General features: G+C 62.3%; 54 protein-coding genes and 1 tRNA gene (2 of these 55 running past the window's edge). 21 read left to right on the forward strand and 34 right to left on the reverse strand.

The window, feature by feature from the left end; genetic code table 11:
• Positions 1-12: the final stretch of a lactoylglutathione lyase gene (gloA, locus tag BUC24_RS22140; protein WP_073222087.1), read on the forward strand. Its footprint begins 402 nt before the window's first position; the window shows 12 of its 414 coding nt (coding positions 403-414); its start codon lies beyond the left edge, outside the window; the stop codon is at positions 10-12.
• Here gloA and BUC24_RS26390 read toward each other — a convergent pair.
• From BUC24_RS26390 to BUC24_RS22180, 8 genes are all read right to left on the reverse strand, one after another.
• Positions 9-824: a response regulator gene (locus BUC24_RS26390; protein ID WP_083599093.1), complete on the reverse strand. Its 816-nt coding sequence runs from the start codon at positions 822-824 to the stop codon at positions 9-11. The genes gloA and BUC24_RS26390 overlap by 4 nt on opposite strands.
• 9 nt (positions 825-833) lie before the next feature.
• Complete coding sequence (locus BUC24_RS22150; protein ID WP_073222090.1) at positions 834-1,157, reverse strand: Hpt domain-containing protein; 324 nt, start codon at positions 1,155-1,157, stop codon at positions 834-836.
• Positions 1,154-1,540, reverse strand: coding sequence for a response regulator (locus BUC24_RS22155; protein WP_073222092.1), 387 nt, complete (start codon positions 1,538-1,540; stop codon positions 1,154-1,156). The genes BUC24_RS22150 and BUC24_RS22155 overlap by 4 nt, the downstream gene beginning before the upstream one ends.
• A 13-nt stretch (positions 1,541-1,553) precedes the next feature.
• Positions 1,554-3,587 carry a PAS domain S-box protein gene (locus BUC24_RS22160; protein WP_073222095.1) on the reverse strand — a complete coding sequence of 678 codons (2,034 nt, stop codon included), beginning with the start codon at positions 3,585-3,587 and terminating at the stop codon, positions 1,554-1,556.
• A 219-nt stretch (positions 3,588-3,806) separates the two neighbouring features.
• Positions 3,807-5,153 (reverse strand): TolC family outer membrane protein, encoded by a 1,347-nt coding sequence (locus BUC24_RS22165; RefSeq protein ID WP_073222097.1) that lies wholly within the window; start codon positions 5,151-5,153, stop codon positions 3,807-3,809.
• 63 nt (positions 5,154-5,216) lie between these two features.
• Complete coding sequence (locus tag BUC24_RS22170; RefSeq protein ID WP_073222100.1) at positions 5,217-5,540, reverse strand: rhodanese-like domain-containing protein; 324 nt, start codon at positions 5,538-5,540, stop codon at positions 5,217-5,219.
• Positions 5,541-5,543: 3 nt separating this feature from the next.
• Entirely contained in the window at positions 5,544-6,197 is a 654-nt protein-coding gene (locus tag BUC24_RS22175; protein ID WP_073222102.1) for a protein-L-isoaspartate O-methyltransferase family protein, read from the reverse strand.
• 164 nt (positions 6,198-6,361) lie between these two features.
• Positions 6,362-7,012 carry a TetR/AcrR family transcriptional regulator gene (locus BUC24_RS22180; protein WP_073222104.1) on the reverse strand — a complete coding sequence of 217 codons (651 nt, stop codon included), beginning with the start codon at positions 7,010-7,012 and terminating at the stop codon, positions 6,362-6,364.
• 159 nt (positions 7,013-7,171) lie between these two features.
• Between BUC24_RS22180 and BUC24_RS22185 the strand changes: the two genes are divergently transcribed.
• On the forward strand, positions 7,172-7,873 hold the full coding sequence (locus tag BUC24_RS22185; RefSeq protein WP_073222107.1) for a PEP-CTERM sorting domain-containing protein: 702 nt from the start codon (positions 7,172-7,174) through the stop codon (positions 7,871-7,873).
• On the opposite strand, the gene BUC24_RS22190 is transcribed toward BUC24_RS22185, so the two are convergent.
• Positions 7,870-9,588: a S8 family peptidase gene (locus BUC24_RS22190; RefSeq protein WP_073222110.1), complete on the reverse strand. Its 1,719-nt coding sequence runs from the start codon at positions 9,586-9,588 to the stop codon at positions 7,870-7,872. The genes BUC24_RS22185 and BUC24_RS22190 overlap by 4 nt on opposite strands.
• 228 nt (positions 9,589-9,816) lie before the next feature.
• On the opposite strand from BUC24_RS22190, the gene BUC24_RS22195 reads away from it, so the two are divergent.
• From BUC24_RS22195 to BUC24_RS27020, 4 genes are all read left to right on the forward strand, one after another.
• Entirely contained in the window at positions 9,817-11,937 is a 2,121-nt protein-coding gene (locus tag BUC24_RS22195) for an ATP-binding protein (RefSeq protein ID WP_073222112.1), read from the forward strand.
• A gap of 8 nt (positions 11,938-11,945) precedes the next feature.
• A complete protein-coding gene (locus BUC24_RS22200) occupies positions 11,946-12,629 on the forward strand; it encodes a response regulator (RefSeq protein WP_218606533.1) in 684 nt (227 codons plus the stop codon).
• An 87-nt stretch (positions 12,630-12,716) separates the two neighbouring features.
• Complete coding sequence (locus tag BUC24_RS22205) at positions 12,717-13,406, forward strand: transglycosylase domain-containing protein (protein ID WP_083599095.1); 690 nt, start codon at positions 12,717-12,719, stop codon at positions 13,404-13,406.
• Between the two features lie 68 nt (positions 13,407-13,474).
• On the forward strand, positions 13,475-13,651 hold the full coding sequence (locus tag BUC24_RS27020) for a hypothetical protein (RefSeq protein WP_178372604.1): 177 nt from the start codon (positions 13,475-13,477) through the stop codon (positions 13,649-13,651).
• Here BUC24_RS27020 and BUC24_RS22210 read toward each other — a convergent pair.
• From BUC24_RS22210 to BUC24_RS22220, 3 genes are read right to left on the reverse strand one after another with little or no spacing between them, the layout of a single operon-like run.
• On the reverse strand, positions 13,648-14,187 hold the full coding sequence (locus tag BUC24_RS22210) for a hypothetical protein (protein WP_143167619.1): 540 nt from the start codon (positions 14,185-14,187) through the stop codon (positions 13,648-13,650). The two genes, BUC24_RS27020 and BUC24_RS22210, sit on opposite strands and share 4 nt — an antisense overlap.
• A gap of 3 nt (positions 14,188-14,190) precedes the next feature.
• The gene (gene cueR, locus BUC24_RS22215; RefSeq protein ID WP_143167629.1) at positions 14,191-14,622 is read right to left on the reverse strand and encodes a Cu(I)-responsive transcriptional regulator; all 432 of its coding nucleotides are present in this window, start codon (positions 14,620-14,622) and stop codon (positions 14,191-14,193) included.
• Positions 14,622-16,823 (reverse strand): heavy metal translocating P-type ATPase, encoded by a 2,202-nt coding sequence (locus BUC24_RS22220; RefSeq protein ID WP_073222127.1) that lies wholly within the window; start codon positions 16,821-16,823, stop codon positions 14,622-14,624. The genes cueR and BUC24_RS22220 overlap by 1 nt, the downstream gene beginning before the upstream one ends.
• Positions 16,824-16,968: 145 nt before the next feature.
• Between BUC24_RS22220 and BUC24_RS22225 the strand changes: the two genes are divergently transcribed.
• Genes BUC24_RS22225 through BUC24_RS22245 form a run of 5 tightly spaced genes read left to right on the forward strand, consistent with a single transcriptional unit; the run spans position 16,969 to position 20,582 of the window.
• On the forward strand, positions 16,969-17,166 hold the full coding sequence (locus BUC24_RS22225; RefSeq protein WP_073222130.1) for a heavy-metal-associated domain-containing protein: 198 nt from the start codon (positions 16,969-16,971) through the stop codon (positions 17,164-17,166).
• Positions 17,167-17,180: 14 nt separating this feature from the next.
• The gene (locus BUC24_RS22230; RefSeq protein WP_073222132.1) at positions 17,181-17,480 is read left to right on the forward strand and encodes a hypothetical protein; all 300 of its coding nucleotides are present in this window, start codon (positions 17,181-17,183) and stop codon (positions 17,478-17,480) included.
• Complete coding sequence (locus tag BUC24_RS22235) at positions 17,480-18,871, forward strand: TolC family protein (protein ID WP_073222135.1); 1,392 nt, start codon at positions 17,480-17,482, stop codon at positions 18,869-18,871. Before BUC24_RS22230 ends, BUC24_RS22235 begins: the two co-directional genes overlap by 1 nt.
• Positions 18,872-18,884: 13 nt before the next feature.
• Complete coding sequence (locus tag BUC24_RS22240) at positions 18,885-20,276, forward strand: multicopper oxidase family protein (RefSeq protein WP_073222138.1); 1,392 nt, start codon at positions 18,885-18,887, stop codon at positions 20,274-20,276.
• Positions 20,277-20,297: 21 nt separating this feature from the next.
• Complete coding sequence (locus BUC24_RS22245; protein WP_073222492.1) at positions 20,298-20,582, forward strand: YkgJ family cysteine cluster protein; 285 nt, start codon at positions 20,298-20,300, stop codon at positions 20,580-20,582.
• 48 nt (positions 20,583-20,630) lie between these two features.
• Here BUC24_RS22245 and BUC24_RS22250 read toward each other — a convergent pair whose 3' ends face one another.
• Positions 20,631-21,158 carry a hypothetical protein gene (locus BUC24_RS22250; RefSeq protein ID WP_073222141.1) on the reverse strand — a complete coding sequence of 176 codons (528 nt, stop codon included), beginning with the start codon at positions 21,156-21,158 and terminating at the stop codon, positions 20,631-20,633.
• A gap of 11 nt (positions 21,159-21,169) precedes the next feature.
• Positions 21,170-21,817 carry a hypothetical protein gene (locus BUC24_RS22255; protein WP_073222143.1) on the reverse strand — a complete coding sequence of 216 codons (648 nt, stop codon included), beginning with the start codon at positions 21,815-21,817 and terminating at the stop codon, positions 21,170-21,172.
• A 32-nt stretch (positions 21,818-21,849) separates the two neighbouring features.
• On the opposite strand from BUC24_RS22255, the gene BUC24_RS22260 reads away from it, so the two are divergent.
• Positions 21,850-22,431, forward strand: coding sequence for an NUDIX domain-containing protein (locus BUC24_RS22260; protein WP_229448558.1), 582 nt, complete (start codon positions 21,850-21,852; stop codon positions 22,429-22,431).
• Between the two features lies 1 nt (position 22,432).
• On the opposite strand, the gene BUC24_RS22265 is transcribed toward BUC24_RS22260, so the two are convergent.
• Positions 22,433-22,927: a hypothetical protein gene (locus BUC24_RS22265; protein ID WP_073222148.1), complete on the reverse strand. Its 495-nt coding sequence runs from the start codon at positions 22,925-22,927 to the stop codon at positions 22,433-22,435.
• Positions 22,928-23,026: 99 nt separating this feature from the next.
• Between BUC24_RS22265 and BUC24_RS22270 the strand changes: the two genes are divergently transcribed.
• The 3 genes from BUC24_RS22270 (at position 23,027) to recQ (ending at position 26,737) form a co-directional block, all read left to right on the forward strand.
• Positions 23,027-23,929, forward strand: a complete 903-nt coding sequence (locus tag BUC24_RS22270; RefSeq protein ID WP_073222151.1) for a LysR family transcriptional regulator — start codon at positions 23,027-23,029, stop codon at positions 23,927-23,929.
• 151 nt (positions 23,930-24,080) lie between these two features.
• Positions 24,081-24,914 (forward strand): undecaprenyl-diphosphate phosphatase, encoded by an 834-nt coding sequence (locus BUC24_RS22275; protein WP_073222154.1) that lies wholly within the window; start codon positions 24,081-24,083, stop codon positions 24,912-24,914.
• Positions 24,914-26,737: a DNA helicase RecQ gene (gene recQ, locus BUC24_RS22280; protein WP_073222157.1), complete on the forward strand. Its 1,824-nt coding sequence runs from the start codon at positions 24,914-24,916 to the stop codon at positions 26,735-26,737. Before BUC24_RS22275 ends, recQ begins: the two co-directional genes overlap by 1 nt.
• A gap of 46 nt (positions 26,738-26,783) precedes the next feature.
• On the opposite strand, the gene BUC24_RS22285 is transcribed toward recQ, so the two are convergent.
• Positions 26,784-27,908, reverse strand: coding sequence for a hypothetical protein (locus tag BUC24_RS22285; protein ID WP_143167620.1), 1,125 nt, complete (start codon positions 27,906-27,908; stop codon positions 26,784-26,786).
• Positions 27,909-28,202: 294 nt separating this feature from the next.
• On the opposite strand from BUC24_RS22285, the gene BUC24_RS22290 reads away from it, so the two are divergent.
• The gene (locus BUC24_RS22290; protein ID WP_229448560.1) at positions 28,203-29,978 is read left to right on the forward strand and encodes a DUF885 domain-containing protein; all 1,776 of its coding nucleotides are present in this window, start codon (positions 28,203-28,205) and stop codon (positions 29,976-29,978) included.
• Positions 29,979-30,064: 86 nt separating this feature from the next.
• Here the strand turns inward: BUC24_RS22290 and trmB are convergent, their stop codons facing one another.
• The gene (gene trmB / locus BUC24_RS22295; protein ID WP_073222168.1) at positions 30,065-30,745 is read right to left on the reverse strand and encodes a tRNA (guanosine(46)-N7)-methyltransferase TrmB; all 681 of its coding nucleotides are present in this window, start codon (positions 30,743-30,745) and stop codon (positions 30,065-30,067) included.
• A 526-nt stretch (positions 30,746-31,271) separates the two neighbouring features.
• On the opposite strand from trmB, the gene BUC24_RS22300 reads away from it, so the two are divergent.
• Complete coding sequence (locus tag BUC24_RS22300) at positions 31,272-32,315, forward strand: alpha/beta fold hydrolase (RefSeq protein ID WP_073222171.1); 1,044 nt, start codon at positions 31,272-31,274, stop codon at positions 32,313-32,315.
• Positions 32,316-32,344: 29 nt separating this feature from the next.
• Here the strand turns inward: BUC24_RS22300 and BUC24_RS22305 are convergent, their stop codons facing one another.
• Positions 32,345-33,145, reverse strand: a complete 801-nt coding sequence (locus tag BUC24_RS22305) for an HDOD domain-containing protein (protein ID WP_073222173.1) — start codon at positions 33,143-33,145, stop codon at positions 32,345-32,347.
• A gap of 188 nt (positions 33,146-33,333) precedes the next feature.
• Between BUC24_RS22305 and BUC24_RS22310 the strand changes: the two genes are divergently transcribed.
• Entirely contained in the window at positions 33,334-34,113 is a 780-nt protein-coding gene (locus BUC24_RS22310) for a sulfite exporter TauE/SafE family protein (RefSeq protein WP_073222176.1), read from the forward strand.
• Positions 34,114-34,133: 20 nt separating this feature from the next.
• Here BUC24_RS22310 and BUC24_RS22315 read toward each other — a convergent pair.
• Positions 34,134-34,207: transfer RNA gene (locus BUC24_RS22315), tRNA-Gly, on the reverse strand.
• 192 nt (positions 34,208-34,399) lie between these two features.
• Here BUC24_RS22315 and ahpC point away from each other — a divergent pair.
• Together ahpC and ahpF are read left to right on the forward strand one after the other, a co-directional pair.
• Positions 34,400-34,963 (forward strand): alkyl hydroperoxide reductase subunit C, encoded by a 564-nt coding sequence (gene ahpC / locus BUC24_RS22320; RefSeq protein WP_073222178.1) that lies wholly within the window; start codon positions 34,400-34,402, stop codon positions 34,961-34,963.
• Between the two features lie 83 nt (positions 34,964-35,046).
• Positions 35,047-36,642, forward strand: coding sequence for an alkyl hydroperoxide reductase subunit F (ahpF, locus tag BUC24_RS22325; RefSeq protein ID WP_073222180.1), 1,596 nt, complete (start codon positions 35,047-35,049; stop codon positions 36,640-36,642).
• Positions 36,643-36,730: 88 nt separating this feature from the next.
• Here the strand turns inward: ahpF and BUC24_RS22330 are convergent, their stop codons facing one another.
• A complete protein-coding gene (locus BUC24_RS22330) occupies positions 36,731-37,162 on the reverse strand; it encodes a hypothetical protein (protein WP_073222182.1) in 432 nt (143 codons plus the stop codon).
• Between the two features lie 586 nt (positions 37,163-37,748).
• On the opposite strand from BUC24_RS22330, the gene BUC24_RS22335 reads away from it, so the two are divergent.
• The gene (locus BUC24_RS22335) at positions 37,749-40,286 is read left to right on the forward strand and encodes a TonB-dependent receptor plug domain-containing protein (protein ID WP_073222184.1); all 2,538 of its coding nucleotides are present in this window, start codon (positions 37,749-37,751) and stop codon (positions 40,284-40,286) included.
• Between the two features lie 168 nt (positions 40,287-40,454).
• On the opposite strand, the gene BUC24_RS22340 is transcribed toward BUC24_RS22335, so the two are convergent.
• The 14 genes from BUC24_RS22340 to lptE form a co-directional block, all read right to left on the reverse strand.
• Positions 40,455-41,204: a LytR/AlgR family response regulator transcription factor gene (locus BUC24_RS22340; RefSeq protein ID WP_073222187.1), complete on the reverse strand. Its 750-nt coding sequence runs from the start codon at positions 41,202-41,204 to the stop codon at positions 40,455-40,457.
• Complete coding sequence (locus tag BUC24_RS22345; RefSeq protein WP_083599096.1) at positions 41,201-42,424, reverse strand: sensor histidine kinase; 1,224 nt, start codon at positions 42,422-42,424, stop codon at positions 41,201-41,203. The genes BUC24_RS22340 and BUC24_RS22345 overlap by 4 nt, the downstream gene beginning before the upstream one ends.
• Before the next feature lie 146 nt (positions 42,425-42,570).
• Positions 42,571-44,094 carry a UdgX family uracil-DNA binding protein gene (locus BUC24_RS22350; protein ID WP_083599097.1) on the reverse strand — a complete coding sequence of 508 codons (1,524 nt, stop codon included), beginning with the start codon at positions 44,092-44,094 and terminating at the stop codon, positions 42,571-42,573.
• Complete coding sequence (locus BUC24_RS22355) at positions 44,070-45,302, reverse strand: putative DNA modification/repair radical SAM protein (RefSeq protein WP_073222192.1); 1,233 nt, start codon at positions 45,300-45,302, stop codon at positions 44,070-44,072. Before BUC24_RS22355 ends, BUC24_RS22350 begins: the two co-directional genes overlap by 25 nt.
• A 72-nt stretch (positions 45,303-45,374) precedes the next feature.
• On the reverse strand, positions 45,375-45,713 hold the full coding sequence (locus BUC24_RS22360; protein ID WP_073222195.1) for a tetratricopeptide repeat protein: 339 nt from the start codon (positions 45,711-45,713) through the stop codon (positions 45,375-45,377).
• Entirely contained in the window at positions 45,713-47,959 is a 2,247-nt protein-coding gene (locus tag BUC24_RS22365; RefSeq protein ID WP_073222198.1) for a putative bifunctional diguanylate cyclase/phosphodiesterase, read from the reverse strand. Before BUC24_RS22365 ends, BUC24_RS22360 begins: the two co-directional genes overlap by 1 nt.
• Before the next feature lie 20 nt (positions 47,960-47,979).
• A complete protein-coding gene (locus BUC24_RS22370; protein WP_073222201.1) occupies positions 47,980-49,446 on the reverse strand; it encodes an HDOD domain-containing protein in 1,467 nt (488 codons plus the stop codon).
• 164 nt (positions 49,447-49,610) lie between these two features.
• A complete protein-coding gene (locus BUC24_RS22375; RefSeq protein ID WP_143167621.1) occupies positions 49,611-50,888 on the reverse strand; it encodes a multidrug effflux MFS transporter in 1,278 nt (425 codons plus the stop codon).
• Entirely contained in the window at positions 50,888-52,090 is a 1,203-nt protein-coding gene (locus BUC24_RS22380; RefSeq protein ID WP_373887983.1) for a THUMP domain-containing class I SAM-dependent RNA methyltransferase, read from the reverse strand. Before BUC24_RS22380 ends, BUC24_RS22375 begins: the two co-directional genes overlap by 1 nt.
• Positions 52,091-52,341: 251 nt before the next feature.
• Positions 52,342-52,941, reverse strand: a complete 600-nt coding sequence (locus tag BUC24_RS22385; protein WP_073222206.1) for a 2-hydroxychromene-2-carboxylate isomerase — start codon at positions 52,939-52,941, stop codon at positions 52,342-52,344.
• 10 nt (positions 52,942-52,951) lie between these two features.
• Positions 52,952-53,362 (reverse strand): CopD family protein, encoded by a 411-nt coding sequence (locus BUC24_RS22390; RefSeq protein WP_073222208.1) that lies wholly within the window; start codon positions 53,360-53,362, stop codon positions 52,952-52,954.
• A gap of 30 nt (positions 53,363-53,392) precedes the next feature.
• The gene (locus tag BUC24_RS22395; protein ID WP_073222210.1) at positions 53,393-54,658 is read right to left on the reverse strand and encodes a glutamate-5-semialdehyde dehydrogenase; all 1,266 of its coding nucleotides are present in this window, start codon (positions 54,656-54,658) and stop codon (positions 53,393-53,395) included.
• A gap of 55 nt (positions 54,659-54,713) precedes the next feature.
• The gene (gene holA / locus BUC24_RS22400) at positions 54,714-55,730 is read right to left on the reverse strand and encodes a DNA polymerase III subunit delta (protein ID WP_073222212.1); all 1,017 of its coding nucleotides are present in this window, start codon (positions 55,728-55,730) and stop codon (positions 54,714-54,716) included.
• 9 nt (positions 55,731-55,739) lie between these two features.
• Positions 55,740-55,921 carry the 3' portion of an LPS-assembly lipoprotein LptE gene (lptE, locus tag BUC24_RS22405; protein ID WP_073222498.1) on the reverse strand. It continues 322 nt past the right edge of the window, so only the last 182 of its 504 coding nucleotides appear in the window; its start codon lies beyond the right edge, outside the window; its stop codon occupies positions 55,740-55,742.

Below are 55,921 nucleotides of genomic sequence, written 5' to 3' on the forward strand. Positions count from 1 at the left end.
GGCCTGGGTTAAATGCCCACGGTTTCCTTGATGCAGGCGTACAGCGCTTCCCACTTGAACGGCTTGAAGATATAGCCGTCTGCGCCTGCCTTGAGGCCCTTCATCACCTGGTCGTCCGACACCTCGGACGTCACCATGATCACCGGTACCTTGGCCCAGCTTGGCTGACGGCGGATGTAAGCCAGCACGTCGAAGCCATCCTTGCCGGCCTGGCCAGGCAGCACGATGTCGAGCAGCACCACGTCGGGTGCCGCACCTTCGTGGATGGCGGCCAGCGCGGCCGGCACGTCCGGCGCCACCTCGACCAGCATGCCTTTTTCCGACAGCAGCACCACCAGCAGTTCGGCCAGTTCCTCGTCGTCTTCCACCACCAGCGCGCGCATCCCGACTTCGCCGCCGAGCAGTGCCAGCGCGCCCTTGTTACCGTACGAATAGAAACCGGCAGATTTCAATTCGCTGGCCCCACGCTTGGCCTGGGCCCAGATCTGCACGCTTTCCTGCGGCGACAATTCTTCCACCACGATGGAAGGCAGGATGTCCGACTCGTCCTGTCCATCGCCGCCGGCGCCGGCAGTCCATTCGACGGTGTTGTCGCGGTACTTGGCGTGCTCGAAAATGCGGATCAGACCGAGTGCCAGCAGGCCCTCGATGGCCGGGGCATACTTTCCTTCAAGCAGAGCCCCGCTCGCTTCCAGATCGCCAATGCTCGATTTGCCGTTGATCAGCGACAGAATGCGCGCCTGTTCGCGCGGCAGGCTTTTTCCGCCCGACATGAACTCGCTCATGCCCTTTGCGGTCTTGCTGTAAATAAGCGACTTATCCATGGTGCCTCTCTAGTTTTTGCTTTGTAGTGTATGCAATGCCTGCCCGATGCGGGCCAGGTCGGCATCGCTGTGTTGGCCATTGGCCAGCAAGGCAGCGACCTGATGTTCAATTTCCTTGGCCTGCTGGCCCAGGCCATCGAGGCCAAAGGTGCCGGCCGCGCCCGCCAGTGAATGGAGCAGGCGGTGCAATTCGGTCAGGCCGGCCTGCGGATCGGCCGCACCGGCCTGGCAGGCCGCCAGTGCTTCGTTCATTTTTTCGAAACGCACCGGCAAGCGCCCGCGGAACAGCTTGGCCATCAGGTCGACCTTGCCTTGCAAGTCGGGCGCGCTCACAGCCCGGCCTCTTGCCACAGCTGACGCACCTGCTGCGCCAGCTGCATCGGGTCGAAGGGCTTTGCAATGACGCCAATGGCGCCCAGGGTCTTGTAGTGCGCCACTTCGGCTGCCTGCACCTTGGCCGTCATGAAGATCACGGGCGTGTTCGCCGTGCCGGGCAGCTGGCGCAGCGCAGCCAGGGTGGTCGGGCCATCCATGTCCGGCATCATCACGTCGAGCAAAATCAGGTCGGGCTGGCAAGCCTGGGCTGCATCCACCGCTTCGCGCCCCGAGCTGCAGGCGCGCAGCGCCAGCCCGCCCACCACTTCCAGTGCCATCTGGGCCACCATCTGGATGTCCGGGTCGTCTTCCACGTACAGCACAAAATTGAGTTCACTCATGGTCGTTCCGGTGTCATGCGGCGTGCGGTGCGCTCGCCAGGGGCAAGTCGAAATAGAACTCGGTGCGGATGCCCGGTTCGCTGATGAAGTCGATAGTACCGCAATGCTTCTCGACGATCGCTTTCGTGATGTTCAGTCCCAGTCCGGTGCCGCCCTTGGCACGCTTGTCGGTGCCATCGGCTTGGGCGAACTTCTGGAAGATGCGGTCACGGAAGGCGTCCGGAATGCCGACGCCATGGTCAATCACCGACAGGCGCACGCTGTGCTGACGGCGCCGCAGCCGCACTTCGACCACGTCGCCAGACGGGGCAAACTTGGAGGCGTTCGACAGCAGGTTGACAATCACCTGGGTCAGGCGGTCGGCATCAACCGCCACGTAGATATCGCCCCGGTCCGAGCGCACGTCGAAGCTGACCTGGTAGTTGTTGGCGTAGGCGGTGGTGGCAGCAACGGCTTGCTCGACCAGGGGCAGCAAGGGCTGCACCACGGCGTCAAAGCGCATGCTGCCGGACTCGATTTTTTCGACGTCGAGAATGTCATTGATCAGGCGCACCAGGCGGTCGCAATTCTTGTTGGCGACGTCCAGCAGGGTGTGCGCCTTGGGCGGGATCTCGCCGGCAGCGCCGCCGGCCAGCAAACCAAGCGAGCCCCGGATCGAGGTCAAGGGCGTGCGCAATTCGTGCGACAGGGTCGAAATGAATTCGTTTTTCAGCTGCTCGATTTTCTTGCGCTCGCTGAGGTCCTGGGCAATGCCGACAAACCCTGCCAGCTCGTGCCGCTCATCCCAGACCGCGCTGACCGACAGCATCACCGGCAAGCGCGTGCCATCCTTGCGGATGTAGGTCCATTCGCTGTCATCCCGCTTTCCTTCCAGCGCTTTTGCAATGAACATTTCGGCGCCAGCGCGAATCGGGCGATTCAATTCCTGCGACAGCTGCGCGACACGCGCGGCCAGCTCGGCCGGATCGTGCAGCACGCGCAGCTTGTCCTGGGTCCGCATTTCCGCTTCGGTGTAGCCCAGCATGCGCTGCGCGCCCGCATTGAACATGGTCACCTGTCCCAGCGAATTGACGGCAATGATGGCGTAGTCGGTACTGTCCAAAATGGCTTGCTGCAGCCCGAGCGTTTCGGCCAGATGGCGGTTCAGGCGCTTGATGTCATCGCTCGAGCGGCGCCGCTCCGAAATGTCGCGCACCAGGGCAGTGAAGGCGCGCCGCTGCCCGATCCGCATTTCGCTGACCACCAGATTGGCGGGGAAGCGGCTGCCGTCGCGGCGCTGGGCAAATACCTGGCGGTTGGCCGGACCGGTGCCGGTCAGGCCATCGCGCGCCATGGCGGTCACCATCTGGGTGATGGTATCGCGGTAGTGGCGCGCCGCCAGCGCGGCCACCGGCCGGGCCACCACTTCGTCGGCGCGGTAGCCGAACATGCGCTGGGCGGCGGGGTTGAAGGTTTCGACCATGCCGCCATCGTCGATGGTGACAATGGCGTCGCCCGCGTGTTCAACAATCGCTTGCAGGCGCGCTTCCTTTTCGCGCGTGATGGCGGTGGCCTGCTCCAGCGAATACAGATTGAGCTCGGTTTCGGCCCAGCGCGCCAGATCCTTGAGTGCGGCCACGTCGGCCACCGAAAACGCGCGCGGCGAGGTGTCGATCAGGCACAGGGTGCCCACCCGCCAGCCGCCTGCTTCGTGAATCGGAATACCGGCGTAGAAGCGCAGATGGGGCGGACCGGTGACCAGCGGGTTGTCGGCAAAACGCGGATCGGCCAGCGCATCGTGGATGATGAAAGGCCGCTCTTCCAGGATCGCGTGGCCGCAAAACGAGATGTTGCGCGGGGTTTCCTGGGTCCCCAGCCCGGCGCGCGACTTGAACCACTGGCGCTCGCCGTCAACCAGCGATACCAGCGCGATCGGCACATGGAACAGGCGCTGCGCAATGCGGGTGATGCGGTCGAAGCGGTCGTCGGCCGGGGTGTCAAGCACGTGCAGCCGGCACAGGGCCGCGATGCGGTCGATCTCGTCGGCAGGTTCGGGTGGGGCTAGCAAGGTGGTGTTCCCGGAGTCGGCATTTCAGACGATAACTATATCGTGAAATTGCTCCTTGCTTGGTTCACAGTGCTGAAATGCAACAACATCGTCCTCGCGAAGGCGGGGACCCATAGCACGCTAACGCTTAGAAGGCCTTCTTTCTCTGCGTTGAGGTGGCTATGGGGCCGGCGCATGCGCCGGCACCTCCGCGAGGACGATGTCGTGACTGCCGTACTGTTACTTGGCCAGCAGATTGTTGACCGGTTCCAGATCCGCTTCGCGCAGCGAACCGGCGGCCGATTTAAGGCGCAGGCCATTCATGATGGTGTCGTAGCGGGCACGCGACAGGTCGCGCCGCGTCACGTACAGCTGGCGCTGCGCGTTGAGCACGTCGATGTTAATACGCACGCCAACCTGGTAACCCAGCTTGTTCGATTCCAGTGCCGAGGTGCTCGATACTTCCGCCGCCTGCAGCGCCTTGACCTGCGCCAGCCCGCTGTTCACACCCAGGTAGGCCAGACGGGCGCCGTTGGCCGCGTTGCGGCGCGTCGCTTCCAGGTCGTTGCGGGCCTTGTCTTCCAGGGCGATCGATTCGCGCACACGGCTGGTCACGCCAAAGCCGCTGAACAGGGGCACGCTGTACTGGATGCCGATGGCCTTGTTGGTGCTGGTGCCCGATATGCCGTTCATCTGGCCGCTGACCTTGTCGCGTTTGGCGTTGGCCACCAGATCGAGCGTGGGATAGTGGCCAGCGCGGTTCTTCTCGATGTCACGCTTGGACGATTCGTAAGCCAGCTCGGAGCTGACCACGCCATAATTCTGGCGCTCCGCCGACGACACCCATGGCTCGATCTGGGCCGGTTCAGGCGCAGCCAGCTGCACGCCTGGCTTGAGCGGGGCCAAGGTTCCTGGCACGGTGCCGATAATTGCCTGCAGCGCGCTGCGCTTGTTTTCCAGGTCATTGATGGCGGCAAATTCCTGCGCCACCACCAGATCGTAGGCCGCTTGCGCTTCGTGGGTGTCGGTGATGGTTTGGGTACCGACTTCGAAATTGCGCTTGGCCGAAGCGAGCTGCTCGGTGGTGGCGGTTTTTTGTGCCTGCGACAGTTCCAGCGTGTCCTGCGCGGCCAGCACGTCGAAGTAGGCTTGCGAGACACGGGTAATCAAATCCTGCTGGGCCTGGGCGAACTGGGCCTCTGCAATGGCTTCGAGCAGCTTGCTCTGCTGATAGGTCTGCCAGTTGGCCCAACGGAACAGCGGCTGCAGCAGCGTCAGCGTATGGTTGGTGGAGCGGGTGTCGACATTACTGCCCAGCACAGTCACACCATTGACGATCTGGCCTTCATTCCATGGCGAGCCGTCCGACTCGTTCTTCGTGACGCCACCACTCAGACTGACCGTGGGCAGCAGATTGGCGCGCCCCTGGGGTACGCGCTCCTTACCTGCAGCCAGCGATGCGCGTGCGCTTGCATACGTGGCATCGTTGGCCAATGCCTGCTGGTAGACCTGAATCAGGTCAGCGGCCTGTGCATTCATCGAGCAAAATGCGCTGGCCATCAGCACGGCGAGTAAGGATTTCTGCATTGCATTCTCCATGGGAGTCATCATCGTAAAGTGTAAAACAGCGCACGCCCTGCCAGCTGGCACTTAATACTTGGGCATGTCGCTGTCGACCTGCACAGCCCAGGCGTGGATACCGCCTGTCAAATTAAACGTCTTGCCAAAACCGTTGCGTTCCAAAAAAGCCGCCACTTGCATGCTGCGCGCGCCGTGGTGGCAGATGCAGACGATCTCGGCATCCTCGTCCAGTTCCTCGATGCGCGCCGGGATCGTGTTCATCACGATCTGGGTCGAGCCTGGGATCTTGCACGTTTCAAATTCCCAATTTTCACGCACGTCCAGCAGCATCGGCTGCTTGCGTGCGGGGTCGGCCAGCCAGGCGGCCAACTCCGGAGCGGTCAGGTGCTGCATCGCTTAAAACGTAAAACGCGATGCGGTCACGGCGTTGGCCAGCGGCTTGACGTTGGTCTCGAATACCTTGACCGTGTCGTACGCCGTTTCCGATACGCGGGTGATCAGCTCGGCCGACATGACCGGCGCTTGCCCCACAATGGCGGCAATCCGGCCGCCCACCTTGACCTGCTTGAGGAAGGCCTCCGGCACGCTTTCCAGGCCACCGGAAATGACGATCACGTCATACGGCGCACCTTTGCTCCAGCCCTGGGCGCCATCGCCCAGTTCCACCGTCACGTTGGTGAAACCGGCACGCGCCAGATTGGCCTCGGCCAGCGCCTTCAGTTCCGGCTTGATTTCCACCGTGGTGACGTGGCGCGCCTTGTGCGCCAGCAGCGCCGCCATGTAACCTGAACCGGCACCAATTTCCAATACATGTTCGTGCTTCTTGACCAGTACTTCCTGCATCAGGCGCGCTTCGAGCTTGGGCGTAAACATCGCCTCACCACCCGGCAGCGGGATTTCGCTATCGACGAAGGCCAGTGCCTTGTGCTCGGCCGGAACGAAGTCCTCGCGCTTGACTACCAGCAGCAGGTCCAGCACGTCCTGGTCAAGCACGTTCCAGGGGCGGATCTGCTGTTCAATCATGTTAAAGCGGGCTTGTTCGATATTCATCGTATGGTCTCGGTGAGAAAATGATAATCCGATATTTTATCGTTGAACGGCCCCAGTACGCACATCTTAACGATCCGGGGCCCGATAACGCGGGAAATTGCGACAGTCTGCAGTTTTGAGGGAATGAACCCCTGAAATTGCCGATCTGACGTTTTAGAGCAGCATCAGGCCGGCTTGGCCGGTGGGGGCAGCAAGCCGTTCAGCGCCATGTCGAGGAAGGCTTCCAGGAACACCATCGGATCGCTCTGCTCATCAGAGCAGGGCCCCACCGAATGCTTCCAGGTGATCAGCATGAGCATGGGGGCAATCAGGACCTGGGTCATGACGCGCACGTCGATCGGGCGAAATTCGCCGCGCGCCACGCCCCGCTCGAACATCCCGGCCATCATATTGGTGCTGCGGGAGATGACTTCTTCCTGGTAAAACAGGGCCAGATCGGGGAAATTGCCCGCTTCGGCCATCACCAGCTTGATGATGCCGGAAGCCTTGGTGGCGCCAAGGCGCTCCCACCAGCCCATGACCACGCAGCGCAGCAGTTCGGCCGAATGGCCTTCGAAGGTGGAAATGATGTCTTCGGCTTCCCCCAGGGCGGGCACGATGTTTTCGCGCACCACGGCCTTGAACAGCTCTTCCTTGTTGGTGAAGTACAGATACAGGGTGCCTTTCGACACCCCAGCGCGCTTGGCCACGTCTTCCAGCCGGGTCGAGGCGTAGCCGCGCTCGACAAACAGGTCAAGGGCGGCGGCAAGCAGTTCCTGGGGACGCGCATCCTTGCGGCGCTCCCAGCGCGGTTTCATCTCAAACGGGCATTGCATGCGTGGCTTCCGATAACTTACTTGCGAGTCATTAATATAGACTGAGGGGCAAAGTACGTCAAGGCAAGACCGGGGCGGCGCGTGCACGCGCGCGTCCTTATATTTCAATTCAGATAATATGGTCGTGTTTACAACTACCGGGCACGCCCCAACCTTGCCATGCCGATCTTCTTCCCCCGCTGCGCACTTGCCCTGGCGCTCAGCTGCGCAGCCATCTCCCAAGCCCAGGCCACCATGGTCACCCTCAGCTCTGGTGGCACCATTTACGGTGGTATCGACGACCGCAACCTGTTTAAAGCCGGGCGCGACCTCACTGGCAAGGCGTACACCCAAACACTCACCATCGACACCGACCTGCTGGACGTGCGCGAGCGCAGCACTGGCGTGAACGCCCGCTTGACCATCTACGGACCGGTCAAGGTACACGGCACCATGACGGTCGAAGGCCAGACCTATGCCTGGGACATTGGCTTTGGCATTGGCGAAGTCAATATGTGGAACTCGGCAGGCGGGCCGCGCTTTCCGCTCAGCTTTATGGGCGTGCACGGCTACGGTCAGAATCTGCAGGACGACCTGATGGTCAATGCCAATGCCGACTACGCCGATGACAACCCGGCCTTCCTGTCCAGTGTCGACTTTGCGCAGCAGCAGAATTTGAGCGGCCTGAGCGGCTACATGGCGCACACCGGATTCTGGGTGCGCGGCTACGATGGCGTCGAAACGGGGATTGACGCGTTTCCGGAATGGCTACGCTGGGAAGGCGTGAACGCGGTGCCGGAACCGGGCACGCTGGCGTTGGCCTTGCTCGGCCTGGGAGTGGGCCTGGGCATGGCACGCCAGCGCCAGCGACATACGCGCTAACCGCGCGCGTAGCAGCCCAGTTCGGCGCTGCTGTAGCTGCGGCTGCCGCCATCGTCCGTGCGCACCGTGACCGAGAACTGGGTACCCCACGGGGTGGTCGAGCCGCTGAAGGGCCACAGCATCTGGCCATTCAGATCGGTTTTGCCGACATAGCTGCCAAGCAGCGCGCCTTGGGCGTTATACGCCGTCAGCGCCACACCCGTCTGGCGCAGCGGGTTGCGCATGCCCGCGTCGCTGTACGCCGTGGTGCGCAGCCAGAAGGTGGTCTTGCGCGTCAGGTTGGTGCCGCACTGGGTCTGGAAGCTGGTGTTCTTTCCCCACGCCCAGTGCGACAGGTCCAGCCGCCGTGCCCCTGCGACTTTGCCTTCCAACAAAGGTTCCACGGCCGCGCTCGACAGCAGTGCGGCACGCGTTTCCTGGACCCCGGCAGCCGGGTGCAGGGTGCGGTACAAGGCCAGTGCGCCGGCCACATGCGGCGACGCCATCGAGGTGCCGTTTTTCCAGCTGTAGGCGCTGTCGGACGCAATCACCGTGGAATAGATGCCGGTACCGGGGGCGGCAATGTCGACTGAGCTGACGCCGAAGTTGGAGGTGGATGACAAAGTGCCATCCTGCTTCAGGTTGCCCACTGAAATGATGTTTTCCACATCCAGGTTGGCCGGCCACATGAACTTGCCGTCCGTGTTGGCGCCATTGTTGCCGGCAGCAGCCGCCACCATGATGTTGGCGTCGCGCGCGGCCTGGAAATATTCAATGCCATTGTTGTTGACCGTATCGGACAAACCACCGAGCGACAGGTTGACCGCCACCACATTGACGCCGCGCCGGGTTTTCAGGTCCACCAGATAGCTGAGCGCTTCCAGCACGGCACTGCTGGGGCAGCTGCCGCCGCTGCTGCACACCTTGATCGGAATGATTCGGGCGCCGCCGTCCCCACAAATGCCCACCACGCCCAGGCCATTGTTGTGGCGCGCAGCGATGGTGCCGGCCACATGGGTGCCGTGCGAATGGTCGTCTTCCACGTTATTGGTGTGGGCGTAAAAATTCCAGCCCTTGGCATCATCGATAAAGCCGTTGCCGTCATTGTCGATACCGTCGCCGCCCACTTCGCCCGGGTTGGCAAAGATGTTGGCCTTCAGATCCTCATGCGTGGTGCGCACGCCAGTGTCGAGCACGGCCACGTACACAGGCTGCGTGCTCATGCAAGAGTAGCCTTGCTGCCACAGGGCGGCCACGCCGGTGCCGTAAGGGTGGGCCGGGGTGGTGCTGGCGCCCTGCATGGCCCACAGGCTGCTGAAGGCCGGGTCGTTCGCCGGCGGGCCGTCCTGCAGGCTGAGCATCCAGTCCGGCTGCACATCTTCAATTACCGGATTGCGGCGCAGCTGGGCAATCGCGCTGGGCACGCTCCACAGCCGGTTCAGATGCACCAGCTGGTAGCGGTCGGTGCCGCGCCGCGTGCCACGCTCGCGCGCTATGTTCATGCGGCGGTGGCCTTGCGGCGTAATGGCGCGCATGGCTTGTTCCTTGTCGGCCTCGGTCGCGTCAGGGCGAAACTTGACGATCAGGCGGCTGCGGTCAAAGCGCTCGCTGCCTTCCATGCTGCGCAGTTCGTCGATGGAAAGGATGCGCGCGGGCGGCGCGGCCGCTGCCAGGCTGGTGCTTAGCGCCAGCAAGGTGGCAGAAACGGCGAGGTGAAAACGGGATAGGCGATGCATACAGGTCTCCTGCGCACATAGGCGCGTTGGTCAAAAAAAGCGCGGCACGTTCATGCTTGCGTGGCGTCGTAGGGGCCGGAGTATGCGAGGCAAATGTGTAAACATTGTGGAATTTTCCTTCCACAGTTATTGATGCCAAAATGCCACAGCTGGTCTTGCGGATTCCTTTAAAAGACGGGAAGATGCCGCAGATTTGCCCCTATGTTGCTGCCACGCCGATGCCTGCTCATGCTTGCCCTGTTCCTGATCTGGATGGGCTGCTGCGTGCCTGCTGCCGCCCTCGATGCCGTGCCCCTGAGCGGCCTGCGGCAGTCGGGCGACATCGCCGGCGCTGGTCTGGGCCTGCGCTTCCTGCGCGATGCCGGACGCAGCTTGAGCCTTGAGAACGTGATGGCCGCGCCTGCGGCGCGCTTTGTGCCGCTGCAGCCGCGCGACGTCAACCAACGCTTTCAGCAAGGCGACTACTGGCTGCAGACCTCGCTGCACAACGACACCGCGGCCCCCATTACCTGGGTCCTGCGCCACCCCATGCCCCTGACGGACTATGTTGACTATTGGGTGGTGCGCCAGGGCGTGCCAGTGGCGCACGCGCGCGGGGGCGACCGCACCCGGCTGAGCGAGCGGCAACTGCCGTACCGTATGGCCAGCTTGCGTCACAGCACGGCACCAGGCGACACGGTGCAGATCTATATCCGTCTGCGCAACAAGGAGACCTCGCCCATGCACCTGACGCTGGCCTTGTCGGACGAAACGCGCTTTTTGCGCACCAGCGCCAACGACCAGCTCTTGCTGGGCATACTCTATGGTGTGCCACTGGCGCTGCTGATGTACGGCTTCGGCAGCTGGCTGATCCACCGTCGCCGCAGCAGTCTGATCTACGCCTGTTACGTGCTGGCGGTGCTGGCGTCATGGCTGGGCATCAACGGCCAACTGGCGGAGTATGTGTTTACCGATCAGCCCGAAACCGCGAATTTCATGCTGCTGATTTTTCTGTTGCTGGTCACCATCTGCAACAGCCTGTTCGCCCGCGAATTCCTGCAAACCCGGCGCAACATGCCGCGTTTTGATGCGTTTTTTGTCGCACTTATCGTCCTGGCGCTGGCAGGCATTGCCCTGCGCCTGCTGGGCTGGCATCTGGCGGTGGTCCAGCTCACCGCGGCCCTGGTCTTTGTGCATGGCATCGCCCCCATCGTGGCCATCGTCGCGCTGGGACGGGAAGCCCGCTTTGCCCGCTGGTATCTGGTGGCGCAAGTGGTGTATCACCTGACGCTGGTAATCGGCATGCTGGGCGTGCGCTACGCCGAGCTGAGTTATGAAAACTATTTCGTGTACTGCCAGCTGGCCTTTATCGCCGACTTACTGCTGCTGGGCGTGGCCCAGCAAGACCGGCTGCGCCTGTTGCGGCTTGAAAAAACAGCGTTCGAACAGCGTTACCACAGCGCCCTGGCGCTCAACAATGCCGACATGGTGCGCCAGCTAGCCCAGCAAACCACCCAGTTGCACGAGGCGCGCCAGCGCAGCGCTTTCCTGGCGGCGGTAAAAACCGCCACGGGCCGCATTGCCGACGGTCAGTTCGGGGTGCGTCTGGCGCCCGAAAGCGTGCCTGAACTGGCCGAGCTGGCGGGCAATGTGAACGCCATGGCGGCCGCGCTGGCGCGCCTGGATGGCGCGCGCAAACGCTGGATTGCGGCCATCAGCCACGAACTGCGCATCCCGCTGTTTTCCCTGCAGTGCGAGACCGAAGCCCTGCTCGACGGCGTGAAACCCCTGAACCGGCGCGCCGTGGTGTCGATTCATGAAGAAGTCCTGCGCCTGACCCGGCTGGTTTCGGACTTGCATGAAGTGGCGCTGAGCTATCTGCGGCCCCTGCCCTGCACCTTCACGTGCTGGCAGCTGAGGTCCCTGCTCATCAAAAAGCAGGATGACTATCAACATCAGGCGCGGGCGCGGGGCCTGGCATTCACGCTGGCGATGCCGCCAGGCACGCTGGAAGTGCGCTGGGATCAGGTACGGATCGGCCAGCTGCTGGACAACCTGGTTCACAACAGCATCAGTTACACAGATGCGCCGGGACAGGTGGCGCTGGCACTGGCGGTGGACCAGGACACACTGTCGATCACGCTGCAGGACAGCGCGCCCGGCATCGCGCCGGACGAGGCAAAGCAGTTGTTCGAACCGCTCTACCGCGCCGACAGCGCCCGCAGCCGGCGTGCCGGGGGCAGCGGCCTGGGCCTGTCGATCTGCCAGGCGATTGTGCATGCCCACGGCGGCCAGATCACGGCCGCACCGTCCACGCTGGGCGGCCTGGCCATCCGCATTGCGCTGCCCATGGCGCCCCCGGCACCATGAAGGGCGCCATGGAAATCGTGCTCGTTGAAGATGAGCTCAAGCCGGCCCAGGTGCTGGCCGCCTATCTGCAGCGCGAGGGCTTGCAGACCATGCATTTCACTGATGGCCAGCGCGCGCTCGAGTACATTCGCCAGGCGGCACCAGCGCTGCTGATTCTGGACGTAATGCTGCCCGGACTGGACGGGCTGGCCCTGTGCCGCGCCGTGCGGCTATTTTCCAGCGTTCCCATCATCATGCTCACCGCCCGCGTGGACGAAGCCGACCGCATTCGCGGGCTCGATATCGGCGCCGACGATTATGTATGCAAGCCGGTCAGTCCGCGCGAAGTGGTGGCGCGCGTGCGGGCCCAGTTGCGCCGCGCGGCAGGACAGTTTGACAGCGAGCGTCCGCTCGCACGCTTTGTGGTCGATGAGGCGGCGCAATGCATTTGCTGGCAGGGTGAGCCGCTGCCGCTGTCGCGCATCGAATACCGGCTGTTTCGCACCTTGCTGACCCAGCCGGGGCGGGTATTTGAACGCGACAGCTTGCTCGACGCGAAAGACATACTGGAGCGCGCGGTCAACGACCGCTCGGTCGACAGCCACATCAAGAATATCCGCAAGAAAATCAAACCGTATATTGGCGACAGGGAATGCATCGTGTCCGTGTATGGGATCGGCTATCGTTTTCAGCTCAGTGATGACATGCCGTGAAAGGCGCGGCTGGCGCTTGTCAGGCGTTGTCGCGCGTACTACCATTTCAAGTTCCGTCGGGAAACCCGACTTTGTCCGGTCCCTGCCATGCGCTTATCTCCTGTGTTTCGCCGCGGCTTGCTCGCGCTGCCTGGCTTGCTGCTTGCCTACCTGGCCGTGGTGGCCCTGTGGGCGTGGAGTGCGCTCGACGCCTCGCTTGCTGCCTTTCCCGCGCCCGCCCACACGCTGTCGCCACGCCAGAGCAGCATATTGCTGCAGATTGAGGATCCCACCTTTTTCACCCATCACGGCGTCAGCCTTGCCGATGGCCAGGGCGTGACCACGCTGACCTCGGCCATGGCGCGCGACCTGTTCCTCATGCATGGCGCACTGGACGGCGTGCAGGGCGCCATGCAAGGCTTCTACCGTGCCGTTTTCAATTGCTGCAAAAAGGTCGATATCGGGCGCGACGTGATGGCGCTGGTGCTCGACGCCAGGGTCGGCAAGCAGCGTCAGCTGGACATGTATGCGGCCAGCGTCTACCTGGGGACGCAAGAGGGGCGCCAGATCCACGGCCTGACCGAGGCTGCGCAAGCCTACCTGGGCAAACCGCTGGCCCAGGCCAGCGAACAGGAATTTGCCGGCCTGGTGGGCATGATCAAGGCGCCCAACCAGTATCACCCGCTGCGCCAGCGCGCCGCGTTCGAAGCGCGCCTGCACCGGGTCGAGGCGGTGCTGGCCGGACGCTGCCATCCCGACGGCGTGTTCGATACGGAATTCAAGACCTGCGCAAAATGACGCCTTCAGGCGGGCGCCAGCCAGCGCCGATCCTGTTTATGCTGGCATGACAGCAAAGGAGGATCATCATGCCCAAAGGTGAAAAAAGCGCGTACACGGACAAGCAGAAACGCCAGGTCCAGCATATCGAAGAAGGTTACGAGAAAAAAGGCGTGCCCGAAGAGGAAGCCAAACGGCGCGCCTGGGCCACCGAAAACAAAATTTCCGGTGGCGGCAAAAAATCAGGCGCGGGCAGGGCCCACTAGCACGACGACGAAGGCAGGCGGCGCAGGTTGGGAAACGCCTCGGTTTCCAGCCAGTGCTTGAAACGCACCATGTCATGACTGGGTTTGCGCACGGCGTTGCGCGTAGTCATCAAGCGCAGCAAGCCAGCCTCGGTGTAGCCCTGCAGGGGCCGCTCGGGAATGGGGCCGTAGTCGGCGCCCAGCAGGCGCATGTCGCGCGCGTCCGGCGCTGGCGCCACAATGGCGGCCACGTCATCGGCGGCAACCCAGATCACGCCTGCCAGCAGATACAGGCGCACGCGCCGGTTGTCAAAGGCGTAATGGATGCCGCTGAGGGGCGCGAGCGCGTCGTATTTCGCGCGGTTCTTGAACGCGGACAGGGCTGGCACGACGTACTTGGCAAACGAGAGCGACCACAGTACCGATGACAGCACAATCGTGATCGGCACCGACGCTGCCTTGTCGTCCACCACACCGCGCAGCGTTGAATTAATAATCCAGGTACCGGCGCAGCAAGCGACCACGCGGCCGCCAAACGAAAACAGCAAGGAACGCATACCTTAGCCCAAGGATAAATCGTCGAGTATAGGGCAATCGGGCCGGTCGTCGCCGTGACAGCGTTTGGCCAGCTGCTCGAGCGTGCGGCGCATGGCTTGCATGGACGCGATCTTTTCGTCGAGCTCGGCGATGTGCTGGCGCGCCATGGCGCGCACATCCTTGCTGGCGCGCTGCTTGTTCTGCCACAGCGCCAGCAAGGTCTTGATCTGCTCCAGCGAAAAGCCCAGCACGCGGCTGCGGTGGATAAATTGCAGCACTTGCACATCGCGTTCACTGTACAGGCGATAGCCTGCGTCGGTACGGCGCGCCGCCTCGATCAGGCCGATCGCCTCGTAGTGACGGATCATCTTGGCTGACACGCCCGATGCCTTGGCAGCCTGGCCGATATTGTGCAAGCCCGGCTGCGGCACCTCTTGATTGCAATGACTGTCCATCATGCTCCTTTCGGGGTCCAGCGTTTGAGCAGCAGCGCATTGCTGACTACCGACACGCTGGAAAATGCCATCGCCGCCCCCGCCAGCATGGGGTTGAGCAAGCCAAATGCGGCCAGCGGCACGCCAATGACATTGAATATAAACGCCCAGAACAGGTTCTGGCGAATCTTGCTGTAGGTGCGGCGCGAGATATCGATGGCGTCCATCAGCAGGCGCGGATCACCCCGCATCAGCGTAACCCCGGCCGTGTGCATGGCCACATCGGTGCCACCGCCCATGGCGATGCCGATGTCGGCCGCTGCCAGCGCCGGGGCATCGTTGATGCCATCGCCCACCATGGCCACGCGCAGGCCGCGCGCACGCAGGCCGGCAATAATCGCGGCCTTGTCTTCTGGCATGACCTGTGCGTGTACCTCGTCAATGCCGAGGGTGGCGGCGATATTGCGGGCGCTGCCTTCATTGTCCCCTGTGAGCATCACCGTCCGTATGCCCGCCGCTTGCAGGCGCGCCACGGCAGCAGCGCTTTCCGGCTTGACGCTGTCGCCAAAGGCCAGCATGCCGATCAATTTCCTTTCAGGCGCAAGTTGCGCCAGCCAGGACACGGTGTCGCCAGCCTGTTCATGCGCCTGGGCGGACTCTGCCAGCGCGCTGGTTGCCACACCTTCCCCGGCGAGCATGCGCGCGTTGCCCAGAGCCAGCGAAACACCGTCCACGCTTGCCGTCACCCCCAAGCCCGCTCTGGCCTGCATGCCGGTGGCCGCGCGTGGCTGTTGCCCCGCAGCCTGGGCAGCGGCCATCACGGCGCGGGCCAGCGGGTGCTCGCTGTTCTGCTGCACGGCGGCCGCCAGCCCCAGCATGACGTCATGCTGGCCATTGACAGCCACGCATGCAGTCAGGCGTGGCTTGCCGGCGGTTAGCGTTCCCGTCTTGTCGAACGCCACCACTTGCACGTCGTGCAGCAATTCCAGCGCTTCCGCATCCTTGATCAGAATACCGTGCCGGGCCGCCACGCCGGTGCCGGCCATGATGGCCGTGGGCGTGGCCAGCCCCAGCGCGCACGGGCAGGCAATCACCAGCACGGCAACGGCGTGAATGATGGCCTGGTGCCAGTCCCCCTGCACCGTCCACCACAGCACAAAGGTGGCCAGCGCAATCAGCACGATGGTGGGGACGAACACGGCACTGACCCGGTCCACCAGGCGCTGGATGGGCGCTTTGGCAGCCTGGGCGTCCTCCACCGCGCGAATAATGCGGGCGAGTACAGTTTCGGCGCCGATGGCCTGGGCGCGCACCACCAGCAGCCCTTCCCCATTGACGGCCCCGCCAATCACGCGCGCGCCCGGCACTTTCGCGATTGGCATGCTTTCGCCTGTCAGCATGGATTCGTCGGCGTGGCTTTGCCCTTCGATCACCTCGCCATCCATGGGAATGCGCTCGCCGGGACGCACCAGCACCTCGTCGCCCACCCGCAAGGCGGCAATGGGCACGCTCTGCGCTATGCCGTCGCGGCGCACCGTGGCGCTGTCGGGGCGCAGCGCCTGCAGTGCGCGGATCGCTGCGGTGGTCTGGCGGCGCGCCCGCAGCTCCAGCCATTTGCCCACCCGCACCAGGGTAATCACCACCGCCGCGGCTTCGAAATACAGATGGCCGGCACCCTCGCCCAGCCACTGGTACAAGCTCAGGCCATAAGCGGCCGAGGTGCCCAGTGCCACCAGCAAGTCCATATTGCCGCTGCGGGCCCGCAAAGCGTTCCATGCGCCCCGATAAAAGCGTGCCCCAATCCAGAATTGCACGGGCGTCGCGAGCAGCCACTGCAGCCAGGCGGGCAACATCAGATGCATGCCCGCCGCTTCAGCCAGCATGGGTAGCACCAGCGGCGCCGTGAGTGCGGCAGAGACAAGCAATTGCCAGGTTTCCGGCCCGCCGCGGGCGGCGCTCGCGGGTGCCGCCGCTGTCTCGGCTGTGTAGGGCACGGCGCTGTAACCGGCCTGTGCCACGGCTGCCACCAGTGCCTCGGTGGCCCCCTGGCGCGTATGGACAGTGGCGCGCTCGGTAGCCAGATTGACGCTGGCATCGACCACGCCTGGCACCGCACGCAAGGCTTTTTCAACCCGTCCCACGCAGGCGGCGCAGCTCATGCCGCTGATATCGAGCGATGTCTCGACTGTCTTCTGCGCAATATCAATTTCCATCGTACCCATAATCGACTCCGGTAAGACCTCCGATACAGTATGATCGACCTTCCCATTATAGTAAGGTCAAGCGCGCACGCAGCCTGCGATTAGGGCTTGACCTTCCCACGGTGGGAAAGTCCAGAATACGCATATTCCACAGGAGAGCTGCACCATGATTACCTTGAACGTGCCCGATATGAGCTGCAGTCATTGTTCGGGCGTCATTACCAAAACCTTGAAGCAGCTGGACCCGAACGCCCAGGTCGGCTTCGACATGCATCACCACATGGTGCAAGTCGACACCAGCAGCACCCCGATGGCGGTGGTGGATGCCCTGACGGCAGCCGGCTATCCCGCCATCCTGGCCTGATGCGGACGGTCGCGATGCTGCCCTCCCGCGTGCTTGGCGTCCTGCTTCTGTGCGCAGTCGGCGCCGCTGCTGGCGCCGCACCGGCGCGCCCGAGCGACCCGCTCGACGCGGCCGCATCGGCCCCTGCGCTCCAGTATGTGTCGGCCTTTGCCGGCTACAAGAGCGATGCCGCAGTCAAGGCCGAGGACTGGAAGCAGACCAACGCCGCCATCGGCAAACAGCCTGGCCACGCCGGGCACGACATGGGTAGCATGAAGGCGCCCGATAAACCCGCTGACAAAAGCCCCGACCCGCACGCAGGACACCGCCACTAATGCGCACCAAAGCACGCCACACACTGCCCCTGGCCATCGCCGCCGTCCTGCTGGCCGGCTGCGCCTCGTTCTCGTCCGACGGCGGGCAGGATCAGGTGCGCGCCCTGGCCGCCGCGCGCAACCAGAACCTGCCCCCAGTGGCGCCGGCAGCGCGTGCGCAGCGCGTCACCGAGCTGCTGGCCACGCCGCTCACGCCCGAGCACGCGGTTGAAATCGCCTTGCTCAATAACCGTACCCTGCAAGCCGGCTACGCGGAACTGGGCATTGCCGAGGCCGACCTGGTGCAAAGCGGGCGTCTGCAAAATCCTGTGTTGAGCTTTGGCCGGGTGCGCGGCGCCGACGGTGTCGAAATCGAACGTCAGCTGATGCTGCCGGTGATCGGCCTGCTGACCATGCCGCTGGCGCGCCCACTCGAGGCGCGCCGCTTCGAACTGGCGCAGATGCGCACCGCCGCCGACGTGCTGCGCGTGGCCGACGAAACCCGGCGCGCCTGGTATAGCGCCGTGGCAGCCGAACAAAGCGCGCTCTATCTGGAGCAAGTGAAAAGCGCAGCCGAAGCCAGTGCCGAACTGGCCCAGCGCATGGCGCAGGCTGGCAACTGGAGCCGCCTGCAACAGGCACGCGAACAAGCCTTCTACGCTGACGCCGTGGCCCAGCTGGCGCGCGCACGCCACGCACGCACGGTGGAGCGCGAACACCTCACGCGCCTGATGGGACTGTGGGGCGACGCGATCGCATTCCAGCTGCCCGAGCGTCTGCCCGATTTGCCGGCCGCACCGCGCGAAATCCAGGACGCCGAAGGCGATGCCATGCGCAACCGGCTCGACATCCTGATGGCGCAAAAGGAACTGGCTGGCCTGTCCGCATCCCTGGGTCTAACGCGCGCCACTCGCTTCGTCAACTTGCTTGATTTGTCCTACCTGCGCAACCGCGAGGCCGACGGCGCTCGCACCACAGGCTACGAAATCGAACTGCAGATTCCCCTGTTCGACTGGGGCAGCGCACGCGTGGCCAGGGCCGAAGCCATGTACATGCAGGCCGTGCAGCGCGCCGCCGGCATGGCCATCGACGCCCGCTCGCAGGTGCGGCTAGCGTATTCCGGCTACCGCACCGCCTACGACATCGCGCGCCACTACCGCGACGAAGTGGTACCGCTCAAAAAACGCATCTCCGACGAGCAGCTCTTGCGCTACAACGGCATGCTGATCAGCGTCTTCGAACTGCTGGCCGACGCCCGCGAGCAGGTTGCCAGCGTCAACGCCGCGATCGAAGCGCAGCGCGATTTCTGGATCGCCGACTCGGCCCTGCAGGCGGCCCTGACCGGTGGCGCCGGCACGCCCGGCCCTACCCTGCGCGCCGATGCACCGGCGCCGAGTGCGCCCTCACATTGACAAGGAAGTGACCATGGTTTCACGCAGAGGATTCTTTAAAACTGCCGGCGCCGCAGCGGTGACGGGCGCGGTAGTCTCGCGCGTGGGCGCCGCCTCACTGCCCGAGGTGGTGACAATGGAGCACGCCAGCACCCAGGCGCCGCTGGTGCCGCCCACGGGCCGCCCCTACAACCCGGTGGTCACCCTCAATGGCTGGACCCTGCCCTGGCGCATGAACAACGGCGTCAAAGAATTTCACCTCGTGGCCGAGCCGGTGGTGCGTGAAATCGCCCCTGGCATGAAAGCCCACCTGTGGGGCTACAACGGCCAGTCGCCCGGACCGACCATCGAAGTGGTCGAAGGTGATCGCGTGCGCATCTTCGTCACCAACCACCTGCCGGAACACACCAGCATGCACTGGCATGGCCAGCGTCTGCCGAACGGCATGGATGGCGTCACCGGCCTGACCCAGCCCCCCATCAATCCAGGCAAGACCTTCGTGTATGAATTTGTCGCGCGCCGCGCCGGCACCTTCATGTACCACCCGCACGCCGATGAAATGACGCAGATGGCGATGGGGATGATGGGCCTGTGGATCACCCATCCCAAAGACCCGAAGTTCATGCGCGTGGACCGCGACTTCTGCTTCCTGCTGGCGTCCTACGATATCGATCCGGGCAGCTTCACGCCCAAGGTCAACACCATGACCGACTTTAATCTGTGGACCTTCAACAGCCGCGCCTTCCCCGGCATCGACCCGATGGTGATGCGCCAGGGGGACCGGGTACGCATCCGTGCCGGCAACCTGACCATGACCAACCACCCGATCCACCTGCACGGCCACGAATTTACCGTGACCGGCACCGACGGCGGCTGGACGCCGCCCGCGTCGCGCTGGCCGGAAGTGACCACCGATATCGCGGTCGGCCAGATGCGTGCGATTGAATTTCTGGCCGATGAACCGGGTGACTGGGCCTTCCACTGCCACAAATCGCACCACACCATGAACGCCATGGGACACGACGTGCCGACCATGATCGGGGTCGACCAGCGCGACGTGCTGGCCAAGATCAACAAGCTGGTTCCCGACTACATGGTCATGGGCGACAAGGGCATGGCCGACATGGCCGAGATGGAAATGCCGCTGCCAGAGAACACGCTGCCCATGATGACCGGCAGCGGCCCGTTTGGCGGCATTGGCATGGGCGGCATGTTCACCACCATGAAGATCCGCAAAGGCCTGGCGCGCGGCGACTACAAGGACCCGGGCTGGTACAAGCACCCGGCCGGCACGGTCGCCTACGAACTGGCTGATGGGGCGGTCGGCGCGCCAGCACCGGCGCGTGCGCCCGACGCCGAGCGCATGGCCGCCAAGCCGGGCGAACCCGTGCTGAAGGTGACCAAGGGCGGCCATCACGGGCACTGAGTGGCGCTGTATACTGATCGCATGAACGACACTTCCACCACCCTGAGCTGCCGGTCCGGCTGCGGCGCCTGCTGCACCGCGCCGTCGATTACCTCGCCGATACCGGGTATGCCCAACGGCAAACCGGCAGGGGTGCGTTGCGTTCAGCTGATGGACGACAACGGCTGTGCCATCTTTGGCAAGCCGGAACGGCCAGCGTTTTGCGGCGGCTTGCAGCCGTCGAAAGAAATGTGCGGGAACGACCGCGAACACGCTGTGCGATGGCTGGCGGAGCTGGAGCGCGCGACCGCACCAGTGGAACGGTAATAAACCACCCGTCGTCCTCGCGAAGGCGGGGACCCATGGCACCTCAGCTCAGTCCGTCAGCCCCGGATAACGATACTCACAAAAATTATCCTGCTGCGAGAAATGGCGCCGCAGCCGCGATAGCAGATTGTTCCGGTGGCCTCCCCATACTGACTGCGCAATGGCAAAGGCACGGGCCTGATGTTCATCCCTCAACAGGGGCGCAAGGAATGACAACTCATTGTACTTGTCGCCAGCAGCCCACCTTTCCTTTCCCGAATCGTCAAGCATGGCGATCTTCTCAAGTGCCAGATCGATCGCCTCGCTGGCCGGCAGCTCGGGACACACCGCGCTGAAATGGTACAGGTTGTGGATCAGTTCAGATTGAGCGGGGCGGGCTCGGAAGTCGTGCATGAACTCGTCGAACAGCGCCTTGATTTCGGCCGCAGGCACATGATCGCGCAACTTCAAAATGCAGCGGTTCCTGAAATAGTTGAACGTAAAGCGCCTGGCGCGTTCCGCCAGCGCCAGGCCAGAGGCACGATCGAGGTGCTGTGCATTGCGGATGATCAGATACGCGAGGTCGCGCTCCGACACACCGGACTTCGTCAGGATGCCTGCACGACCCTGGTTCTGCGCTCTGGGTCAAGCATATGGAACATGCACTTGAGCTGCGCCGCGGCTTCCCACGATGTGCCGGCCAATTCCTGCAACAGCACCGCGAGAATCCGATCCTTCGCAGCCTCATCGACCCTCGGATAGATGGCAGCGAGCGAGCGCTCCCTGAACGGGCTGGCCATCGCCTGCGCCGCATCGTAAGCCCGGACTATCTCTGCCTCCGAAAACAGGTGCGCATATCGGTGAATGCTGTTGGCCCTTGTGTAGCCCTCCTGGCGCGCAATTGCCTCCCACACTGAACAGTCGCCAGGCGCGCGTACGATCATCCATTCGGCATCGCGCCACCTCATCCGGGACAGAAAATCGAGCAGCACGACCTTGTGCGTGATACTCGCACACAGCACACGCAGCATGCGCTCGCGCCTCTGCGGGCTGCGCCGGCGCCAAAACTTGTCGAGCAGCTTGCGCGCGTAGTAGGTCACCATCATGTCATTCGCATGCGCGTCAAAGTACCGCGCCAGCTGCTCAAGCAAGTGGGCGGGGATCTCGCCCCGATGATTGCGGCCTAGTTCCCGCTCGAATTGTTCGTCGAGGTGCCGATGTGCAAGATGCGCATCAGGTACGATAGTCGTTTCCACGAATAGTGTTTGCCATGAATTCAGATAGTAGTTTGCATGATAGCCGATGCAACCAGCCCCTTGGCGACGGCGCCATCCGCAGTGCTGTGCGCGCCGAAGTCGCAGCCATCGCCGCCGTTGACGCGCTTGAACAAACACAAATCGACGACACGCTGGCCTGGATTGACTCTGGCGCCCAACTGTTCCGCCAGGTCAAACCCGCCACGCCACCAAAGCATCTGGTGTCTTACTTTGTCGTCCACGACGGCAGCCATGTGCTGCTGGCCGACCACCGCAATGCGCAACTGTGGCTGCCGACGGGCGGCCATGTCGACGACGGCGAGCATCCGCGCAGCACAGTCGAACGCGAGCTGCAGGAAGAACTGGGCTTTGCGATGCCGCACCCGGTCGGCCCGCCCTTGATGCTGACCGCGTCGACCACGGTCGGCCTGACTGCCGGCCACACCGACGTATCGCTGTGGTACCAGGTGCGCGTGCAGCGCGATCAGGCGATCCGCTTCGACGCCGGCGAATTTGTCGCGGTGGGCTGGTTTGCCTTTGACGAGGTACCGTTCGACCGCTGCGATCCCCACATGGCACGCTTTCTACGCAAATGCAGGCAGACTGCCGCCTAAATCAGGCCGTCACCAGCGTGTTTCCGATCAAAGCCAATGCCTGGTCCCAGGCTGGCACCGCAACCACGCCCTGCACCGAGAGCTGCTTCTTCTGCGGCCCGAACAGATAGCGGTGTGCCACGATGCCGTTCAGGTGCTGTAGTACATCGAGCCGGTCATCGATGAAGTGCGTAATCCCCAGTTCAGCGCAATGGTCGGCCTTTTGTGGCCGCTCCAGGCAGAAGCGCAGATTGTCCGGCGCAATGCCGGTGCGCTCGAAGAAGCGGTGGTGGCGCAGCCACAAGCGGCTCTTTTCCTGCACGCGTGGCCCGCACTTCGAGACCAGCCACACCTGGCCGCCAAACAGCTGCACCAGCGCCGGCACCACTTCCAGCATGCCGTCGTAGGGTGGTGTATCGAGCGCATCCTGGAGCGAGCCGCCGATGAACGACGTGTCCTGCTTGCCATGGGTGTCAGGGCTGATGAGCACGCGGCCAATATCGATTCCTAGTTTCATTTCACTACTCCTGTTGTTGTTTGAATAGACAGGATCGTAGGCATTGCTGTGCCATCTTGAAACTATTACAATTGCATAACCTATAATCTGAAGTTATATATGGACCGCCTCTCGCGGATCAATCTCGACGCCTTGCAATCGTTTTCGGTCTTTGCCGAGTCGATGAATTTCAGTACGGCCGCGCGGCTGCTGCACATCAGCCAGCCCGCCTTGCACGTCAAGATCCGCAAGCTGGGCGAGCAGCTTGACCTGCCCTTGTATCAGCGCAGCGGGCGCAAGCTGGAACTGACCGCGCACGGCGACGCCGTGGCGCGCTACGGCCGCGACCTGCATGCCCGCACCGAGGGATTCTTGCAGGTACTGCACAAGGGCGCCGAGGATCAGCCGGTTGTGATGGCGGCCGGCAGTGGTGCCTATCAGTATTTGCTTGGCCCGGCGCTGCAGCGCTTTCTGGCCAAGGCCAGCGTGCCTGTCAGGCTGCTGACGCTTGATCGGGCCGGCGCAGTGGAGGCCGTTCGATCGGGCAAAGCGCAGATCGCCGTTGCACCGCTGGAAACTGTCCCTTCTGACATGCAGGCGCACGCCTTGAGCACGGTCGGCCAGGTATTGGTGGTACCGCGAGGCCACCCGCTGGCGCGGCGGCGTTCGGTGCGGCTGAGCGACCTGGCCGGCAGCAAAATCGTGGTGCCGCCTGCCGGCGCGGCGCACCGCGACATGCTGGCGCACATGTTGCAGTCGGCCGGGGTGGAATGGGAAGTGGCGGTGGAGGCCAGCGGCTGGGAACTGATGCTGCAGTTTGTCAGCCTGGGGGTCGGGGTGGCGGTGGTCAATGCTTGCTGCAACATTCCGCGCACGCTGGTCGCACTGCCGCTGGCGCAACTGCCTGCCATGCGTTTTTACACGTTTTACCGCAAGGGCCTGGCGCTTGAGGGTGAACTGGCGCGCCTGCATAGTCTGTTGCTGGCGCATGGCAACCACTGGCAGGGTGCGACGAGAAAATAATCAAAATGGATTCATCGGAGACCTGCATCGGGCCGACCCGGCCTTTTCTTCACCCGTCACAAGTGGGCGAAAGCGCTCTCGTGATAAGCTTCGACCCCGCACTGTGCCGCATTTCGGCCAAATCTTCCTCTAATACAATTAAAAGCGTTTAATGGACATTATTCTTGCGATTAAGGCCATCGTGATGGGCCTGGTTGAAGGCTTCACCGAGTTTTTGCCGATTTCCTCGACCGGTCACCTGATCCTTGCCGGCAGCCTGCTCAACTTCACCGACGAAAAATCGAATGTCTTCAAGATCGTGATCCAGTCCGGCGCCATTCTGGCCGTGGTGTGGGAATTCCATGTGCGCATTCTGGCCGTGTTCAGAGGCTTGTTCACCGAACGCAAGCAACAAAAACTGGTGCTGAACCTGATGATTGCCTTCCTGCCCCTGGCGCTGCTGGGTCTGGCGTTTGGCAAGCTGATCAAGGCCAAGCTGTTCCACCCGGTACCGGTGGCACTGTCCTTCATCATCGGCGGCGTGATTATTTTGTGGGTGGAGCGGCACAACAAGGCCAACCCGGTCGCGCAGCGGGTGCAGGATATCGACGACATGACGCCGCTTGACGCGCTCAAGGTCGGCTTCGCGCAGGCCGTGGCCCTGATTCCCGGCACCAGCCGGTCAGGCGCCACGATCATCGGTTCGATGATGTTCGGCCTCACGCGCAAAGCTGCCACCGAATTCTCGTTCTTCCTGGCGATCCCCACGCTGATGATCGCCACCGTCTACGAATTGATCAAGAACCGCGCGCTGCTGTCGGCCGCTGACCTGCCGCTGTTTACGGTCGGTACCCTGGCCGCCTTCATCTCGGCCTTCCTGTGCGTGCGCTGGCTGCTGCGCTATATCAGCAGCCATGACTTTACCGTGTTTGCCTGGTACCGCATCGCCTTCGGCCTGATGGTATTGGCCACTTCGCATTTCGGCTGGGTCCATTGGGTAGAATAATGGACCCCGGCTTAAGCGCGCGCGCGCTCGACCTGCTGCAAACCGTCTTCGGCTATCCCGCCTTCCGCGGTCAGCAGGCTGACATCGTCGAGCATGTGGCCAGTGGCGGCGACGCCCTGGTCCTGATGCCGACCGGCGGCGGCAAGTCGCTGTGCTACCAGATTCCCGCCCTGCTGCGCGACGGCGTGGGCGTGGTGGTTTCGCCCCTCATCGCGCTGATGCAGGACCAGGTCGACGCGCTGGCCGAAGTCGGCGTGCGCGCCGCCTTCCTCAATTCCACGCAGACGTTCGAAGAGTCGATGCGCATCGAGCGCCTGGTGCGCACCGGCGAGATCGATCTGGTCTACGTGGCGCCCGAGCGCCTGATGACGCCGCGCTGTCTGGATCTGTTCGAGGCGTCGCGCATTGCCTTGTTTGCCATCGATGAAGCCCACTGCGTCTCTCAATGGGGTCATGACTTCCGGCCCGAATACATCAAGCTGTCGATTTTGCACGAGCGCTTTCCGCAGGTGCCGCGCATTGCGCTCACGGCGACCGCGGACCAGCAGACCCGCGCCGAAATCGCCCTGCGCCTGCAGCTGGGCGACGCGCGTCAGTTCGTGTCGTCCTTCGACCGTCCGAACATCCGCTACCAGATCGTGGAAAAGGCCAACGGCCGCAAGCAGCTGATCGACTTCATCACCACCGAGCATGGCGGTGACGCGGGCATCGTGTACTGCCTGTCGCGCAAAAAGGTCGAAGAAACCGCCGACTTCCTGAACGAAAACGGCATTCGGGCCCTGCCCTATCACGCCGGCATGGACTACGCCAAGCGCAGCGCCAACCAGGCTCGCTTCCTGCGCGAAGAGAGCATTGTGATGGTGGCCACCATCGCCTTTGGCATGGGGATCGACAAGCCGGACGTGCGCTTTGTGTGCCACCTCGATCTGCCCAAGAGCATTGAAGGCTACTACCAGGAGACGGGCCGCGCCGGCCGCGACGGCCTGCCCGCGTCGGCCTGGATGGCTTACGGCCTGCAGGACGTGGTACTGCAGCGGCGCATGATCGATGAATCCGAAGCCGACGAAACCTTCAAGCGCGTGCTGTCAATGAAGCTCGACGCCATGCTGGGCCTGTGCGAAACGCTGTCGTGCCGGCGCACACGCTTGCTCGAGTATTTTGGCGAGCAGGCAACGCCATGCGGCAATTGCGATACCTGTCTGATTCCACCCGTGTCCTTCGACGGCACCGTCCCAGTGCAAAAACTGCTGTCGGCGATTTACCGGGTGGACCAGCGCTTTGCAGCCGGCCATGTGATCGATGTACTGCGCGGGGTGGAGTCGGACCGCATCAAGCAGTGGCACCACGATTCGCTGTCGGTGTTTGGCATTGGCGCCGAACGGGCCGAGGCCGAGTGGCGCGCCATTTTGCGCCAGACCATCGCCCTGGGCCTGGTCACGGTGGACCACGAGGTCTACAGCTCGCTCAAGCTGACCGACGCTGCCCGTCCGGTGCTCAAGGGCGGACAACAGGTGCAGCTGCGCCAGTACCAGAAGCCGGTCAAGCAGAAACGTGCGCCATCGGCGGCGGGCAAAGCCCATGTGGAGATGGACCTGTCCAAATCGGAACAGGCCATTTTCGAGAAGCTGCGCTGGTGGCGGGTGGAGACGGCGCGCGCACACAACGTGCCTGCCTACGTCATCTTCGTCGACGCGACCCTGCGCGAAATCGCCAAGGCCAAACCGACCTCGCTGAACGAACTGCGCACCGTGACGGGTGTGGGTGAGAAAAAGCTCGTGTCATATGGCGACGAGATTGTCGCCATCATCATGGATCTGATGTAAAAAAGGGCCGCCAGACGCTGGCGGCCCCTGTTTTAACCCTGCGCGATTACTGCTGGCTTTCCAGTGTCACGCGGATTTCTGCTGCCGCATTCGACGCCGGCACCGTCACACTCTTCACCTGGTTGATTGCACGCACATTGTCGATGCTGCGGCTGAGCGCCGGATATTTGCCATCCTTTGCCATCACCACGTGCAGCTTCGAGCTCAGTTTGTCGTAGACCAACACGTCGCGCGCACCGTCCTTGTTGAAGTCACTTTCCACGAAGGCGTAGCGCTTCTTGCTCAGGTCGATACCCAGATTGCGCAGGTCTGGCACGCCGGCGCGTTTGATGGCCAAGGGCTTGTCATCCAGGCTCGCGCTCGATGCCGGGGCGAAGCGCGGAATCGTGCCGTCACCTGCCACTTCAACCCATGCGAAGTTGGTCGCCGTGCCGCCAGGACCGGTACAGGTCACGTCAAACGAGGTGCTCTCAAAGACGCGGAAACGGCCAGCACCAGTGCAGCTGGTGTAATTGGTGGCGCTGTACGAAATGTTGGTGAACAGGCCTGGGCGGCTGAGGAAGCTTGGCGAAGCAGTCACGTTCACGGTTGGCAGCTGGTTGGTCGGCTGGACAATGGTGCTCAGCACCGCACTGGAACTGGCGCTGCCGTAAGGGCCGCTGCAAGTGATGGTGGCGGTGAACTGCGACGCCGATGGCGCGGCGCCCACCCAGATGGTGCCGGAGGTACCCAGGCCGCCGAAATTCGGGCTGTAGCAGCTGGTGGCATTGGTGGCGTTCCAGCTGAAGTTCGAGCCGCCCGTGTTGACATACACGGTCGATGGGTTGAAGCCGGTCGTCACGGTGGGCACGTTGGCCGAGGTCACAATCAGCGAGGCCGATTTACCGGCAAAGACGTCGGCGCGTTCGCAGCTGACCTGGGCGTGCACGTTTTCGGTTGCCACGAAGGTGTACGAGCCAGTACGACCGCCGCGCGCGCCCCCAGGTAAGCCGTCCACGTCGCAATACGCGCCGATCGGACTACTCCAGGTAAAGGTGGCGCTCTGACCTGCCACCACGGCGGTCGGTGCAAAAGTGGCTTGCACTGTAAAACTGCCGCCGCCGATTGGCAGGGCGGTAGCGCCAGTGGTGATCAAGGCGAGTGAGGCTGCAATACATCCTATTTTTTTCATTGTTTTCCCCTAGTAGGTGGTGGTTTTCCGTTGTCTCGAAGGATTGTGTCCCTCTTAAAATAGTATATATCTAATAATATTTATAAATACACTTATTTATCATTTATTTAATACATATATCCACATGGATACCCTTTCTGCATAAAGCCAGTGTCCGCGTGGACGACCGCGTACAGGGCGGACGCACTGACCTGGCCTGTACCCAGCAGCAGCGGCCGCGATGAGAAATAGGCATGCTTATTGCCTATACAATGGCATTCCCGAAGCGGGAAGTTTTCGACTACTAAGGACACCATGAAGCTGAATACAAATATGCGGGCGCTGGCCCTGATCCTGACGCTGGCACTGGGCGGCACCGCCCACGCCGCGGACGACCTTGGCGCACGACGCGCTGCGCTTGACAGCCTGATCAAGGAAACCTGGGAGCGCAACATGCGTACTGCGCCGGAATTCGCTTCCCAGATCGGCGACAAGCGCTACAACGACAAGCTGTCCGATTTTTCGCAGGCGGCCATTGACGAGGACCTCAAGGCTTCGATCGACTTCCTGCAGCGCTTCAAGGCGATCGACCCGACCGGTTTGAGCCCGGCCGAACGCCTCAACCGCGAACTCAAGATCAGCAGCCTGGAAGAAGATATCGAAGGCGCGCGCCTGAAGATGTACGAGATGCCAGTGCTGCAGAATTCGGGCGTGCATATCGACCTGCCGCAGATGGTGTCGGCCCTGAGCTTCGATACCGTCAAGGACTACGAAGACTACATCGCGCGTCTGCACCAGGTGCCGCGCGTATTCAATGAAAACGTGGCGCAGATGAAGAACGGCATTCGCGATGGCCTGATGCCGCCGCAATTCGTGCTGCCGAAAATCGTGCGCCAGAGCCGCGACATCGCCGCGATGAAAACCGCCGCCTCGCCGTTTGCCGCACCCGTCAAGAAATTCCCGGCCAGCTTCTCCGCCGCCGACAAGCAGCGCCTGCGCGCGGCCGTCTTCAAGGCGATCGAAAAAGAAGTGGTCCCGGCCTACAAGAAATTCGCCGCCTTTGTCGAAACCGAGTACGTGCCGCATGGCCGCAAGGACCCGGGTCTGTGGTCGCTGCCCAATGGTGAAGCGATGTACAAATTCCGCGTCAAGAGCTCGACCACGACGGACCTGACGGCAGACCAGGTGCACCAGATCGGCCTGGCCGAAGTGGCGCGCATCGAAGCGCGCATGCTGGAAACTGCGCAAAAGCTCGGCTTCAAGGATCTGAAATCCTTCGACGCCAGTCTGGACAAAAATCCGGCGCTGCATCCAAAGTCGCGCCAGCAGATGGTGGACTTGTACCAGCGTTATACCGACGCCATGTACGAAAAGATTCCGCAGCTGTTTGGCCGCCTGCCACAAGGGAAGATGAAGATCGAGCAGGTTGAACGCTTCCAGGAGAAAGAAGCGTCGGGCGCGGCCTACAACCTGGGCTCAGCCGACGGCAAGCGTCCGGGCCGGGTGATGGTCAACACGGGCGACTTCGCCAAACGCTCGACCATCTCGATCGAGACGACCGCCTTCCACGAAGGTGTGCCGGGCCACCACATGCAGATCGCCATCAGCCAGGAACTGAACGATTTGCCGCAGTTCCGCAAGTACGCTTTCTACACGGCCTTCGTCGAAGGCTGGGCCCTGTATTCGGAAGAACTGGGCACGGAACTGGGCTTCTTCAAGGACCCTTACAGCTATTACGGCCACTTGCAGTCGGAGATGCTGCGTGCCATCCGCTTGGTGGTAGACACCGGCCTGCATAGCAAAAAGTGGACGCGCCAGCAGGTGGTGGACTACTTCCACGCGCATTCCAACACTGAAGAAGTTGAAGTCCAGAGCGAGACCGACCGCTACATCGTGTGGCCAGGTCAGGCACTGGGTTACAAGATCGGCCAGCTCAAAATCATGGAACTGCGCAAAAAGGCCAAGGCACAACTGGGCGACAAGTTCGACATTCGCGGCTTCCACGACACGGTACTGGGCAATGGCGCGCTGCCATTGAACGTGCTGGAAGAGCGCGTGAAGGAATGGGTAGAAAGCAAAAAGGCAGCCTAAGCATCGTCCTCGCGAAGGCGGGGACCCATACCACGCTACCGAAGTTGCCTAGCGTAGTATCGGCCGCTCTCGGGAAACGATGTTAGTTATTTTTTGGTAAACACCAAATCCCACACCCCGTGGCCCAGTTTCAGGCCACGGTTCTCGAACTTGGTCAGCGGACGGTAAGCAGGCTGCGGCGCATAACCGTCGGCCGTGTTTTGCAGCGCCGTTTCGCTGCCCAATACATCGAGCATCTGCACCGCGTAGTCTTCCCAGTCGGTCGCGCAATGCAGATAGCCACCTGGCGCCAGTTTTTGGGCCAGCAGCTTGACGAACGGCGGCTGCAGCAGCCGGCGCTTGTTGTGGCGCGCCTTGTGCCACGGGTCAGGGAAGAACACGTGTACGCCCGCGAGCGAGCCGTCCGGGATCATCTGGTTCAATACCTCCACCGCATCGTGCTGGATCAGGCGCAGATTGCTCAGCCCCTGTTCGCCAATCTGCTTGAGCAGACTGCCCACACCGGGCGTATGCACTTCCACGCCAATGAAATCCTTCTCCGGCATGCCCTTGGCAATGTGCGAGGTGGTGTCGCCCATGCCAAAGCCGATCTCCAGGATGACAGGGGCGGTGCGGCCGAAAGCCTGCGCAAAATCGAGCGGCGCCTTGTCGTACTCGATCAGAAATTTGGGGCCCAGCTCCTCCAGCGCACGCGCTTGCGCAATCGACAGGCGGCCTGCGCGCGTGACAAAGCTGCGAATCCGGTGTTCGGTCGGGTCGTACAACATCGGACGGTTGGGGGTATCAGCAGACATGGGAGCGTAGGAGAAAAAAGGCAGGACGACATTATATCGCACCTCCCCCATCGCTCTTGGGCACCAGCGCCCACTCGCCTCGTTCGACGCCCAAAAAAAATCCCGCGCCTTACCGGGACGCGGGAAAAGATCAGATCAGAGAATATCAGGAACAACCCAACAGGACGCAGTGTGCCAGCGCCGTGTTACAAGGCCATGACGATGCGTAAAAAAGCGCACCGGCCCTGTCATGAACGCGTCACGCACGAGCGCTACGATGGCGGGGTTGTCTGTACACATTGCGACAGCAGCTTAGTCCGGTCAGCTCAAGCACCGGCACCAACAACTTCCAGGCCATCAAGCAAACCACCACATCGCCCTCGCGAAGGCGGGGGCCCATGGCACGCCGAACAAATCCGGTAACATGCCATAGGCCCCCGCCTGCGCGAGGGCGATGTGCTTATACTGCTGGTTTGATGCGGCATAAGCTTCCCGCCCACAGCCCTTGAATGATCACACTGTGTCACCCTTCCGTCATCTTTATCTGAACATCCTCGCCTCACTCTGGATCATCGCGCCGGCACTAGCCGACGACGCGCCGTCGTTGCGTATTGATGGCGAAATGTACACCTCACCGCAACGCATGGTCGCAGTGGAACCGGGCCGGCGGCTGAATCTGTACTGCACTGGCCAGGGCAGCCCGACGGTGTTGTTCGAGGCCGGCCTGGCAGACCCGATCAGTGTGTGGGGATTCGTCCAACCTGCCATTGCGAAGCGCACCCGCACATGCGCCTACGAGCGCGCCGGCGTCGGTTTCAGTGATCCAGCCACGCGGGCATCGACCAGCGCAAACATCGCGGACGACCTGCACCGCCTGCTCAAGGCCGCCGCAATCAAGCCGCCCTATGTTCTGGTCGCGCATTCAGCCGGCGCACTGAGCGCTCGCCTGTATGCCTACACCTGGCCCGCCGAGGTAAAGGGCATGGTGCTGGTCGACCCGACGGTCGAAGACCAATCCGAAGCCTACCGTGCACTCGACCCGCAGCAGCGCACTGCGGCCCAGTGGGATCGCTATGCGGTCGAAGACGGACTGAATCATTCGCGTGCCTGCGTGGCGGCGGCACGCGCTGGCTTTATACCGGGTTCGGCGCGGCTGGCCGATTGCAGTTCAGCCCCGTATCCAGTGCAGCTGGGCGCATCGGTGCAGGCAACGCTGGCGCACTTCGAAGCGCAGGCTGCCCACCAGCAAGCCGCGCTATCGGAAAGCGAGCATGTATTTCGGACCAGTGCGGCGCAGGTGCGCGCGGCGCGGCAGACGTTGGGGCGGCTGCCAATGGTCGTGCTGACGAGTGCACCACCCAAGCGCAATGCACCCGCGACCGAAGAGCTGCGGCTGCTGCGCGCTGCCAGAAATGCAGTGGCGCCCCGCTTGCACGCGGCCTTGGCGCAGCAATCGAGGCGCGGAACGCATGCTGTCGTTGCTGGCGCCGGGCACTACATCCAGCTGGATCAGCCGGCTGTCGTGATCGAGGCGATCGAGCGCGTACTTAATACGGCAGACTGAGTTTCAAAAAAGTTCGGATGCTTGCAGGTTCACGCAGCCATCGAGAACGATTGATGGGAAGGGAACTTGGCCTTCATCCAGTCACGGTTCAATTGCAGGGCCTGCACCACGTCTTGCGGCAAGGTGTCGAGAATGGCCGGATCGTCGCTCGGGGTGTCTGCCAGCAAACTGGCAAGGTGAATGATGGCGCCCATCTGGCTAAACGGTTTGGCCGCCATCGGATCGGACGAGCATTCCAGCGCGCGTACGATCGACTGCGGGAAGTTCCAGCGACGTCCCAGTTCCGCGGTGATTTCGCCTTCCGAGAAGCCCAGCAGACGCTGCTCGCGTTCCCAGCGCCCGCCTGGCAGATGCGGCTGCTGCTCGATTTCCGCAAAGGCCGTCGGCGTCACCTGATAAATCAGCAATTCACCGAGCCGCATCATCATGCCCGCCAGCCACGCATCCTGGCCATCGTTGCCCAGACCGGTCTCCAACCACTTGGCGTAGCCTGCACACGCCATGCTGCTTTTCCAGAATTCGTCGGTATCTAGGCCTGGCAGTTCGGGGAAGGATTCGGCAAAACAGGCGGCCAGCGCCAGCGTGCGAATATGCGCCATGCCGGCCATGGCAATGGCTTCGTTAAGCGAACTGACGCCGCGGCTGGAGCCAAAGCGCGCGCTGTTAGCCAGGCGCATCAACTTGGCGGTGAGGGCAGGATCGCGGGCAATGATCGCGCCCACCTCCTTGGATGATGCATCCTCGTCATCGAGCGTTTTGATCAGGGCTTGCGCAACTTCCGAAATCACCGGCAATTTGACGTTCTCGAAGAACGGGGTGAGGTTCGCCATGGAGTACCTTTCACATTGTTTGCGTTGGTCGTCAGATCGAAAGCCTTGCTTCAAAGTGTAATGCGGAAGATACATTCCACGAAGCGAATTGTGCAATTTGTTGGGAAAACGATTTAACGTCTGTGGCGTCCAGCAAGATCGGCTGCGCTACGGTATTATCGATTCCTTAAAGTAACATTTTTCCTCTTATGCTCACGCTACTGATCACCGCCGCATTGAATGTTTGTCTGGGCGCGGCGCTCGGCGTGGCGGGCGGCTTGCTGGGCATCGGCGGCGGTTTGATTGCGATTCCCGTGCTGGTGTATCTATATGGATTCGACCAGCACCTGGCCCAGGGCACGGCACTGGTCATGATTGCTCCCAACGTGCTGGTCGGCTTTTATCGCTATCACCAGCGCCATCGCATCGACCTGCGCTCGGTCTTGTCGATCAGCGTGTTCTCGATGGTGACGACCTACTTTGCCGCCAAGTTTGCCACTGGCCTCAATGCGACCACCTTGCATATGGCGTTTGCGGTCTTCCTGATCCTGCTGGCCCTGTATTTCGGCTTTGGCGGACAGCGCCCAAGCAAGGCCGAGGCCAAGGCAGCACCAGCGGACGCACGCAAGATGCCGCGAGTGGCCCTGCCGCTGCTTGGCATACTCAGCGGTGTCATGTCCGGCATCTTTACGGTGGGCGGTGGCTTGATCGTGGTGCCTGCGCTGGTCAGCTACTTCCGCATGGAACAGACGCGCGCGCAGGGCATGGCCCTGGCGCTTGTGGGACCAGGTTCGCTGATTGCGCTGCTTGCGTATTCCCAGGAAGGCCAGGTGAACTGGACCACCGGCTTGCCGATGGCGCTGGGCGGCATCGTAACCGTGTCATGGGGCGTGGTGCTCGCGCACCGGTTTTCGCCAACGCGTTTGCGCCGCTTGTTCTGTCTGGTGCTATTGGGGACGGCCGCGATGATGCTGTTATCGCCGCGTTAAAGTCCCGCAAGGCACGGAACTGGAGCGGGTGAAGGGAATCGAACCCTCGTCGTAAGCTTGGGAAGCTTCTGCTCTACCATTGAGCTACACCCGCGGCAGCTCGCATTCTACGCGGGATTGCCCCCACCTGCCAAATCCCCGCGTCTCCCTCAGTCATAGCTTTTTCAATCACACCGATTAATACAACCAATCAGGCGCGCGTCCATCCTGATGTATCATGTTTCCAATGAGTTCTTCTCATTCGATAGTTTTTATTAACCGACTCCCAGACCACGAGGATATCCCCATGTCGCTGATCAATACCCAAGTACCTGCTTTCAAAACGCAAGCTTTCCACAATGGTAAATTCGTTGAAGTGTCGAACGAAAGCCTGCAAGGCAAGTGGTCGGTCATCATCTTCATGCCAGCCGCGTTCACCTTCAACTGCCCAACCGAAGTGGAAGATGCAGCGGACAACTACGCCGAGTTCCAGAAGGCCGGCGCCGAGGTGTATATCGTCACCACCGACACCCACTTCTCGCACAAGGTGTGGCACGAGACTTCGCCAGCTGTTGGCAAAGCCCAGTTCCCACTGGTGGGCGACCCAACCCACACCCTGACCCGCGGTTTCGGCGTGCATATCGATGAAGAAGGCCTGGCACTGCGCGGCACTTTCATCGTCAATCCGGAAGGCGTGATCAAGACCCTGGAAATCCACGACAACGCCATCGCGCGTGACGTCAAGGAAACCCTGCGCAAGCTCAAGGCTGCCCAGTTCGTTGCTGCCCACCCAGGCCAGGTTTGCCCTGCCAAGTGGAACGAAGGCGCCAAAACCCTGACCCCGTCGCTGGACCTGGTCGGCAAGATCTAAGTTAGCACCACCGGGAAGGGCGCTGCCTTGCCGCCCTTCCCGCTCCAGCATCAACCGCAAGGCACTTTTATACGGATACCGACATGCTTGACGCCACCCTGAAAACCCAGTTGCAGGCCTATTTGCAGAACCTGCGCACCCCGATCACGCTCATCGCCACGCTGGATGACAGCGCCAAGAGCGCGGAACTGCGTGAACTGTTGGCCGAGATCGCCAGTCTGTCCGACAAGGTCACCGTGGACGAGTCAGGCACCGACGCGCGCTCGCCATCGTTCCTGATCGCCAAACAAGGCGAAACGCGCGGCGTGCGCTTTGCCGCGATTCCTCTTGGTCACGAATTCACCTCGCTGGTGCTGGCCCTGCTGTGGACCGGCGGCCACCCGCCCAAGGTGCCGGCTGAAGTGCTGGAACAAATTCAATCCCTGGATGGTGGCAATTTTGAGGTGTACATGTCCCTCTCCTGCCACAATTGCCCGGACGTGGTGCAGGCCGCCGCGCTGATGGCCATCTATAACCCGAACATCAATACTGTCGTCATCGATGGCGGCATGTATCAAGCCGAAGTGGACGCACGCCAGGTCATGGCCGTGCCCATGGTATTCAAGGACGATGCCCTGTTCGGCTCGGGCCGCATGACGCTGGAAGAAATTGTCGCCAAGCTCGACGTAAATGCGGGCGACCGTGAAGCGACCAAGCTCAACGAGAAAGCACCGTTTGACGTGCTGATCGTGGGTGGTGGTCCTGCCGGCGCGGCTGCCGCTGTCTATGCGGCACGCAAGGGCATTCGCGTGGGCATCGCTGCTGAACGTTTCGGCGGGCAGACCAATGACACCATGGCCATCGAGAACTATATCTCGGTGCTGGAAACGGACGGTCCCAAGTTTGCGCTCGCACTGGAAGCGCAAGTGCGTCACTACGAGGTCGACATCATGAACCTGCAACGGGCCGACCGCATTGTCCCGGCCGCCACGCCAGGCGGGCTGGTGGGTGTGCACATGCAAAACGGCGGCGTGCTGCATGCACGCAGCGTGATCGTGTCCACCGGTGCGCGCTGGCGCAATGTGAATGTACCTGGCGAAGCCGAGTACAAGAACAAGGGCGTCGCGTATTGCCCGCATTGCGATGGTCCGCTGTTCAAGGGCAAGCGCGTGGCGGTGATCGGTGGCGGCAATTCGGGCATCGAAGCGGCAATTGACCTGGCTGGCCTGGTCAAGCACGTGACGGTGATCGAGTTTGCCGATACCCTCAAGGCCGATGCGGTGCTGGTGAACAAGCTGAAAAGCTTGAACAACGTCACCATCCACGTGAACGCGCAGACCACCGAGATCACGGGCGATGGCCAGAAGGTCAATGGCATCAGCTACAAAGACCGCGTCAGCGAGCAAGTCCATCACGTGGAGCTGGAAGGGGTGTTCGTGCAAATCGGGCTGGTCCCGAACACGGAGTTCCTGAAAGGCACATTGGAGCTGAGCAAGTTCGGCGAGATCGTGGTCGATGCCAAATGCCACACCAATCTGCCGGGCGTGTTTGCGGCAGGGGACGTGACGACGGTGCCGTACAAGCAAATCGTGATTGCTGCAGGAGAAGGATCGAAGGCGGCACTGAGTGCATTCGATTATTTGATCCGCCAGCCAGTGGCAGTGCCTGCCGAAGCACAGCAGGAAGCTGTGGCAGCCTGATTGTCTTCACGGGATCTGGCCGTGTCGTCCGGGGTCGGGATTGCAAGTCCGAACCGCGGACGGGACGGCAATGTTGCAGATGCTGAAATTACCTGAAACTGACTAACTGTGCATATTGGGTCGCGCGCTTGCCAGCCTTGTTGTTGCTGGCAGTGCGTGAACGGCCCACCAGCCATACCTGACCGCCATACTCGCCATCATCCTGGCGTTTGAGTGCCACACGCATCTGGCGATCGGTCGATACAAATTCATTGCGCGCTGCCGCCACCAGTAGCTTGGGCTCCTGGTTTCCTACCGTCGCCATCAGGCGATTTCCCACATAACGCAAGCTCATCGGTTCGCCCGTGGCCAGGTCATACGAACCTTGGTATTGCTGCAGATCGCCCGCAAACAGGTGCACCGGTTTGGCGGGCAATTCGATTTGATAACCGCGGATGAAGACAGACGCTTCGGGGTCCGATTGTGCGCTGGCAGCGCACGAGAGCGAACCGAGTAATGCACAGAGAATAAGGCGTTTCATAGTAGCTCCTTAAGTGCAATGTTGATGACGGAAAAGCGGCCTTTGCAGGCGCCCCTTATACGCATCCGGCAGCACCGGACCCGCTCTTTAAATATAGTCAGCGATTGGCCACGGCGACAGGAGATTCTGCAGATCAGTTCGCTTATTTTGTGCGGAATACATATACATATGGCGACAATTGATACGTATTTGCCGGAAGTTTCCTGCACGCCGTATCACTAATTCGCACCAGATGCGCGAACTAGGCGCCACCTTTCCTGATGCGTTCGCATCCGTTTATGCGCATCTCCAAAAACAAAAAAAGAAGTCTGTATGCCCGTCATTACTGCGGCTCTTTTCCCTATGTTTACCCGTTGTATTTATGCACTTCTTACTCTCTTGCCACGGAATGAATAGACATCTTTTATGTCTGTCTATACATTGTTAGCGGCATGGTAAGTCCATGAGTGCGTTGCGTCCGCTGAAGGGGACGCGCGGATTCAGTGGAGACACATCGGGATTTTGCTCACAAAAATACGCCCCTCAGGGGCGAGGAAAAATCCAAGAGTTCTATTTTTTTGAAACGCATTGCCTAAGGAAGAACTTCATGACAAAAGCAACAGCAATCCACATCGCAGTACTCCTTCTCTGCAGCAGCGCGGCAGCAACCGCAGCCACCGACGATGCGCCCCAGGCGGCGCAGACCGCACCTTCCGCTGACACCACCACCGACGAAATTCAGAAAGTCGTTATCGTGTCGACCGGTAGCCGCGGTTCCCAGCGCACCGTGATTGACACGCCGGTGCCGATCGATATTCTGTCGAGCCGCGAACTGACCAAGACCAGCCAGAACTCGCTGGACAAAGCCCTCGGTTTCCGTGTGCCGTCGTTCAACACCGTGCAAACTCCGGTCAACGACGCCACCTCCCTGCTTGATCCTTACGAGATCCGCAACATGGGCCCAAGCCGTGTTCTGATCCTGATCAACGGCAAACGTAAAAACTCCAGCGCCCTGGTCTACACCCAGACCTCGCCAGGCCGCGGCGAAAGCGGTGCCGATATTTCGGCCATTCCTTCGGATGCCATCAAGCGCATTGAAGTGCTGCGCGATGGCGCGTCGGCCCAGTACGGCTCGGACGCAATTGCCGGCGTGGTCAACATCATTTTGAAAGACAGCCCGAACGAAGGTTCCTTCACTGCGCGCATCGGCCAGACCGGCGAACGTGACGGCAAGAGCGGCAGCGTCAGTCTGAACGATGGCGTCAGCATCGGTGGCAAGGGCTTCCTTAACTACACCATCGAAGCGTCCAAAGTGGGCCTGGCCAACCGTCCTGGCGTGGTCAGCGCACGCGGCGAAGCTGCCACCTTCGGTGCCGATCTGGCGACCCAGGTGCAACCTTTCCTGAACCAGTATCCAGACGCAGGCAATATCAATGGCTCGCCTGAAACCAAGGCAGCCAAATTCCTGGTCAACGCCGGTTACGATATCGACGATACCACCCGCGCTTACGCCAACTTTGCGTACATCAAGAAGGACATTTTCAGCTTCGCGAACTACCGTACCCCTTACTGGCAGCCAACCGACTACGGCCTGCTGACCCCATCGGGCCAGCCTTACAAAGGTTACGGTCCACACTTCAACGGCACCCTGCAAGACTTCAATGCCACCGGCGGCGTGAAATCGGAAATCGCTGGCTGGAACTCGGACGTGAGCCTGACCTTCGGTGGCAACAAGCAACGCTACCAGGTTGAAAACACGGTGAACCATTCGCTGGGCGCCACGTCGCCAACCGTGTTCCACCCGGGTGGCGTGGAATTCAGCCACACGGTCTTCAATGCCGATTTCTCCAAGCAAGTGCTGCCGAAGGTCAATACCTACTTTGGTACCGAACTGCGCGGCGAAGAATATGAAACCAACGCTGGCGACCTGGCGTCCTACATCGATGGCGGCGCCGATTCGTATGCCGGCAATGACCCTGCCAACTCCTTCAAGAAAACCCGTCGCAACTACGGCGTGTATCTGGGCGGCTTGTTCGATGTCACCGACAGCCTGCTGCTGGATGCGATTGGCCGCTACGAGAAATACAGCGACTTCGGCAACGCCTTCGTCTGGAAGCTGAGCTCGCGTTTCAAGGTCACCGATACCTTCACCGTCCGTGGTTCGGTCTCGACCGGCTTCCGCGCACCATCGCTGCACCAGATCTACACCCAGAAGGCGCAGTACTCCTTCGTCGACGGCAAGATCCAGCGTTCCGGCCTGTTCAACAATATTTCGCCAGAAGCACAGGCAGTGGGCGTCAACCCGCTGGATGCAGAGAAATCGCGCAACATCACGCTGGGTCTCGGTTACAAACCGACCGCCAACACCAGCATGACGATCGATTACTACAACATCCACATGAAGAACCGCATTATCCTGGGCAAGGAAATTCGCGGCACGGGTGATCCAGCTAACCCGCTCGATATCGAACTGGCCAAGGCCAAGATTGTCTCGATGAGCTTCTTCACGAATGCGCTTGACAGCGATACGTCCGGTCTCGATTACGTGTTCAGCCACAAGAACATGCCATTCGCTGGCGGCCGTGCCACCTTCAATCTGTCCGGCAACTACACGCTGAAAAACGAACGTGATGGCGCCGTGCAGAACACCGCCTTCGTTGCCGGTGCTGGTCAATCGGTACTCGATGCCACCCAGGAAGCGCTGATCTTCACTTCGCGTCCAAAGCACAAGACCATCATCGGTCTGGACCTGGACTACAACAAGTTCAACTTCTCGCTGAACAACACCGTGTTTGGCCCGACGACCTTCCGTCAGGCTGATCTGGACAGCAACCTGAAGACCGAGTTCAAGACCAAGACCGTGACCGACTTTGGCGTCAACTACCAGATGACGGACAAGATCACGCTGTCGTTCAACATCAACAACTTGTTCGACGTCACGCCGAAGTGGGAAATGAAGGCGCTCAACCCGACTGGCCAGGCGCTGCTTGACAGCACCACGCTGGACGCGAGCGGCCGCACCCCGAGCCAAGTGCAGTCCGATGCGATCACCTTCAACCAGCGCTACGCCATCACGACCTACGATGGTTCGCAGTTCAGCCAGCTGGGTCGGATCTTCAACGCCGCTTTGAACATCCGCTTCTAAACACCGGCTTCGCGCCAACACAAAAAAACCAGCCTCGGCTGGTTTTTTTTCGCCCACATCGTCCTCGGCCTCGGCGGCCCCCTTGGCGGGGACCCATGGCACGGATGAGCCACCACTGAAAATCGTTGCCATGGGTCCCCGCCTCCGCGAGGACGATGTCGCGGTCTGCTACTCCCGGAACAAGTGGGCAAACGTGCGGCTCACCGGCAGTTTTTCAGCGCTGCCCCGCACCACCACTTCGAGCCGTTCGGCATCGATCCGGTCCGCACCCACGATGGCCTTCACATTGACGACCGTGCCACGGTGAATCTGCCAGAAACGTTCGCTGTCCAGGCCGCCAATCAAATCCTTGAGCGGAATCTTGACCAGCGCTTCCGCATCGGCCAGCACCACCCGCGTGTACTTGGTATCAGACTGGAAGAACAGCACGTCCTGCACATCGATCAGCCGGATCTGCTTGCCGACGGTGGCGCGGATCCATTTGAGCTGTTCGGGCGCCTTGTCCGGCAACGCGGCCTTGAGCTGCTGCAGGATGGCGCCCAGATCGGCAGGCGGCGCGGCCAGCTTGGCGCGCAAGCGCGTGAGCGCGCGCTCCAGGCGCGCCATCTCGACCGGCTTGAGCAGGTAGTCGACCGCGCCGGCATCGAAGGCCTCCACCGCGTACTGGTCGTAGGCGGTCACGAAGACGATATGGGCCGCGCTGCCAATGCGTTGTGCTACTTCCAGCCCCGACAGACCGGGCATGCGAATGTCCAGAAATACCACCTGCGGTGACAATTCCAGAAAGCCATCCCAGGCATCGTTGCCGTTTTCGGCCACCAGCACCACCTCGGCCTCGGGCCAGGCAAGCGCCAGGGCGTCCAGCAGGCGCTCGCGCATCAGGGGTTCATCTTCGGCAATCATGATGCGGGTTTTCATGCGGCACTTTCAACGGTAGCAAGGGGAAGGTGAATCTCGGCCAGCACGCCGCCATCGTCGGCGCCACTGATGCGCAGGGTGGCAGCTGGCCCGTATAGCAGCAGCAAGCGCGTGCGCACATTGGTCAAGCCTTCGCCTGACCCAGGCTGGTCGGCCAGGCCCGCACCTGTATCGCGCACGCACAAGTGCAGCGCGCTGCCCTCGCGCGCCGCGCTGATGCGGATCTCGCCACCGCGCAGAGAGGGTTCGATGCCGTGCTTGATCGCATTTTCTACCAGTGTCAGCAGCATCATGCTGGGCACTTCCACGCTGGCCAGCGCGGGCGGCAGGTCCAGCGTAAAGCGCAGCCGCTCGCCCTGGCGCACCGTCATGACCTTGAGATAAGCGTCGATCATGCCAAAGTCGGCCGCCAGCGTGACGCGCTCGCTACGCATTTCGCTCAGGCTGGCACGCAGAAAGGTGATCAGGTTGGCCGTGAGGGCCGCGGCGCGCGGGGCCTGGTGCTCTGCCAGCTGCTGCACGGCGCCCAGCGTATTGAACAGGAAGTGGGGCTCGATCTGGGCATGCAGCATGCGCAATTTGGCCTCGCTCAGTTCACGGGCGGCGCGGTCGCGCTCGGCTTCGTGTTCCAGTTTGGAATGCAGATTCTCGTACTGCTGGTTGCGCAAGCCCCCTACCACCGCCATGGGAATGGCAATGAACAAGCCGGCGCCAAGCCCGGTCACCAGCGCCTGCACCCAGCGCGTGGCCAGCGCATCCTGGAAGGACACGCCTTTTTTCATGGCACCGTGGGTCGAGCCGACCAGGGCACCAATGCCGGCGCAAAACATCAGTGCCACGCTCATCTGCAAGGTTTTGCCGATCATCTTGCGGTAGTTGAAATACGCCACCAGGAACACGAACATGGTGATCAGGCACAGCACGTTAACCACCACAATGCTGGCGAGCAAGCCTTTTTCGGGCGCGAGCAAATACAAGCCCACCCCGCACAGACTGAACAGAACAATCAGCTTGCCAATGGCGGCGTACACGCGCCAGCCGCGGTATTTGAGCGAGAAATCGCGCAGCTGCGCGCGTTCGATGGGGGACATGGACGCCAGTTTGCAGGCGGCCGCACGGCGCCAGCCTTCCCTGACCGTCTGCGCCGCCGCTGGTTCGTCCAGCACCCGCAATTGCTCCTGTTCCCAGTCCCGGTACCATTGCACCATCCTGCTCCACATGGCGTACTCCTGTCGTGTTGATCGATGGGTGCAGTCTACGTTTCCGGGCCGGCCTTGGCACGCGTCAGGCGACGAAGCACGGGCCCCGTGGGACGAAGCACGAATACCGCCCAGAAACGACGATCATATAGTTATTCAGGAAACTTTTACAGGGCCAGGCGGCGCGCTTCGCGCAGGCCCTCGACCATGACGGTCATGGCTTGCTGTTTGTTGGCTTCGCCTGGCACGCGCAGCACATACGCGGGGTGGTAGATGGTGACGATCCAGCGCCCCTGGTGCTGGAAGGGTTGGCCCAGCACATCCTTGAGGGCGGCATGCGGGTTGCCGGTGATGGCCTTGAGCGCCGTGCTGCCCAGCGCCACGATCACGTTCGGCTGCACCTGCGCCAGTTCGCTCTCGAGCCAGTAATTGCAGGCCTCGACCTCGCGCTGGGCCGGGGTCTTGTGCATGCGCCGCTTGCCGCGCGGCTCCCACTTGAAATGTTTGACGGCATTGGTCAGATACACAGTGCGCCGGTCCAGCGCGGCCTGTTCCAGGGCCCGCTCCAGCAACTGCCCCGCCGGGCCCACAAAGGGCAGACCGGCCAGGTCTTCCTGGTCGCCCGGTTGCTCGCCCACCAGCATGATGCGCGCCTGCGCCGGGCCGACTCCGGCCACTGCCTGGGTGGCATGCTCCCACAGCGGGCAGCGGCGGCAGGCGTCAAGCGTGCTGGGCGCCTGCCGCTGGGGCTGCGCCTTGTCAGCCGCAATGGGAATGGCCGTGCCGCCGCGGGCACCCACGCTGCGCGTTTGCCCCACCTGACGCGCACCTGTGGCCGCCTGGCTGACCATGGCAGGCACCACGCTGCCTTCGGGCAGGTTTTTCCAGAAGCGGGAAGGAATGTGGCCGTGCATGAGCTCGGCATTCAGGCGCGCCGGATTAAAGATGCTGCGGTAATACGTGAGCCACAGGGCTTCACCGGCATCGACAATGTCTTCGGGGCCGCGCATCAAGGGGCCAGTGCTGTGCAGGGTGCAGCCGTCCCACATGACGCTTGCGTCTGGCGTGGCGATCATCCAGGTGACCCGGCCCATGCGGCTGGCGAAGTGCTTGGCCACTTGCGGCAGAACATCGTGCGCAGGCTCGAACCAGGCCACAAAGCGGGGCGGCCCGGCATCGTCGCGCCGTTCACGGAAACGGATGTAGGCATGCATGTCATGCTCTTCGCGCTTGACCGCCTTGACCATGGCATGCAGCTTTGCGCCGTCTTCGTCGGCAGCGGAAATGACGGCGTGTTCGCCCTGCTGCCAGCGCCACAGCACCAGATACAGAAACGCCCAGCGGTTAGGCACGCGGCAGCAGGCGGCTGTTTGCAGCATGTCCATCAGCTTGCGTGAAATACGGGGCGCTGCCGCACCGGGTGCGTGGCCGTCCATGGCAGCCTGTGCCTGGGCGGGCGCCAGCGCCGCATCGGCTGTAACGACCGTGGCGGGATCCGCATCGGCATGGGCAAACAGATCGCCACCATCTTTGTGCGATATCCATTGCACCTGGTGAGGTGCCACCTGATGGGCCAGCAGATCGCGCGCAGCACGGCGCCATTCGTCAAAGGAATGGACCAGCAGCGGCCGCCCGGCCGCCACCGTAGCCGCTGCGGCAGGTGCGCTCACGCTGCTTGCAGTTCCGCCCATAGATCGAGCTGCTGTGGTGAATGTTCTGCCATGGAGCGCCGCAACACGTGCGAAGCCGTGCTGTCAGCCGCAGGCCGGTAATCGGCCGTGACGATGAAGGGGGCGATTTTTTTCATGCTGCAGCGCAGGCGCGTGAGGTCGGCATAGCGGATGCGGCGCAGGCGGCGCAGTTCCACCAGCCGCTTGGCGTTGCGCAGGCCGATGCCGGGCACGCGCGCAATCATGCTTTCTTCGGCCATGTTCAGGTCGAGCGGAAAATGCTCGCGGTGCGCCAGCGCCCAGGCCAGCTTGGGATCGATGTCGAGTGCCAGGTTGCCGGCTGCCGGCAGCAGCTCGCCGGCCTGGAAACCGTAGCCGCGCATGAGAAAGTCGGCCTGGTAAAGCCGATGTTCGCGCTGCATGGGTGGCGGCGCCAGCGGCACCGTGCCCGGACTTTGCGGAATCGGGCTGAAGGCCGAGTAATACACGCGCTTGAGCTTGTAGCTGCCGTACAGTGTTTGCGCCGTTTGCAGGATGGTCTGGTCGTCGCTGGCGTCGGCCCCGACAATCATCTGCGTGCTTTGCCCAGCCGGTGCAAAGGCTGGCGCGCGCGGCTCTTCGGCCTTTTCGTCGAGCTTGCGGCGGATCGAGCCCATGGCCAGTTTGATGGTATGGACGTTTTTTTCCGGCGCCAGGCGCTCGATGCTGTGCTCGGTCGGGAGTTCGATGTTGACGCTTAACCGGTCGGCATACTTGCCGGCGGCGGCGATCAAGGCCGGGTCGGCGTCCGGGATGGTTTTCAGGTGAATATAGCCACGGAAATTGTGCACTTCGCGCAACTGGCGGGCGATGGCCACCAGTTGCTCCATGGTGTAGTCGGATGACTGGATGATGCCCGAACTGAGGAACAGGCCGTCAATATAATTACGCAGATAAAAATCGACCGTGAGCTTGACCACCTCGTCCACGGAAAAGCGGGCCCGCGGCACGTTGGACGTGCGCCGGTTGACGCAATACTGGCAGTCGTACACGCAGAAATTGGTGAGCAGAATTTTAAGTAGGGACACGCAGCGCCCGTCCGGCGTGTAGCTGTGGCAAATGCCCATGCCACTGGTGGCGCCAATGCCGTCTTTGCCTTCGGAGCTGCGCTGGGGCGCACCGCTGCTGGCACAGGACGCGTCGTACTTGGCCGCGTCGGCCAGAATTTCCAGCTTGTCCATCAATTCCATGGGGGCGCTCTTTAACTGTATGTATATACAGTATAATACATCAGCAGCGCCGCCGCTGTCGCACTTTAGCCGTCAGCGTACTTCCGCTCGCAACTGCGCCACATGGGCCAGCTGGGCGTGACTCATGCGGGCGGCAATCTGGTGCAGGGTGGGGCCGGCCTCGGCTTCGCCAGCGTGTTCGGCCTGCAATAGCCAGGCATAGGCAGCCAGCAGGTCGCGCCGCGCACCCTGGCCGCTGGCATGCTTGCGGCCCAGCTCGAACTGGGCCCGTGCATGGCCCAGGCGCGCCGCCCGAAGGTAGCAGGCAAAGGCGGCGGCCGGGTCGGGCGCCACGCCCTGCCCGCTTTCGTAACGCTGCGCCAGTGCAAACTGGGCGGCGGCGTCCTGCCTTGGGTCGCGTTGCGTGGCCATTATGCAGGCCCCTGGCCAAGGGCCACGGCATTGCGTTCGGGTACCGGATAATGCTCTTCCAGCACGCAGATAAATTCCGCCAGCGACACCGGATGATGGAACAGGTAACCCTGCATGGTCATGCAGCCATTTGCCTTTAAATAGCGGGCCTGCATTTCCGTTTCCACCCCTTCCGCAATCAGGTGCAAGCCCAGCCCGCGCGCGATCGAAATAATGGCCAGAATGACCGGGTAGTGGCCCTGCTCGTCGTGAATCACCTTCACGAACGACTGGTCGATCTTGATGGTATGGATCGGGAAGCGGTGCAGATACGACAGCGACGAGTAGCCGGTGCCAAAATCGTCAATCGCCACCGACACGCCCAGCTGGCACAGTTTATTGAGCTGGTCGATCGCGTACTGTGGATTGCGGATGCAGATGTTTTCGGTGATTTCCACTTCGATCTGGGCCGGCGAAATCCCGTATCGCACCAGGGCCCCGCGCATCTTCTCGAAAAAATCGCCCCGGTCCAGGTATTGCGGTGACAGATTGAGCGACAGCCGGATCGACTGGCCGCCCGCCGCATTCCAGATCTGCATGTCGCGGCACAGGGCGGTGATCATCCAGTCCGAAATCGGCAGCATCAGGCCATTGTCTTCGGCAAACGGCAGGAACTCGCCAGCCATCAGCACACCGCGCTGCGGATGGTTCCAGCGCATCAAGCCCTCGGCCCCGACGATGCGGCCGGTGACGACGTCGATCTGCGGTTGGTAATACATTTCCAGCTCGTCCAGTTCGAGGGCGCGCCGCAAAGCTTGTTCCAGCGCGATTTTCTGGTGCGACACGTCAAGCATGGCGCGGTCATAAAAGGCGTGCCCGTTTTTGCCCAGCGCCTTGACCTGGTACATGGCGATGTCGGCATGGCGCAGCAGTTCGTCGATCGATTCACCATCGACCGGATACACGGCAATGCCGATGCTGGCTGAAATATGTACTTCGTGGCCATCCAGGTCGAAGGGCTTGTGCAGGCACTCGAGGAATTTGTCGGCGATGTTGCGCGCGTCGTCGCGGTCGCGCAGTTCCGGCAGCACGATGGTGAATTCGTCGCCACCCTGGCGCGCCAGGGTGTCGCCGCGGCGCAGGCATTCCTTCAGGCGCAGCGCCACCTGCTGCAGCAGTTCGTCACCCTTGACGTGGCCCAGCGTATCGTTGACCAGCTTGAAGCGGTCCAGATCGATGAACATCACCGCCAGTTCGGTCGCGCGGCGCTTGGCCTGGATCACGGCCAGCCCAAGCCGGTCCTTGAACAGCATCCGGTTCGGCAGGTCGGTCAGAATATCGTGGTAGGCCTGGTAGGAGATGACTTCCTCGGCGCGCTTGCGGTCTGTGATGTCGCGCGCCACGCCATAGGTGCCGAAAAATTCGAGCTTGCGCACTTCGGTGTCGGGCACGTGCATGCCGATCGAATTGAGCGAAATGGTCATCAGCGTGTTGTTGAAGGTGCGGTCGGCGTCCGTGCCGCTATGGCACTTCAGGCGCAGTTCCACGTTGCGCGAGGCGCGTTCGTCGACCCGCCGCTCGTTGAATACATAACGCGCGCGCTCCAGGTCTTCATCGTGCACCAGAATCGAGTAGTGCTTGCCAATCAGTTCTTCGCGGGTAAAGCCCAGCAGCTGGTAGGCGCGGTCATTCACGAACGTGAAGCGCCCCTCATGGTTCAGGGTGTAAATCAGGTCGGGCGAGCTGTCGACCAGGTAGCGGTATAGCTTTTCCGAGTTCTCCAGCTGCGAGGCGATGCGCTGGTTAGCCAGTTCCAGGCGTCGCTGGGCCAGCGCGTTGGTCACGGTCTTGAGCAGCTCTTCGCGGCTGCAAGGCTTGCGCAGATAATCGTAGGCGCCCCGTTTGAGCGCGCCAATGGCGGCGTCGATCCCCACATCGCCGCTCATGACGATGACGTCAACGTCCATGCCCTTTTCATTGATCACATCCATGATCTGGTGCCCGCTCATGTCGGGCAGGCGCAAGTCCAGCAGGACCAGGTCGAATTTCAGCTTGTGCAGGTGTTCCAGCGCCTCGCTGCCGCAGCTGGCGCGCACGATGTGATAGTTGCGCCCTTCCAGCATGTCTTCGAGCGCGGCCAGCAGCAGCGGCTCGTCGTCCACCAGCAGCAGGCGTGGCAGCACGTCCAGTTCAAACTGGAGCGCGGGGGCGGTGCCCTCCTCGATCCGTGGCAATGCCGGCGCGGCACTGGCGGTACTCAAATTCATTGTGATCCCAAGCTCATACGTCAGTCCATCAGCCGCGCGCCAGGCGCGGCCATGCTGCTTGCGCCGCCAGCGGCGGGCAACAGAAGTTCAAAGGAAGTGCCGGCGCGGCCGCTGCGGCAACTGATCATGCCGCCCATCTGGCGCACCAGCGCGTGCACATGCGACAGGTCCGGGCCTTGCTGGGGCGCCGAGGTCGAACTGCGCACCGCGGAAAACAGGCTGGCGATCGCGTCCGGCGCCAGGCAGGGGCCATTATCGCTTACCGTCAGCGCCACGTACAGGCGGCCATCACGCCGCACCTGGCCGCTGGCGCCCAGAACGATGCGCGCGCCATGAGGCTGGGCGACGCGCGCGTGCATCACCAGTTCCACCAGCACCTGGCGCATGGGCGCGGCCTCGCCAGCGATCCACAGCCCCGGATCGAGCGCGCCCAGGGCGCAGCCATCGGCCACGAACTGGCGCTGCACGGCTTCGATCAGGGGCACACAATCAAAGGCCCCGCCGCGCGGCGGCGCTGGCGCTGCCTGTGTTCCCGCCGCGCTGACCAGGGTCAGACCGCATCCTTCCGCGCCCAGGCGCCGCTGGCTGGCGTCGGCGAACGGCACAGCGGCCGCCGGCCGCTCGCTCAAATCGGCAACGCCGTCGAGCGCGATACCCAGATGCGTGGCCAGCAAACCGACCTGCTGCGCGCCCGCCTGGCGCAGCTCGTCCACGTGCGCCATGGTGCAGGCGCACAGCGCCAGCGCGTCATCAAGCTCGGACGCTGGCACGCAAGCCAGATCATGGCAGGCCAGCAGGTGTGCCAGACGCACCATGCGTACCAGCGTATGGCTGGCGCGCAAACTGGCGCTCGGTTCATGGTGATACAGCACCGCGTCGGCCAGGGCGCTGTCCAGATCCCAGCGGGCGATCAGCCAGGCGCCTGCTTCCGCGTGCGTGATCTGCATGCTGCCCTGTTCGGCCGCGCACAGGGCCTCGTCGTCCCGCGCGCCGAAGTTGGCGGCATATTCCTGGGGGGCGCTGGCCAGCAGCGCCAGACGGCCCACGTTGTGCAGCAATCCCGCCAGGTACGCTTGTTCGGGCTGGCGGTAGCCCATGCGCCGCGCCAGTTCGCGCGCAATCACGGCGGCGCTCAGCGACTGCTGCCAGAAACGGCGCAGGTCCAGACTGCCCGCATGGGGAAACCGGCCCAGCGTGCGCACCACCGAGGCACCGATGGCCAACTGCAGGATCATGCTGGTGCCCAGCGTGGCGAGCGCCTGTTCCAGATCGCTCTCACGCCCACCGCGCCCATAGGCGGGGCTGTTGGCCACGGCCAGCATGCGCGCGGTCAGGCCGGGATCGGTCCCCACCAGCGCTGCCAGCTCCCGCATGCCCTGGTCGTCCGCCTGCAAGTGCTCGATGACCTTGAACAGGATTTGCGGCATGACCGGCAATGGGGCAACCAGCAGGCGATTGCGGATGTCAAAGTCGGGTGGATGCATCATTCAGGCACTGCCGCCAAGGTCGGGGTGGGACACGCGGCACGCCAGCATCGCTGCCGCGCCGTTATAGTTTGCGCACTATTATCAAAAAGCCGATTAGCATATATACACTAAAGTTGACTTCTGAACATATCCGTACGAAAAAAAACTTGTCCGATGCCACGCAATCAGGCCATTTTCGGTGCCATCCGGCGCTTGTATAGACGAGATCCCAGCCACAAAGCCAGCGCCAGCAGGGCAAACACCGCCTGTCCGATCGCCAGCGCCAGCACCGAGTGCGACAGCAGCGGCGAAATCAGCCCGGACACCAGAGCGCCGAACATGGTCACCGCAAACGACTGGCAGGACGCGACTGTGCCGCGAATGTGGGGGAACAGGTCGAGCGCCAGCAAGGTGGCACCGGGACCGATGATGGAGGTGCCAAAGGTGTAGAAGAACAGGGGCAGCACGGTCCAGGGCAAGGCTGGCGGGAACACGCTGTGATACAGCACGTTGACGCTGACGGCAGCGAGCACGAAGCCGAAGCCGATCCGGATCTGGCGCGCAAAGCTCATCTTGCCGGCAATGCGGTTGGCCACCAGCGCCCCCAGGAAAATGCCGCCCACGGACGGAATGAACAGCCAGCCGAACTGGCTCGGGCCCAGGCCCAGGCTTTGCGGCAGCATCACCGGCGCCGACGAGATATACAGAAACAGGCCGCCGAAATTGAGGGCCACGATACCGGCCTTCATGTGGAACAGGGGCGAACTGAAAATGGCCGAATAGCTTTGCCACAGGAAGCGCGGATTGAAGGGCTGGCGCTTGTCCGCCGCCAGCGTTTCGGGCAGGCGCCGGTAGCAAAAGATGAACAGCAGGATCGTGTACGCCAGCAGCGCCAGAAAGATGGTTCGCCAGTCCGACACTGCCACAATGATCCCGCCCAGGATGGGCGCAATGGCTGGCGCGATGGTGAAGATCATCGTTACCAGCGACAGCAGGCGCGCGGCGGCGGCATCGGCATACAGGTCGCGAATAATCGCGCGCCCCACCACCACCCCGGCACCGGCCGAGACGCCCTGCATGATACGGAACACCCACAGGTAATGGACCGAATGCGAGGCGGCGCAGCCAAAGGTGCCAATGGCGAACAGCACCAGGGCGCACAAAATCACGTTGCGCCGGCCAAAGGCGTCCGCCAGCGCGCCGTGCCACAGCGCCATGCCGCCAAAGGCGAGCATGAAGGCGGTCAGGGTTTGCTGCACCTCGACTGCGGAGGCGCCAAGGTCGGCTTGAATGTGCGGGAAGGCCGGCAGGTAGGCATCAATTGAAAACGGCCCCAGCATCGCCAGCAGCGCCAGCATGACTGCCAGCGCAGTACGCCCCGGCAGCGGCCGGCGCGGCACCTCCGGCAAGGGCACCGGCGTGACCGGGTCCGGTGGCAGGTTGGGAGGCGGGGCCGGGAACATCAGCTCTGCTTCGGTTTGGCTTCTTCGCGGCGGTTGTAGCCCGCCACCATGTCGAAGCGGAACAGGCGGCATTCCAGCGCGCCGTTGAAGAACGGCGTCTTGCGCGCTTCCTTCAGGCGCAGCAGCTTGGGCAGCGACAGGTCGGCAGTAAACAGGAACACGGTCCAGCCGGCAAAGCGCTGCTTGAGCGTGGTGCCCAGCGCGGCATAGAACGCGACCGACATTTCATCGGCCGGCACCGTGCTGTCGCCGCGCACGCCGATCCGCTCGCCATACGGTGGATTGGTCAGCAAGATGCCCGGCTGTTCGGTGGGCGGTTTGACTTCCTGCGCTTCGATCTGCTTGAGCGGCACATCGAACATGACACCGGCGATTTTCAGGTTATGGCGCGTCATGGCCACCATGTCGCCCGAAATATCGCTGCCGAAAATGGTCGGCTCGGTTGGCAGCGGGTTCGGCTTGATCGCGTTCTTCATCTCTTGCCAGGGCGCGGCCACGAAGCTGTTGAACTTTTCAAAGGCAAAGCGGCGCCGCGCGCCCGGCGGAATGCCCTGCACCATCTGGGCGGCTTCAATCAGAATGGTACCGGAACCGCACATGGGATCGAACAGCACCGTGCCAGGCTTCCAGCCGGCCACGCGCAGCATGCCGGCCGCGAGGTTCTCGCGCAGCGGCGCGTCGCCCGTTTCCTCGCGCCAGCCGCGCTTGAACAGCGCCTCGCCCGAGGTATCGAGATACAGCGTGAAATTGCGCGCATCCAGGAAGCCGACAATGCGCATGTCCGGCTCGCGCGTATTGACCGAGGGGCGCTTGTTGAACTGGTCGCGGAAGCGGTCGCAGATCGCATCCTTGATCTTGAGGGTGGTGAATTCCAGACTGCGCAGGGGCGACTTGACCGCGGTCACGTCGACCCGGATCGTATGGTCGACGTCGAACCAGTCTTCCCATGGCTGCGCCAGGGTCAGGTCGTAAATGTCGTTTTCGTTGTTGTAGCTCTGGTGCGCCATGCGCATCAGAACTCGCGACGCGATGCGCGAGTGCAGATTGATGCGGTACGAGTCGGTCACGTCGCCCGAGCAATGTACGCCGCCTGGCACCTGGTTGTGCACCTTCATGGTGCTGCTGGTCAGTGCGATTTCGCCCAGCTCTTCAGCCAGTGCCGCTTCCATGCCGCGCGGGCAAGGACAGAAAAATGAAGCCATGGGTGTACCCTTTATCCGTTATAAAAAAACCACCACATCGCCCTCGCGGAGGCGGGGGCCTATGCCACGTCCCCCGAATCCGGTAACGTGGCATGGGTCCCCGCCTTCGCGAGGACGATGTCAACTAAAATCCAAAATCAACCACCACATCGCCCTCGCGGAGGCGGGGGCCTATACCATGTTACCGAAGTCGGCGAAGTGGTATAGGCCCCCGCCTCCGCGAGGGCGATGTAGCACTTACTCTTTCGTGCTTAACCGAGCGCGCGCTCGACAAAGTCAAGCCGGTCCTGTCCCCAGAAGCCTTCGCCGTCGACCACATACCACGGTGCGCCAAACACATTCGCGGCGATCGCTTCATCGGTATTCTTGTCCAGCTGTTCCTGCACCCCGGCCGTCTGCGCCGACTTCATCAGCATACGCCCATCGTAGCCCAGCAGATCGGCCACTTGCACCAGCGTGTCTTCATCCGAGATATTCTTTTCTTCCGCCCACAGCGCGCGCATGATCGCGCCTGCGAGCGCCAGCGCTGCATCGGCGCCCAGGCTGGTGCGCGCGGCGATGATCAGCTTGGCCGCTGCATCTGGCGGCACCGGAAAGAACACCGGCTGTACGTTCATCGGCAAACCAAGATGGGCAGCCACGCGCGCCATCTCGAGCAGGCGGTAAGCCTGGCGCTGCGGCGTGCGTTTGGCCAGCGGCAGCCCACCCGACACGCTGAACACCCGTCCCAGATCGACCGGTTTGATGTCCACCGGCGCGCCCTTGCACTCAGCCAGCGCCACCAGCCGCGCATGCCCCAGGTAGGTCCACGGCGACAAGGGCGTCATGTAGTAGGTGATTGTCTTGCTCATCGGGCGCCCTTCAGAACGGCTTGACCACAACCAGGATCACGATCGCCAGCAGCAGGAAGGCCGGCACCTCGTTAAAGATGCGGAACCACTTGTGCGAGCGCTTGTTGACGCCTTTTTCAAACTTGGTCAGGATCGAGCCGCAAGCATGGTTGTAGCCAATTGCCAGCACCACCAGGGTCAGCTTGGCATGCAGCCAGCCCCCCTTGAAGCCATAACCGAGCCACAGCCACGCCCCCAGCAGCACGGCCGGCACGGACAGATACATGGAGAAGCGGTACAGCTTGCGCGCCATGAGCAGCAGGCGTGCATTCGCGGTGGGGTCGGTTTCCATGGCCAGGTTCACGAAAATGCGCGGCAGGTACAGCAGCGCGGCAAACCACGAGGCGACAAAGAAAATGTGAAAGGCTTTAATCCAGAGCATGGGGCTTCCTGTGAAAGGGTTGTGCGGGTGTCAGTTGCGAATTTCGCCGTGGCCGAACACCACGTACTTGAGCGAGGTCAGCCCTTCCAGTCCGACCGGGCCGCGCGCATGCAGCTTGTCGTTGGAAATACCGATTTCAGCGCCCAGGCCGTACTCGAAGCCGTCGGCAAAGCGGGTCGAAGCATTGACCATCACCGAGGCCGAATCGACTTCACGCAAGAAGCGCAGCGCGTCGCTATAGTCTTCGGTGACAATCGACTCGGTATGCTTGGACGACCAGGTGTTGATATGCTCGATCGCTTCGTCAATATCGGCCACCACCTTGACCGCCAGGATCGGCGCCAGGTATTCGGTGCGCCAGTCTTCTTCGGTGGCGTGCGCCAGATGGGCGTAGCCAGCCAGGATGGCATGCGCTTCCGGATCGGCGCGCAGTTCCACCTGCTTGGTGGCGTACAGTGCGGCCAGCTGCGGCAGCACGGTGGGCGCAATGGCCCGCGCCACCAGCAGCGTTTCCATGGTGTTGCAGGTGCCGTAGCGGTGGCATTTGGCGTTGAACGCGATCGGCAGCGCCTTGGCCAGGTCGGCCTTGGCATCGATGTACAGGTGGCAGATGCCGTCCAGGTGCTTGATCATGGGGACCGTGGCTTCTTCCATCAGACGCGCGATCAGGCCCTTGCCGCCGCGCGGCACGATCACGTCCACGTACTGCGGCATGGTGATCAGCGCGCCCACGGCAGCGCGGTCGGTGGTGTCGACAATCTGCACGCCGTCGGCCGGCAGACCGGCGCCTTGCAAGCCTTCCGCGACAATTTTCGCCAGGGCGCGGTTGCAATGAATGGCTTCCGAGCCGCCCCGCAAAATGGTGGCGTTGCCGCTCTTGATGCACAGGCCGGCCGCGTCCACCGTGACGTTCGGACGCGCTTCGTAAATGATGCCAATCACGCCCAGCGGCACACGCATTTGCCCGACCTGGATCCCGCTGGGACGGAACTTCATGTTCGAGATTTCACCAATCGGGTCAGCCAGCGAGACGATCTGGCGCAAGCCTTCCACCATGGTGGCGATGGCCGCGTCCGACAAGGCCAGCCGGTCCAGCATGGCCGGTGCCAGGCCCGCTGCCTGGGCGGCATCGAGGTCAAGCTGGTTGGCTGCCCGCAGCAGCGCCTGATCGCGCACGATGGCGTCGGCGATCAGGGTCAGGGCGCGGTTGCGGGTGGCGCTGTCGGCACGGGCCATGGCGCGCGACGCACTGCGTGCGCGCTGGCCGACGGATTGCATGTATTCGGTGATGTTCATTGTGTGCTGCCGTAAAAAGAGCGGATGCGGACACGCTTGTCCGCACCAGGGTGAATCAGCCGCGGACGACCTTCAGCGCCAGCTGCAGCATCGCATCCCAGGCGTCGCCCGCAAACGCCGGTGCGCGCAAGCCCTTGATCATTTTGTCGACCTGGGCGGCGTCCTGCAGGGCCTGTTCCAGCGTTGCCAGCGAAATGCGGCGCAAGGCCGGCTCCATCATGCGCTCTTTCGGACCCCAGATGCGGTACTCCTTGAGCAGCACGCCAAGCGGCCTGCCCTGCGCCATCCCGGATTTCAATTTTAACAGCGTCCGGATTTCTTCGGCGACGGCCCACAAAACCAGCGGCAGCGCCTCGCCTTCACCCTTCAAGCCCTCGAGCATGCGCACCAGGCGCGCGGGGTCGCCCGCCAGCATCGCTTCGGACAGCTTGAACACATCGTAGCGCGCCACATTCAGTACCGCATCGTGGATCTGCTCGAAGCTCAAGCGCCCCGGCTCGTGCAGCAGACCCAGTTTTTGAATCTCCTGGTGCGCGGCCAGCAGATTGCCCTCGACCCGGTCGGCGATGAAGTCCAGGCCCTGGCGGTCGGCGCTTTGCCCTTGGGCGGCCAGACGGTTGCCGATCCAGGCCGGCAACTGGGCTCGCTCGATGCTGGGAATTTCGATATAGACGGCAGCCTGCTGCAGGCTGGCCACCCAGGCTGCCTTGGCGGTTTGCCAGTCCAGCTTGGGCAGGGTGATCAGGGTCAGGTTGTCGGGACTGAGATCCTTGGCATAGGCTTGCAAGGCGGCGCCGCCATCCTTGCCCGGCTTGCCACTGGGGATGCGCAGCTCGATCAGCTTCTTGTCGCCAAACAGCGACAGCGCCTGGTTGGCAGCGAGCAGTTCGCCCCACTTGAAGGTGCGTTCAACGGTCAGCACGTCGCGCTCCGAATAGCCACCGGCACGCGCGGCGCGCCGGATCTTGTCGGCCGCCTCGAGCGCGAGCAGATGCTCGTCGCTGCTGATCACATACAGCGGCGCAATCGTCTTGGCCAGGTGGCCGTCGAGTGCATCAATGCGCAGCTGCATCGCCCATCCTCACTGCGCCTTGATGGCCGTCATGCGGCGCAGGATCTGCTGCACCAGGTCGCTCTGCATATCGCGGAACAGCAGTACTTCTTCCGATTCCTTGGCCAGGATTTGGCGCTCATCGAATGGCAACGAGCGCTTGAGCGTGATTTCCGTCGGCGGCAGCAGCGTCCGGCCGTTGGCATCGCTGA

It is taken from the genome of Massilia sp. CF038 (assembly GCF_900129765.1).
GTDB lineage: Bacteria > Pseudomonadota > Gammaproteobacteria > Burkholderiales > Burkholderiaceae_D > Telluria_A.

What these genes read in the sequence shown, in the direction of transcription:
- BUC24_RS26390 (WP_083599093.1), bottom strand. Translation starts at nt 824, where the DNA reads ATGGATAAGTCGCTTATTTACAGCAAGACCGCAAAGGGCATGAGCGAG.
- BUC24_RS22155 (WP_073222092.1), bottom strand. Translation starts at nt 1,540, where the DNA reads ATGAGTGAACTCAATTTTGTGCTGTACGTGGAAGACGACCCGGACATC.
- BUC24_RS22165 (WP_073222097.1), bottom strand. Translation starts at nt 5,153, where the DNA reads ATGCAGAAATCCTTACTCGCCGTGCTGATGGCCAGCGCATTTTGCTCG.
- BUC24_RS22170 (WP_073222100.1), bottom strand. Translation starts at nt 5,540, where the DNA reads ATGCAGCACCTGACCGCTCCGGAGTTGGCCGCCTGGCTGGCCGACCCC.
- BUC24_RS22175 (WP_073222102.1), bottom strand. Translation starts at nt 6,197, where the DNA reads ATGAATATCGAACAAGCCCGCTTTAACATGATTGAACAGCAGATCCGC.
- BUC24_RS22180 (WP_073222104.1), bottom strand. Translation starts at nt 7,012, where the DNA reads ATGCAATGCCCGTTTGAGATGAAACCGCGCTGGGAGCGCCGCAAGGAT.
- BUC24_RS22185 (WP_073222107.1), top strand. Translation starts at nt 7,172, where the DNA reads ATGCCGATCTTCTTCCCCCGCTGCGCACTTGCCCTGGCGCTCAGCTGC.
- BUC24_RS22190 (WP_073222110.1), bottom strand. Translation starts at nt 9,588, where the DNA reads ATGCATCGCCTATCCCGTTTTCACCTCGCCGTTTCTGCCACCTTGCTG.
- BUC24_RS22195 (WP_073222112.1), top strand. Translation starts at nt 9,817, where the DNA reads ATGCTTGCCCTGTTCCTGATCTGGATGGGCTGCTGCGTGCCTGCTGCC.
- BUC24_RS22200 (WP_218606533.1), top strand. Translation starts at nt 11,946, where the DNA reads ATGGAAATCGTGCTCGTTGAAGATGAGCTCAAGCCGGCCCAGGTGCTG.
- BUC24_RS22205 (WP_083599095.1), top strand. Translation starts at nt 12,717, where the DNA reads ATGCGCTTATCTCCTGTGTTTCGCCGCGGCTTGCTCGCGCTGCCTGGC.
- BUC24_RS27020 (WP_178372604.1), top strand. Translation starts at nt 13,475, where the DNA reads ATGCCCAAAGGTGAAAAAAGCGCGTACACGGACAAGCAGAAACGCCAG.
- BUC24_RS22210 (WP_143167619.1), bottom strand. Translation starts at nt 14,187, where the DNA reads ATGCGTTCCTTGCTGTTTTCGTTTGGCGGCCGCGTGGTCGCTTGCTGC.
- cueR (WP_143167629.1), bottom strand. Translation starts at nt 14,622, where the DNA reads ATGGACAGTCATTGCAATCAAGAGGTGCCGCAGCCGGGCTTGCACAAT.
- BUC24_RS22220 (WP_073222127.1), bottom strand. Translation starts at nt 16,823, where the DNA reads ATGGGTACGATGGAAATTGATATTGCGCAGAAGACAGTCGAGACATCG.
- BUC24_RS22225 (WP_073222130.1), top strand. Translation starts at nt 16,969, where the DNA reads ATGATTACCTTGAACGTGCCCGATATGAGCTGCAGTCATTGTTCGGGC.
- BUC24_RS22230 (WP_073222132.1), top strand. Translation starts at nt 17,181, where the DNA reads ATGCTGCCCTCCCGCGTGCTTGGCGTCCTGCTTCTGTGCGCAGTCGGC.
- BUC24_RS22235 (WP_073222135.1), top strand. Translation starts at nt 17,480, where the DNA reads ATGCGCACCAAAGCACGCCACACACTGCCCCTGGCCATCGCCGCCGTC.
- BUC24_RS22240 (WP_073222138.1), top strand. Translation starts at nt 18,885, where the DNA reads ATGGTTTCACGCAGAGGATTCTTTAAAACTGCCGGCGCCGCAGCGGTG.
- BUC24_RS22245 (WP_073222492.1), top strand. Translation starts at nt 20,298, where the DNA reads ATGAACGACACTTCCACCACCCTGAGCTGCCGGTCCGGCTGCGGCGCC.
- BUC24_RS22265 (WP_073222148.1), bottom strand. Translation starts at nt 22,927, where the DNA reads ATGAAACTAGGAATCGATATTGGCCGCGTGCTCATCAGCCCTGACACC.
- BUC24_RS22270 (WP_073222151.1), top strand. Translation starts at nt 23,027, where the DNA reads ATGGACCGCCTCTCGCGGATCAATCTCGACGCCTTGCAATCGTTTTCG.
- BUC24_RS22275 (WP_073222154.1), top strand. Translation starts at nt 24,081, where the DNA reads ATGGACATTATTCTTGCGATTAAGGCCATCGTGATGGGCCTGGTTGAA.
- recQ (WP_073222157.1), top strand. Translation starts at nt 24,914, where the DNA reads ATGGACCCCGGCTTAAGCGCGCGCGCGCTCGACCTGCTGCAAACCGTC.
- BUC24_RS22285 (WP_143167620.1), bottom strand. Translation starts at nt 27,908, where the DNA reads ATGAAAAAAATAGGATGTATTGCAGCCTCACTCGCCTTGATCACCACT.
- BUC24_RS22290 (WP_229448560.1), top strand. Translation starts at nt 28,203, where the DNA reads ATGAAGCTGAATACAAATATGCGGGCGCTGGCCCTGATCCTGACGCTG.
- trmB (WP_073222168.1), bottom strand. Translation starts at nt 30,745, where the DNA reads ATGTTGTACGACCCGACCGAACACCGGATTCGCAGCTTTGTCACGCGC.
- BUC24_RS22305 (WP_073222173.1), bottom strand. Translation starts at nt 33,145, where the DNA reads ATGGCGAACCTCACCCCGTTCTTCGAGAACGTCAAATTGCCGGTGATT.
- BUC24_RS22310 (WP_073222176.1), top strand. Translation starts at nt 33,334, where the DNA reads ATGCTCACGCTACTGATCACCGCCGCATTGAATGTTTGTCTGGGCGCG.
- ahpC (WP_073222178.1), top strand. Translation starts at nt 34,400, where the DNA reads ATGTCGCTGATCAATACCCAAGTACCTGCTTTCAAAACGCAAGCTTTC.
- ahpF (WP_073222180.1), top strand. Translation starts at nt 35,047, where the DNA reads ATGCTTGACGCCACCCTGAAAACCCAGTTGCAGGCCTATTTGCAGAAC.
- BUC24_RS22330 (WP_073222182.1), bottom strand. Translation starts at nt 37,162, where the DNA reads ATGAAACGCCTTATTCTCTGTGCATTACTCGGTTCGCTCTCGTGCGCT.
- BUC24_RS22335 (WP_073222184.1), top strand. Translation starts at nt 37,749, where the DNA reads ATGACAAAAGCAACAGCAATCCACATCGCAGTACTCCTTCTCTGCAGC.
- BUC24_RS22340 (WP_073222187.1), bottom strand. Translation starts at nt 41,204, where the DNA reads ATGAAAACCCGCATCATGATTGCCGAAGATGAACCCCTGATGCGCGAG.
- BUC24_RS22345 (WP_083599096.1), bottom strand. Translation starts at nt 42,424, where the DNA reads ATGTGGAGCAGGATGGTGCAATGGTACCGGGACTGGGAACAGGAGCAA.
- BUC24_RS22350 (WP_083599097.1), bottom strand. Translation starts at nt 44,094, where the DNA reads ATGGGCGGAACTGCAAGCAGCGTGAGCGCACCTGCCGCAGCGGCTACG.
- BUC24_RS22355 (WP_073222192.1), bottom strand. Translation starts at nt 45,302, where the DNA reads ATGGAATTGATGGACAAGCTGGAAATTCTGGCCGACGCGGCCAAGTAC.
- BUC24_RS22360 (WP_073222195.1), bottom strand. Translation starts at nt 45,713, where the DNA reads ATGGCCACGCAACGCGACCCAAGGCAGGACGCCGCCGCCCAGTTTGCA.
- BUC24_RS22365 (WP_073222198.1), bottom strand. Translation starts at nt 47,959, where the DNA reads ATGAATTTGAGTACCGCCAGTGCCGCGCCGGCATTGCCACGGATCGAG.
- BUC24_RS22370 (WP_073222201.1), bottom strand. Translation starts at nt 49,446, where the DNA reads ATGATGCATCCACCCGACTTTGACATCCGCAATCGCCTGCTGGTTGCC.
- BUC24_RS22375 (WP_143167621.1), bottom strand. Translation starts at nt 50,888, where the DNA reads ATGTTCCCGGCCCCGCCTCCCAACCTGCCACCGGACCCGGTCACGCCG.
- BUC24_RS22380 (WP_373887983.1), bottom strand. Translation starts at nt 52,090, where the DNA reads ATGGCTTCATTTTTCTGTCCTTGCCCGCGCGGCATGGAAGCGGCACTG.
- BUC24_RS22385 (WP_073222206.1), bottom strand. Translation starts at nt 52,941, where the DNA reads ATGAGCAAGACAATCACCTACTACATGACGCCCTTGTCGCCGTGGACC.
- BUC24_RS22390 (WP_073222208.1), bottom strand. Translation starts at nt 53,362, where the DNA reads ATGCTCTGGATTAAAGCCTTTCACATTTTCTTTGTCGCCTCGTGGTTT.
- BUC24_RS22395 (WP_073222210.1), bottom strand. Translation starts at nt 54,658, where the DNA reads ATGAACATCACCGAATACATGCAATCCGTCGGCCAGCGCGCACGCAGT.
- holA (WP_073222212.1), bottom strand. Translation starts at nt 55,730, where the DNA reads ATGCAGCTGCGCATTGATGCACTCGACGGCCACCTGGCCAAGACGATT.